The sequence below is a fragment of the Pseudomonas sp. NFACC16-2 genome (assembly GCF_900119205.1).
In the GTDB taxonomy this organism is placed as follows: domain Bacteria; phylum Pseudomonadota; class Gammaproteobacteria; order Pseudomonadales; family Pseudomonadaceae; genus Aquipseudomonas; species Aquipseudomonas fluorescens_Q.
This window is the reverse complement of record NZ_FPIX01000037.1, coordinates 1-57,671: the sequence shown is the minus strand read 5'-3', so window position 1 is coordinate 57,671 and position 57,671 is coordinate 1. Positions and strand designations below refer to the sequence as shown.

At 60.9% G+C, this 57,671-nt stretch carries 46 protein-coding genes (1 of these 46 running past the window's edge); 26 read left to right on the top strand and 20 right to left on the bottom strand.

What is annotated here, in order from left to right; all coding sequences use genetic code 11:
- Both BT116_RS23720 and acnA read right to left on the bottom strand, forming a co-directional pair.
- On the bottom strand, positions 1-179 hold the 5' end (the start) of the coding sequence (locus tag BT116_RS23720) for a CPBP family glutamic-type intramembrane protease (protein WP_072347538.1). 610 nt of this gene lie to the left of the window's left edge; 179 of the gene's 789 nt are visible here — the first part of the coding sequence; the start codon lies at positions 177-179; its stop codon lies off the left edge, out of view.
- 362 nt (positions 180-541) lie between these two features.
- Positions 542-3,283, bottom strand: coding sequence for an aconitate hydratase AcnA (gene acnA, locus BT116_RS23715; protein WP_072347536.1), 2,742 nt, complete (start codon positions 3,281-3,283; stop codon positions 542-544).
- A 172-nt stretch (positions 3,284-3,455) separates the two neighbouring features.
- Between acnA and rlmM the strand changes: the two genes are divergently transcribed.
- Complete coding sequence (gene rlmM / locus BT116_RS23710; protein WP_072347534.1) at positions 3,456-4,529, top strand: 23S rRNA (cytidine(2498)-2'-O)-methyltransferase RlmM; 1,074 nt, start codon at positions 3,456-3,458, stop codon at positions 4,527-4,529.
- Positions 4,530-4,722: 193 nt separating this feature from the next.
- Positions 4,723-4,974, top strand: a complete 252-nt coding sequence (gene tusA, locus BT116_RS23705; RefSeq protein WP_003183455.1) for a sulfurtransferase TusA — start codon at positions 4,723-4,725, stop codon at positions 4,972-4,974.
- On the opposite strand, the gene BT116_RS23700 is transcribed toward tusA, so the two are convergent.
- Positions 4,971-6,374: an MATE family efflux transporter gene (locus BT116_RS23700; protein WP_072347532.1), complete on the bottom strand. Its 1,404-nt coding sequence runs from the start codon at positions 6,372-6,374 to the stop codon at positions 4,971-4,973. The genes tusA and BT116_RS23700 overlap by 4 nt on opposite strands.
- A 286-nt stretch (positions 6,375-6,660) precedes the next feature.
- Here BT116_RS23700 and pdxB point away from each other — a divergent pair, with 286 nt between their 5' ends.
- Positions 6,661-7,803: a 4-phosphoerythronate dehydrogenase PdxB gene (gene pdxB / locus BT116_RS23695; protein ID WP_072347530.1), complete on the top strand. Its 1,143-nt coding sequence runs from the start codon at positions 6,661-6,663 to the stop codon at positions 7,801-7,803.
- Positions 7,804-8,031: 228 nt separating this feature from the next.
- Here the strand turns inward: pdxB and BT116_RS23690 are convergent, their stop codons facing one another.
- The gene (locus BT116_RS23690) at positions 8,032-8,211 is read right to left on the bottom strand and encodes a PA1571 family protein (protein ID WP_003199629.1); all 180 of its coding nucleotides are present in this window, start codon (positions 8,209-8,211) and stop codon (positions 8,032-8,034) included.
- A gap of 249 nt (positions 8,212-8,460) precedes the next feature.
- On the opposite strand from BT116_RS23690, the gene BT116_RS23685 reads away from it, so the two are divergent.
- A complete protein-coding gene (locus BT116_RS23685; RefSeq protein ID WP_161951739.1) occupies positions 8,461-10,242 on the top strand; it encodes an ABC transporter transmembrane domain-containing protein in 1,782 nt (593 codons plus the stop codon).
- A gap of 118 nt (positions 10,243-10,360) precedes the next feature.
- Here the strand turns inward: BT116_RS23685 and BT116_RS23680 are convergent, their stop codons facing one another.
- On the bottom strand, positions 10,361-12,289 hold the full coding sequence (locus BT116_RS23680) for a transglycosylase SLT domain-containing protein (protein WP_072347528.1): 1,929 nt from the start codon (positions 12,287-12,289) through the stop codon (positions 10,361-10,363).
- A gap of 213 nt (positions 12,290-12,502) precedes the next feature.
- Between BT116_RS23680 and BT116_RS23675 the strand changes: the two genes are divergently transcribed.
- Positions 12,503-14,419, top strand: coding sequence for an ATP-binding cassette domain-containing protein (locus BT116_RS23675; RefSeq protein WP_072347526.1), 1,917 nt, complete (start codon positions 12,503-12,505; stop codon positions 14,417-14,419).
- Between the two features lie 133 nt (positions 14,420-14,552).
- On the opposite strand, the gene BT116_RS23670 is transcribed toward BT116_RS23675, so the two are convergent.
- Positions 14,553-14,993 (bottom strand): universal stress protein, encoded by a 441-nt coding sequence (locus tag BT116_RS23670; protein ID WP_072347524.1) that lies wholly within the window; start codon positions 14,991-14,993, stop codon positions 14,553-14,555.
- 102 nt (positions 14,994-15,095) lie between these two features.
- On the opposite strand from BT116_RS23670, the gene BT116_RS23665 reads away from it, so the two are divergent.
- The 7 genes from BT116_RS23665 (at position 15,096) to BT116_RS23635 (ending at position 23,542) form a co-directional block, all read left to right on the top strand.
- Positions 15,096-15,533: a hypothetical protein gene (locus BT116_RS23665; protein ID WP_072347522.1), complete on the top strand. Its 438-nt coding sequence runs from the start codon at positions 15,096-15,098 to the stop codon at positions 15,531-15,533.
- 487 nt (positions 15,534-16,020) lie between these two features.
- Positions 16,021-18,168: a fatty acid oxidation complex subunit alpha FadB gene (fadB, locus tag BT116_RS23660; RefSeq protein WP_072347520.1), complete on the top strand. Its 2,148-nt coding sequence runs from the start codon at positions 16,021-16,023 to the stop codon at positions 18,166-18,168.
- 30 nt (positions 18,169-18,198) lie between these two features.
- The gene (gene fadA / locus BT116_RS23655; RefSeq protein WP_024618393.1) at positions 18,199-19,374 is read left to right on the top strand and encodes an acetyl-CoA C-acyltransferase FadA; all 1,176 of its coding nucleotides are present in this window, start codon (positions 18,199-18,201) and stop codon (positions 19,372-19,374) included.
- Between the two features lie 107 nt (positions 19,375-19,481).
- A complete protein-coding gene (locus BT116_RS23650) occupies positions 19,482-19,718 on the top strand; it encodes a DUF1653 domain-containing protein (protein ID WP_003199644.1) in 237 nt (78 codons plus the stop codon).
- Positions 19,719-19,833: 115 nt separating this feature from the next.
- The gene (gene topA / locus BT116_RS23645) at positions 19,834-22,446 is read left to right on the top strand and encodes a type I DNA topoisomerase (protein ID WP_063322185.1); all 2,613 of its coding nucleotides are present in this window, start codon (positions 19,834-19,836) and stop codon (positions 22,444-22,446) included.
- A gap of 231 nt (positions 22,447-22,677) precedes the next feature.
- The gene (locus tag BT116_RS23640) at positions 22,678-23,202 is read left to right on the top strand and encodes a DUF6586 family protein (RefSeq protein ID WP_072347518.1); all 525 of its coding nucleotides are present in this window, start codon (positions 22,678-22,680) and stop codon (positions 23,200-23,202) included.
- Positions 23,203-23,308: 106 nt separating this feature from the next.
- Positions 23,309-23,542 carry a hypothetical protein gene (locus tag BT116_RS23635; protein ID WP_003183419.1) on the top strand — a complete coding sequence of 78 codons (234 nt, stop codon included), beginning with the start codon at positions 23,309-23,311 and terminating at the stop codon, positions 23,540-23,542.
- 71 nt (positions 23,543-23,613) lie between these two features.
- Here BT116_RS23635 and sulA read toward each other — a convergent pair whose 3' ends face one another.
- Both sulA and lexA read right to left on the bottom strand, forming a co-directional pair.
- Entirely contained in the window at positions 23,614-24,087 is a 474-nt protein-coding gene (gene sulA / locus BT116_RS23630; RefSeq protein WP_063322183.1) for an SOS-induced cell division inhibitor SulA, read from the bottom strand.
- A gap of 10 nt (positions 24,088-24,097) precedes the next feature.
- A complete protein-coding gene (gene lexA / locus BT116_RS23625) occupies positions 24,098-24,706 on the bottom strand; it encodes a transcriptional repressor LexA (protein ID WP_003199651.1) in 609 nt (202 codons plus the stop codon).
- A gap of 241 nt (positions 24,707-24,947) precedes the next feature.
- Here lexA and BT116_RS23620 point away from each other — a divergent pair, with 241 nt between their 5' ends.
- The 3 genes from BT116_RS23620 to BT116_RS23610 all read left to right on the top strand — a co-directional run bounded on the left by BT116_RS23620 (position 24,948) and on the right by BT116_RS23610 (position 30,164).
- Complete coding sequence (locus tag BT116_RS23620; protein WP_072347516.1) at positions 24,948-25,655, top strand: TetR/AcrR family transcriptional regulator; 708 nt, start codon at positions 24,948-24,950, stop codon at positions 25,653-25,655.
- A gap of 183 nt (positions 25,656-25,838) precedes the next feature.
- The gene (gene nagZ / locus BT116_RS23615) at positions 25,839-26,837 is read left to right on the top strand and encodes a beta-N-acetylhexosaminidase (RefSeq protein ID WP_170845925.1); all 999 of its coding nucleotides are present in this window, start codon (positions 25,839-25,841) and stop codon (positions 26,835-26,837) included.
- 36 nt (positions 26,838-26,873) lie between these two features.
- Positions 26,874-30,164, top strand: coding sequence for a DEAD/DEAH box helicase (locus BT116_RS23610; protein WP_072347513.1), 3,291 nt, complete (start codon positions 26,874-26,876; stop codon positions 30,162-30,164).
- Between the two features lie 81 nt (positions 30,165-30,245).
- On the opposite strand, the gene BT116_RS23605 is transcribed toward BT116_RS23610, so the two are convergent.
- From BT116_RS23605 to mfd, 3 genes are read right to left on the bottom strand one after another with little or no spacing between them, the layout of a single operon-like run.
- The gene (locus BT116_RS23605; RefSeq protein ID WP_072347511.1) at positions 30,246-32,939 is read right to left on the bottom strand and encodes a DEAD/DEAH box helicase; all 2,694 of its coding nucleotides are present in this window, start codon (positions 32,937-32,939) and stop codon (positions 30,246-30,248) included.
- Positions 32,940-32,950: 11 nt separating this feature from the next.
- Positions 32,951-33,517 (bottom strand): CsiV family protein, encoded by a 567-nt coding sequence (locus tag BT116_RS23600; protein WP_072347509.1) that lies wholly within the window; start codon positions 33,515-33,517, stop codon positions 32,951-32,953.
- 10 nt (positions 33,518-33,527) lie between these two features.
- Positions 33,528-36,977 carry a transcription-repair coupling factor gene (gene mfd / locus BT116_RS23595; RefSeq protein ID WP_072347506.1) on the bottom strand — a complete coding sequence of 1,150 codons (3,450 nt, stop codon included), beginning with the start codon at positions 36,975-36,977 and terminating at the stop codon, positions 33,528-33,530.
- Between the two features lie 168 nt (positions 36,978-37,145).
- Between mfd and BT116_RS23590 the strand changes: the two genes are divergently transcribed.
- On the top strand, positions 37,146-38,609 hold the full coding sequence (locus BT116_RS23590; RefSeq protein ID WP_072347504.1) for a glyceraldehyde-3-phosphate dehydrogenase: 1,464 nt from the start codon (positions 37,146-37,148) through the stop codon (positions 38,607-38,609).
- Positions 38,610-38,708: 99 nt separating this feature from the next.
- On the opposite strand, the gene BT116_RS23585 is transcribed toward BT116_RS23590, so the two are convergent.
- Positions 38,709-40,007, bottom strand: coding sequence for an MFS transporter (locus BT116_RS23585; RefSeq protein WP_072347502.1), 1,299 nt, complete (start codon positions 40,005-40,007; stop codon positions 38,709-38,711).
- Between the two features lie 70 nt (positions 40,008-40,077).
- Here BT116_RS23585 and BT116_RS23580 point away from each other — a divergent pair, with 70 nt between their 5' ends.
- Together BT116_RS23580 and sthA are read left to right on the top strand one after the other, a co-directional pair.
- Positions 40,078-41,127 carry an FAD:protein FMN transferase gene (locus BT116_RS23580; RefSeq protein WP_371856162.1) on the top strand — a complete coding sequence of 350 codons (1,050 nt, stop codon included), beginning with the start codon at positions 40,078-40,080 and terminating at the stop codon, positions 41,125-41,127.
- Between the two features lie 345 nt (positions 41,128-41,472).
- On the top strand, positions 41,473-42,867 hold the full coding sequence (sthA, locus tag BT116_RS23575; RefSeq protein ID WP_003183399.1) for a Si-specific NAD(P)(+) transhydrogenase: 1,395 nt from the start codon (positions 41,473-41,475) through the stop codon (positions 42,865-42,867).
- A 42-nt stretch (positions 42,868-42,909) separates the two neighbouring features.
- Here the strand turns inward: sthA and BT116_RS23570 are convergent, their stop codons facing one another.
- Together BT116_RS23570 and BT116_RS23565 are read right to left on the bottom strand one after the other, a co-directional pair.
- Complete coding sequence (locus BT116_RS23570) at positions 42,910-43,632, bottom strand: glycerophosphodiester phosphodiesterase (RefSeq protein WP_072347498.1); 723 nt, start codon at positions 43,630-43,632, stop codon at positions 42,910-42,912.
- The gene (locus BT116_RS23565; protein WP_072347496.1) at positions 43,629-44,225 is read right to left on the bottom strand and encodes a PilZ domain-containing protein; all 597 of its coding nucleotides are present in this window, start codon (positions 44,223-44,225) and stop codon (positions 43,629-43,631) included. The genes BT116_RS23570 and BT116_RS23565 overlap by 4 nt, the downstream gene beginning before the upstream one ends.
- A gap of 94 nt (positions 44,226-44,319) precedes the next feature.
- On the opposite strand from BT116_RS23565, the gene BT116_RS23560 reads away from it, so the two are divergent.
- The 3 genes from BT116_RS23560 (at position 44,320) to BT116_RS23550 (ending at position 47,569) form a co-directional block, all read left to right on the top strand.
- Positions 44,320-45,570 carry a lipoprotein-releasing ABC transporter permease subunit gene (locus tag BT116_RS23560; protein WP_003199675.1) on the top strand — a complete coding sequence of 417 codons (1,251 nt, stop codon included), beginning with the start codon at positions 44,320-44,322 and terminating at the stop codon, positions 45,568-45,570.
- Positions 45,571-45,577: 7 nt separating this feature from the next.
- The gene (gene lolD / locus BT116_RS23555; protein WP_162843734.1) at positions 45,578-46,261 is read left to right on the top strand and encodes a lipoprotein-releasing ABC transporter ATP-binding protein LolD; all 684 of its coding nucleotides are present in this window, start codon (positions 45,578-45,580) and stop codon (positions 46,259-46,261) included.
- A gap of 63 nt (positions 46,262-46,324) precedes the next feature.
- Positions 46,325-47,569: a lipoprotein-releasing ABC transporter permease subunit gene (locus tag BT116_RS23550; RefSeq protein WP_063322170.1), complete on the top strand. Its 1,245-nt coding sequence runs from the start codon at positions 46,325-46,327 to the stop codon at positions 47,567-47,569.
- Positions 47,570-47,736: 167 nt separating this feature from the next.
- Here BT116_RS23550 and BT116_RS23545 read toward each other — a convergent pair whose 3' ends face one another.
- Both BT116_RS23545 and BT116_RS23540 read right to left on the bottom strand, forming a co-directional pair.
- Complete coding sequence (locus BT116_RS23545) at positions 47,737-49,095, bottom strand: heavy metal sensor histidine kinase (protein WP_072347494.1); 1,359 nt, start codon at positions 49,093-49,095, stop codon at positions 47,737-47,739.
- Positions 49,092-49,772, bottom strand: coding sequence for a heavy metal response regulator transcription factor (locus tag BT116_RS23540; protein WP_063322168.1), 681 nt, complete (start codon positions 49,770-49,772; stop codon positions 49,092-49,094). The genes BT116_RS23545 and BT116_RS23540 overlap by 4 nt, the downstream gene beginning before the upstream one ends.
- 157 nt (positions 49,773-49,929) lie before the next feature.
- On the opposite strand from BT116_RS23540, the gene BT116_RS23535 reads away from it, so the two are divergent.
- Both BT116_RS23535 and queF read left to right on the top strand, forming a co-directional pair.
- Positions 49,930-50,475, top strand: a complete 546-nt coding sequence (locus tag BT116_RS23535; RefSeq protein ID WP_072347492.1) for a copper-resistant cuproprotein CopI — start codon at positions 49,930-49,932, stop codon at positions 50,473-50,475.
- A gap of 61 nt (positions 50,476-50,536) precedes the next feature.
- On the top strand, positions 50,537-51,367 hold the full coding sequence (queF, locus tag BT116_RS23530) for an NADPH-dependent 7-cyano-7-deazaguanine reductase QueF (RefSeq protein WP_013692631.1): 831 nt from the start codon (positions 50,537-50,539) through the stop codon (positions 51,365-51,367).
- Between the two features lie 95 nt (positions 51,368-51,462).
- Here the strand turns inward: queF and BT116_RS23525 are convergent, their stop codons facing one another.
- Together BT116_RS23525 and BT116_RS23520 are read right to left on the bottom strand one after the other, a co-directional pair.
- Positions 51,463-51,726 carry a DUF4404 family protein gene (locus BT116_RS23525; protein ID WP_072347489.1) on the bottom strand — a complete coding sequence of 88 codons (264 nt, stop codon included), beginning with the start codon at positions 51,724-51,726 and terminating at the stop codon, positions 51,463-51,465.
- A 109-nt stretch (positions 51,727-51,835) separates the two neighbouring features.
- Entirely contained in the window at positions 51,836-52,456 is a 621-nt protein-coding gene (locus BT116_RS23520; protein WP_072347487.1) for an HAD superfamily inactivated hydrolase PcrP, read from the bottom strand.
- Positions 52,457-52,706: 250 nt separating this feature from the next.
- On the opposite strand from BT116_RS23520, the gene BT116_RS23515 reads away from it, so the two are divergent.
- The 3 genes from BT116_RS23515 (at position 52,707) to rssC (ending at position 55,355) form a co-directional block, all read left to right on the top strand.
- Positions 52,707-53,348, top strand: a complete 642-nt coding sequence (locus BT116_RS23515; protein WP_371856163.1) for an MlaA family lipoprotein — start codon at positions 52,707-52,709, stop codon at positions 53,346-53,348.
- 343 nt (positions 53,349-53,691) lie between these two features.
- Positions 53,692-54,873: a two-component system response regulator RssB gene (rssB, locus tag BT116_RS23510; protein ID WP_053120765.1), complete on the top strand. Its 1,182-nt coding sequence runs from the start codon at positions 53,692-53,694 to the stop codon at positions 54,871-54,873.
- Entirely contained in the window at positions 54,873-55,355 is a 483-nt protein-coding gene (gene rssC, locus BT116_RS23505) for an anti-sigma factor antagonist RssC (protein ID WP_028237685.1), read from the top strand. Before rssB ends, rssC begins: the two co-directional genes overlap by 1 nt.
- Positions 55,356-55,549: 194 nt before the next feature.
- On the opposite strand, the gene tal is transcribed toward rssC, so the two are convergent.
- Positions 55,550-56,476, bottom strand: a complete 927-nt coding sequence (tal, locus tag BT116_RS23500) for a transaldolase (protein ID WP_063322162.1) — start codon at positions 56,474-56,476, stop codon at positions 55,550-55,552.
- 178 nt (positions 56,477-56,654) lie between these two features.
- Positions 56,655-57,671, bottom strand: a 1,017-nt coding sequence (gene dusA / locus BT116_RS23495; protein WP_256572547.1) for a tRNA dihydrouridine(20/20a) synthase DusA, incomplete at its 5' end; no start/stop codon positions are given.

Sequence of the window (57,671 nt, the reverse complement as noted above, 5' to 3'; positions counted from 1 at the left end):
ACAAATAGAATGTGGCCGAGAAACCGGCCGATTGGCATGGGTTGCTGGCGAACGGCATACCCGGCGAACAGCAATAGCGCGACTGAGATGAGGGCGGTCCAGGCCAACTGGCCGTAGGCCAGGGCCAAGCCATAGCCGATGGCGAGCATGGCCAGGTAGGGCCAGGGTAAAGCGGGCATATAACATCCTTTTAGACGGTAGAGCTTTGGGCGAAAGTGGCCGCCGCGTCTATGACGCTGCCATGTCGCGCAAAGAGCACGTTTTGTATCCATGCAGGTTCATGCGTAGGAGGGGCAAGCCGTTGGCTGACTCTGTTCCGTGAGTGCCGACGGGATTATAGGCAGGCTCGTGCAAAAACGCTGCTTGTTAAAACGCCAATAACGGTCAGTAAGCCACAGGACCTGTGGAGCGAGCTTGCTCGCGATAGGGGCTTGTCAGTCAACATCGATGTTGGCTGTTCTACCGCTATCGCGAGCAAGTTTGCTTCCACAGGGGGGCTTATTTTTTACTGACCCGCCTTCGCTGCAAGAGACGGGTCTTTCTAGCCGGCAATCAATTGCCGCAATACATAATGAAGGATTCCGCCGGCCTTGAAATATTCCACTTCATTCAAGGTATCGATCCGGCACAACACTTCGATTCGCTCCTGGCTGCCGTCCTCGCGGGTAATGACCAAGGGCAGGTTCATGCGCGGCGTCAGTTCGACGTCATTGAGCCCGAGGATGTCCAGGGTTTCCTTGCCCGTGAGGTTCAGGCTCTTGCGGTTCTGGTCGAGCTTGAACTGCAACGGCAGCACGCCCATGCCCACGAGGTTGGAGCGATGGATGCGCTCGAAGCTTTCGGCGATCACCGCCTTGACCCCCAGCAGGTTGGTGCCCTTGGCCGCCCAGTCCCGACTGGAGCCGGTGCCGTATTCCTGGCCCGCGATCACCACCAGCGGCGTTCCCGCAGCCTGATACAGCATGGCGGCATCGTAGATCGGCATTCGTTCGCCACTGGGAATGTAGATCGTGTTGCCGCCTTCTTCGCCGTCGAGCATTTCGTTGCGAATGCGGATATTGGCGAAGGTGCCGCGCATCATCACCTGGTGGTTGCCACGCCTGGAACCGTAGGAGTTGAAGTCTCGCGGCTCCACGCCTTGTTCGCGCAGGTAGCGACCGGCCGGACTGTCCGCCTTGATGTTGCCGGCCGGGGAAATGTGGTCGGTGGTGACCGAGTCTCCCAGCAGCGCCAGGATCCGGGCGCCTTCGACGTTCTTGACGGCCGGTGGCGGCCCGTCGATGGCGTCGAAGAACGGCGGATGCTGGATGTAGGTCGAGTCGTCCTGCCAGACGTAAGTCGCCGCCTGCGGCACTTCGATGGCTTGCCATTGCTCGTCACCGGCAAATACGGCGGCGTATTCCTTGTGGAACATGCTGGTGTTGACCTGGGCGACGGCGGCGGCCACTTCCTGGCTGCTGGGCCAGACATCCCGCAGGTACACCGGCTTGCCGTCCCGGTCGTTGCCCAGCGGCTCGCTGCTGATGTCGATGCGCACGGTGCCGGCCAGGGCATAGGCGACCACCAGCGGCGGCGAAGCCAGCCAGTTGGTCTTCACCAGTGGGTGCACCCGGCCTTCGAAGTTGCGGTTGCCCGACAATACCGAAGCCACCGTCAGGTCGGCTTTCTGGATGGCTTTTTCGATGGGCTCCGGCAACGGTCCGGAGTTGCCGATGCAGGTGGTGCAACCATAGCCCACCAAGTCGAAACCGAGTTTATCCAGGTACTCGGTCAGGCCGGCCGCCTTGTAGTAGTCGGTGACCACCTTGGAGCCCGGGGCCAGGGAGCTCTTGACCCAAGGCTTGCGGGTCAGGCCTTTCTCCACGGCTTTTTTCGCCAGCAGCCCGGCGGCCATCATCACGCTGGGGTTGGAGGTGTTGGTGCACGAAGTAATGGCGGCAATCACCACCGCGCCATTTTTCAGGCGATGGGTGTGGCCTTCGAATTCGTATTCGGCTTCGCCCACCTGGTCGGCATTGCCCACCGCGACGCCACCGCCACCTTCACTTTCCAGGCGACCTTCTTCTTTACTGGTGGGTTTGACCTGCAACCCCAGGAAGTCGCTGAAAGCCTGGCCGACATTCGGCAGCGAAACCCGGTCCTGCGGGCGTTTCGGTCCGGCGAGGCTGGCCTCGACGCTGCCCATGTCCAGCTCCAGGGTGTCGGTGAACACCGGTTCCTGGCCGGGCAAGCGCCACAGGCCCTGGGCCTTGCAATAGGCCTCCACCAATTTCACCGTTTCCGCTGGACGTCCCGACAGGCGCAAGTAGTCCAGGGTCACATCGTCCACCGGGAAGAAACCGCAGGTGGCGCCGTATTCCGGCGCCATGTTAGCGATGGTGGCGCGGTCGGCCAGTGGCAAGTCGGCAAGGCCATCACCATAGAACTCGACGAACTTGCCCACCACGCCTTTCTTGCGCAGCATCTGCGTGACGGTCAGCACCAGGTCGGTGGCGGTGATGCCTTCGTGCAGCTTGCCGATGAGTTTGAAGCCGATGACCTCGGGAATCAGCATCGACACCGGTTGGCCGAGCATGGCGGCTTCCGCCTCGATCCCACCGACGCCCCAGCCCAGCACGCCAAGGCCATTGATCATGGTGGTGTGGGAGTCGGTGCCCACCAGGGTGTCCGGGAACGCGTAGGTGCGACCGTCTTCCTCTTTGGTCCACACGGTGCGGCCCAGGTATTCGAGGTTGACCTGATGGCAGATGCCAGTGCCCGGCGGCACCACGCTGAAGTTGTCGAAGGCGCTCTGGCCCCAACGCAGGAAGGCGTAGCGTTCGCCGTTGCGTTGCATTTCGATGTCGACGTTCTGCTCGAACGCCTGGCTGCTGGCGAACCTGTCCACCATTACCGAGTGGTCGATCACCAGGTCCACCGGTGACAGCGGGTTGATCCGCTGGGGATCACCGCCGGCCTTCTCCACGGCGGCGCGCATGGCGGCTAGGTCGACCACGGCGGGGACGCCGGTGAAGTCCTGCATCAACACCCGTGCCGGGCGGTATTGGATCTCTCGGTCGGATCGGCGCTCTTTCAGCCAACCGGCCAAGGCCTTGAGGTCGGTGCTGGTGACGGTTTTTTCATCTTCCCAACGCAGCAGGTTTTCCAGCAGCACTTTCAGCGACATGGGCAGCTTGTCCAGGTCGCCGAGGCTTCGGGCGGCCTCCGGCAGGCTGAAGTAGTGGTAGGTCCTGGCGTCGACTTGCAGTGTTTTAAGGGTTTTCAGGCTATCGAGGGACGGCATTGCAATCACTCCTTTAAGTCCGCACGGCTACGGACTGACGGAACGGACAGAGCCTTTAACCTAGCCCTGTTTTGAGCGTATGACTAATCACTGGACTCTATGGGCAGGTTCGCGGTTCCGAACTCCGCTATCATGCGGCGGTTTTCGTGACAGGCTTTGCTACGGAGTTTCAATGAACACGCTTTTCATGCACTGCCGGCCGGGCTTCGAAGGCGAGGTCTGTTCCGAGATCGCCGAACACGCGGCCCGACTCAACGTTGCCGGCTACGCCAAGGCCAAACCGGCCAGTGCCTGCGCTGAATTTGTCTGTACTGAAGAGGACGGCGCCGAGCGGCTGATGCGCGGGCAGCGTTTTGCCGAGCTGATTTTTCCGCGCCAGTGGGCGCGGGGCACGTTCATTGAGTTGCCGGAAACCGACCGCATCAGCGTCATCCTGGCCCATATGACCGCTTTCCCGACCTGCGGCAGCCTGTGGCTGGAGGTGGTCGATACCAATGACGGCAAGGAACTGTCGAACTTCTGCAAGAAGTTCGAGGGGCCGCTGCGCAAGGCGTTGAGTGGGGCCGGCAAGCTGGTGGACGATCCGCGCAAGCCGCGCCTGCTGCTGACATTCAAGAGTGGCCGTGAAGTTTTTCTTGGCCTGGCGGATGCGGATAATTCGGCGATGTGGCCGATGGGTATCCCGCGCCTGAAGTTTCCCCGGGAAGCACCGAGCCGCTCCACACTCAAGCTTGAAGAAGCCTGGCACCATTTCATTCCCCGGGACCAGTGGGACGAGCGCCTGCACAGTGACATGACCGGCGTGGACCTCGGCGCCGCGCCGGGCGGCTGGACCTGGCAACTGGTCAACCGTGGCATGCTGGTGACGGCCATCGACAACGGACCGATGGCCGAAAGCCTGATGGACACCGGCTTGGTGCAGCATTTGATGGCAGACGGCTTCACGTTCAAACCCAAGCAACCGGTGGACTGGATGGTCTGTGACATCGTCGAGAAGCCCGCGCGTAACGCGGCGATGCTGGAAGAATGGATCGGCGAGGGCCATTGTCGCGAGGCGGTGGTCAATCTCAAGCTGCCAATGAAGCAACGGTACGCCGAGGTCAAGCGCCTGCTTGAACGCATCGCCGACGGTTTCAAGGCGCGGGGCATCAAGGTCGAGATCGGTTGCAAGCAGCTGTACCACGACCGTGAGGAAGTGACCTGCCATTTGCGGCGGTTGGACACGAAGAAGCCGAAGTCCCGTTGATGTCTTGAAGGGCTTTTGAGCGGATCGTTCCCACGCTCTGCGTGGGAATGCCTCTTCGGACGCTCCGCGTTCGGCCTTTGGGACGCAGAGCGTCCCGAGCTGCATTCCCACGCAGAGCATGGGAACGATCAGCGTCGGGGGTGACCGGGCGCCGACATTGCGCGACAATGCCGGCCAGTTTCAGGAGTAGAGCATGAGTGAAATGAACGATACGCCGGTCGACGGCACGCTGGATGCCACCGGCCTCAATTGCCCGGAACCGGTGATGATGCTGCACCAGCACATCCGCGACCTGGCCCCCGGTGGCCTGCTGAAAGTCATCGCCACCGACCCGTCGACCCGCCGCGACATCCCCAAGTTTTGCGTGTTCCTGGACCACGAACTGGTGGCCCAGCAGGAAGAGGCAGGCACCTACCTCTACTGGATCCGCAAGAAGCTTGCTTAAGCCGTCGAGCGGCTGATGCGGATCTGCTTGCGCGCGCTGCGGGCCAGACGGATCGACAGCATCAGCGCCGCGCAGCTCAAGCCCACGATCAAGCCTTGCCACAAGCCACTCGGGCCGCTGGCCACACCGAGCCAGTCGGTCAGGCCCAGGGCGTAACCCACTGGCAGGCCGATACCCCAATAGGCGAACAGCGTCAGGATCATCGTCACCCGGGTGTCCTGGAAGCCGCGCAACGCGCCCGCCGCCGTGACCTGGATCGCATCGGAAAACTGGAACAGCGCCGCGTAGACGATCAGCATCGACGCCACCTCGATCACCACCGGGTCGGCGGTATAGATCGCGGCGATGGGCTCGCGCAATGCGAACATCAGGCTCGCCGACAGGCAGGCGTACGCCAGCGCCGTGCCCATGCCCACCCCAGCAGCGAAGCGCGCTTCGCGGGGTTGACGACGGCCCAGGGCCTGGCCGACCCGCACCGTGACGGCCATGCCCAGGGAGTAGGGGATCATGAACACCAGGGAACTGAAGTTCAGTGCGATCTGGTGTCCGGCCACCACCGTGGCGCCGAGGCTGCCGATCAGCAGGGCAATCACCGCGAAAATACTCGACTCGGCAAACACCGCGATGCCAATCGGCAGGCCGATGCCCAGCAAGCGCTGGATGACCGCCCACTGCGGCCAGTCGAAACGGCTGAACAACCGGCTCGACTGATAGGCCGGTGCCCAGCGGGCCCAACCGGCCATGCCCAGGGCCATGACCCACATCACGATGGCCGTGGCCCAGCCGCAACCGACCCCACCCATGGCGGGCACGCCCAAGTGCCCGTAGATGAAGATGTAATTGAGCGGAATGTTCAGCGCCAACCCGCACAGCCCCAGCACCATCGCCGGCCGCGTGCGTCCCAGGCCGTCGCTGAAGCAGCGCAGCACGTGATACAGCGCCACGGCTGGCAGGCCCGTGCCGATGCCGCGCAGGTATTCCATGCATGGGCCAATCAATTCAGGGTCGACATTCATGATGTGCAGGATCGGTTCGGCGCTGAACAGCGCCAGTGAGGCGATCAACCCCACCACCAATGCCAGCCACAGCGCCTGGCGCACCAGCGGGCCGATCTCGGCGAACGTACCGGCACCGAAGCGCTGGGCAACTTTCGGCGTAGTCGCCAGCAATGTGCCGGTCATCAACAGGAACACCGGCACCCAGATCGAATTGCCCAGGGCCACGGCCGCCAGGTCCCGCGGGCCAACCCGACCGGCCATCACCGCATCGACAAAGCCCATGGCGGTGGTTGCCAGTTGCGCCACCATGATCGGCAAGGCCAGGGCCAGCAAGGTCCTGAGTTCCAGGCGAACACGGGCCGGGCGGGAGAGGGTGGTGGGGGTATCGATTACAGGGTTCACAGGGAAAGCGTCCGAAAAGGTTAAGCGCAAGGCGGCGAATTCTACGCCTTGACGCAGTGGTCAGGAAAAAACCTGTGTTGTGGATTTGTAATCGCTCGCTCAACTTGTGAATGCTGTTGTGGCGAGGGGATTTATCCCCGTTCGACTGCGCAGCAGTCGCAATAATCATAGGGGGGGCTGGCGCACCCAACGGGGATAAATCCCCTCGCCACAACAGCATTCACTGAAGGAATGCACGGACTTACTGGAACGCCTACACTGCCTACCCCGCCAAAGGAGCTTTGCCATGCTGATCGTCGCCGACGAAAACATCCCCCTGCTTGATGCATTTTTCCAAGGATTCGGCGAAATCCGCCGGGTACCGGGTCGGGGGATCGACCGGACGATGGTCGAGCAAGCCGACGTGCTGCTGGTACGTTCGGTCAGCCAGATCAATCGGGCTCTGCTGGAGGGCAGCAAGGTGCGCTTCGTCGGCACCTGCACCATCGGCACCGATCACCTGGACCTGGATTATTTCGCCGAGGCCGGTATTCGCTGGGCCAGCGCGCCGGGCTGCAATGCCCGTGGCGTGGTGGACTATGTGCTGGGCAGCCTGATGACCCTGGCAGAAATCGAAGGTGCGCAACTTGAGCAACGCACCTTCGGCGTGGTCGGCGCAGGCCAGGTGGGCGGGCGGTTGATCGAGGTGCTCAAGGGGTTGGGCTGGGCCGTGAAGGTCTGCGATCCGCCGCGTCAGGCCGCCGAGGGGGGCGACTATATGAGCCTGGAGCAGATCATCGAGCAGTGCGATGTGATCAGCCTGCACACACCGTTGACCCGCGACGGTGAGCAACCGACCTGGCACCTGTTCGACGAGGCGCGTCTGAACCAGCTCAAGCCCGGGACCTGGCTGATCAACGCGGCCCGCGGCCCGGTGATCGACAACGCCGCGCTACGCGAAGTGCTGCTGGAGCGGGAGGACTTGCAAGCGGTGCTGGATGTCTGGGAGCAGGAGCCGACCGTGGATGTAGACCTGGCCGACCTGTGCGTGATTGCCACACCGCACATTGCCGGTTACAGCCTCGATGGCCGCCAGCGTGGCACGGCGCAGATCTACGAGGCCTTGTGCGCTTTCCTGGAGCGGCCGGTTGAAGTCAGCCTCAGCGACCTGTTGCCTCGGCCTTGGCTGGGTGGCATCACCCTGGACGCCGCAACCGACCCGGCTTGGGCCTTGGCGGTGTTATGCCGGAGCGTGTATGACCCCCGTGGCGACGACGCGAACTTTCGCCGCAGCCTGGTGGGCACCGTCAGCGAGCAACGCAGCGCATTCGATGCCCTGCGCAAGCACTACCCGCCGCGGCGGGAAATCGACAGCCTGAAGGTGCGTATCGAAGGGCAGTCGGCGGTCTTGCAACAGATCGTGACGGCGCTGGGTGCCACCCTCGTCTAGACGCCGTCTTTTTGTGGCGAGGGGATTTATCCCCGCTGGGGCGCGAAGCGGCCCCGAAATCTGAAGATTGCGGTGTGTCAGTTTGAACCAATGGGGCTGCTGCGCAGCCCAGCGGGGATAAATCCCCTCGCCACAAGTGAGTGCCAAGCCAGAGATCAATGGCAGCCTTGTTCTTTCAGGCATAAAAAACCCGACATCAAGGTCGGGTCCAATTGAAGACGGGCTGTATCACTTTTGTTCGGCAGGCTTGACCAGTCGTTTTTCCAGCTCGCTGCAGGCTTTTTGGATCATGTCTTCGGTGATCGGTACTTCGCGCCCTTGGGCATCGATGAACGAGCAGCCCAGAGACTGGTCCGGTTGCGTGCGGATTACTTGAATCTTGTCGTCGCTGCTGTGTTGCAAGGACATGGCCTGTCTCCTCATCAGGTTGTGTGCCTACTTTAATGTCGCCAGGTGACCGAGCCATGACACTCCTTGTAGGTTCATGGCGACACCTCCACTCAATCAGAAACACAGTTGCGTTTCCAGCCAGACTTTAGACCGATAACATCTAGCCTCTAGTCGTTGTGGTCATATTTAACCTGACTCATTCTGATTCAACTTGGCTCCGCTACGCTTTGGCGTCGCTGGCCGGCCTTTTTCCTGCTGCATTATCGGATGCCCTTGATGCTTTCTTCCCGACATCGCCGTGCCATACGCCTGGCCAGCGGCTTCATCGCCCCTTACCGTAAACAGGTCGCCGGCGCTTTGCTGGCCTTGATTGTCACTGCCGGTATTACCTTGTCCATGGGCCAAGGCATCCGCTTGCTGGTGGACCAGGGCTTCATGACCCGCTCACCGCACCTGCTCAATCAATCCATCGGCCTGTTCATGGTGCTGGTGGTGGGGCTGGCGATCGGTACGTTTGCACGTTTTTACCTGGTGTCCTGGATCGGCGAGCGGGTGGTGGCCGATATCCGGCGGCAGGTCTTCAACCATCTGGTGTACTTGCACCCCGGTTTCTATGAAAACAACCGTAGTTCGGAAATCCAGTCGCGGCTGACCGCCGATACGACCTTGCTGCAATCGGTGATCGGTTCGTCGCTGTCGTTGTTTTTGCGCAACGCCTTGATGGTGGTGGGCGGCATCGTGCTGCTGTTCATCACCAATCCCAAGTTGACCAGTATCGTGGTGATCGCCCTGCCGCTGGTATTGGCGCCGATCCTGGTCTTTGGTCGTCGGGTGCGCAGTTTGTCGCGCCAGAGCCAGGACCGCATTGCCGACGTCGGCAGCTACGTCTCCGAAACCCTTGGCCAGATCAAGACCGTGCAGGCTTACAACCACCAGGTCCAGGACGAACAACGATTCTCCGTGACGGTGGAGCAGGCTTTCGACACCGCCCGCAAGCGCATCGCCCAACGGGCCTGGCTGATTACCCTGGTGATCGTGCTGGTGCTGGGCGCGGTGGGAGTGATGCTCTGGGTCGGCGGCATGGATGTGATCGCCGGGCGGATTTCCGGCGGAGAGCTGGCGGCATTTGTGTTCTATAGCCTGATTGTCGGCAGTGCCTTCGGCACGCTGAGCGAGGTGATCGGGGAGCTGCAACGGGCGGCGGGTGCTGCCGAGCGCATTGCCGAGTTACTGCGTTCGCAGAACATCATCCAGCCACCGGCTTCAGGCCTTGTCACGTTGCCGGAGCGCGTTCGAGGCGATCTGCGCCTCGAAGGCGTGCGTTTTTCCTACCCCTCCCGGCCGGACAGTTATGCGGTCGACGGTCTCGACCTGACCATCAAGGCCGGCGAGACCCTGGCCCTGGTCGGGCCTTCCGGTGCGGGCAAGTCAACGGTGTATGACCTGCTGCTGCGCTTCTACGATCCGGTGCAAGGGCAGATCCTGATCGACGACGTGCCGTTGACTCGACTCGATCCGCTGGACCTGCGCCGCCACTTCGCCCTGGTCTCACAGAACCCGGCGCTGTTTTTCGGCACGGTCGAAGAGAATATCCGCTACGGCAACCCTGGGGCAACGTCCGAGCAGGTGCGTGAGGCCGCGCAGATTGCCCACGCCCACGACTTCATCGAAAAAATGCCCGGCGGCTACCAGACCCACCTGGGCGACGGTGGCCAGGGTCTGTCCGGCGGCCAGCGCCAACGCCTGGCCATCGCCCGGGCATTGCTGGTGGACGCGCCGATCCTGCTGCTGGACGAAGCCACCAGTGCCCTCGATGCGCAAAGCGAACACCTGATCCAGCAAGCCCTGCCCAACCTGATGAAAAACCGCACGACCCTGGTCATCGCCCACCGCTTGGCCACGGTGAAAAACGCTGACCGGATCGCGGTGATGGATCAGGGCAAGGTGGTTGCCGTGGGCACTCACCAGGAGCTGGTCGCCAGCAATGCGCTGTACGCGCGGCTGGCAGCGTTGCAGTTCAATGTGGGGCTGGAGTCGACAGCTGACTGAGAACTGCTCCCGCAAGGTCCAGACAACCGATCAAAAAAAGCCCGTATCTTTCGATACGGGCTTTTTTTGCTTTTGAGGAACAGCTTGCCGCTTGAAGCTCAACGCTTGCCGCTAACCCTCACTGATCATCGAAATACCGCTCATGCCAGTCCACCAGCGGTTGCGGCGAGTTGAGCTTCTGGCCGTAGATCACCGAGTACGACAACACGTTCTGCACGTATTGGCGGGTTTCGTCGAAAGGAATGCTTTCGACCCAGACGTCGAAGCTCAAGTGGTCGGCGCCGCGCAGCCACTGGCGCACGCGACCGGGGCCGGCATTGTAGGCCGCCGAGGCCAGGACACGGTTGCCGTTGAACTGGCTGTGAACCTGGCTCAGGTAGGCCGCGCCCAACTGGATGTTCTTGTCCGGGTTCAGCACTTGCTGTGGCGAGGCCAGGGGAATGCTGAACTTGCGTGCGGTTTCCTTGGCGGTGCCAGGCATCAGTTGCATCAGGCCGGCGGCGCCGACGCTGGAGCGGGCGTCGTCCATGAACGCACTTTCCTGGCGGGTAATGGCGAACGCCCAGCTTGGGTGCAAGCCGCGGATCTTGGCTTCGCGTACCAGGGTGTCGCGATGGGCCATCGGGAAGCGGATGTCCAGGTCGTCCCAGTACTTGGCCTGGCTGATGGTGCGAATGGCCGGGAAATACCACTTCAGGTCATAGGCCAGTTTCGCCTGGGCAACCATTTCGTCCCGACTGAAATGCCGGCTGACGTGATACCACTCGCGGCGCCCGTCGACGATGTCCCCACGGGCATGAAATTCCAGCGCCCGACGCACGCCAGGGGTGTTGCGCACTTTGTTGATCAGCGCCTGGCTCATCACCAGCGGCTTGTTGACGAGCGAGTACGGTGACTGGGAACGGTCGGCGGCCAGGAAGCCATAGAAGTCTCGTTCACGGGCCAGGTGCTTGTAGAGCGCCAGCGCCTCGGGGTTCTGCGGCTGCGCCAATTCCAGCGTACGGGCTTGCCAGTACCGCCAGCGATTGGTGCTCGACAGCGACTCGGGCAGGCGACGGGTCAGTTGGTAGGCATCGTCCCAGCGGGCCAGGCGCAGCAGCAGGCGCAAGCGCCATTCCGAAACGGTGTCATCGCGCAGTTCCGGGTCGTATTTCGTCATCACGTCCAAGGCCCGGCTGTCGAAGCGCTTGGCCAGGGTCAGGCCGATTTCCCGGGCAATCGCAACCTTTTCATCACGGGAAAAATGCATGGTGCTGGCGTAGCCGTCCAGCAATGCCATGGCCTTTTCCGGATCCTGGCGGGCCAGGCGACGCAGGCCGAGGCTGACGATGTCGGACATCGGTTCATCGGCCGGGGTGAAGCGCGAGGGCTGGTTGAGCAACTCGGGTTTTTGCGCCACGTCCACCAGCAGCTTGCCGCGGGGGGCGAGGGTGGTCAGACCGCTGACCAGGCTGTTGGCCAGCGGGTAGTTGCGGGCCTGGGCCGCCAGTTTTGTGCGTTCCCAGCGTTTCTGTTCGGTCAACTGGCCCTGGGAGGCCCATAGGCCGAACAAGGCATCGCACGCCTGGGGTTGGGATTTGCCGGAGAGCCACAGCTTTTCGGTATTGGCATAGCCTTCGGCTTTCAAGCCATGGCTGAGCTGGTACTGGGCGTTGAGGCAGTCCAGTTCGGTGAAATTGAGCTTGGGGTCGTAATACTTGACGAAGGTCTCCCAGTCGCCGCGCTCGGTCAGCCAACGCAGCCAGCGCAATTTCATCCAGTTGGCCTGGGGCAGATCACCGTGTTCGGCGAGGAACTTCTCGATTTCGGCGTTGCTGGCGCTCTTGAGGCGAGCGGTCAATTCGTCGTAGGCCAGGTAAGGTTCCAGCGGATAATCGCGCAGGGCCTGGCTGTAGCGAAAGTAAGGGCCGGAATCACCCTTGGCCAAGGCGCGCTTGGCCTCGTCGTAATATTGGCGTTGAGTGGAGATATCCACCGCCTGCGCGGATTGAACGGCAGTGGCACATACAAAAAGACACGATAAAACACTGAAAAGGCGACTGCGCATGAGACGTCCGGGCATAGAAAACATGACAAGCCCAAGGGGTAACCCAGGGTAACTGTCTGTAGCTTAGCCTTTTGCCAGCAGCCGGCGAAAGCTTTGCAGGGCCGTCGGTGCAAGTTCGCAACATTTGTTATGCAGAGTGCTTCGGTGGCGAAATTGGCGGACCCCTGAGGCCTCATCTCAGGTAGAATGCGCGCCCGGTTTTTGGAGAAGCTCATGACCCTGCTCAAATTCAGCGATGTGTCCCTTGCTTTCGGCGCTATGCCGTTGTTGGACAAGGTGTCCTGGCAGATCGCCCGTGGTGAGCGGGTGTGCATCATCGGCCGCAACGGCACTGGCAAGTCCAGCATGATGAAGCTGGTCAAGGGCGATCAAAAGCCCGATGACGGCTCGGTCTGGCGCGCGCCGGGCCTGAAAGTCGGCGAATTGCCCCAGGAACTGCCGGTGGCCGACGAGCGGACCGTGTTCGATGTGGTCGCCGAAGGCCTGGACGGTGTCGGCGCGCTGCTGGCCGAGTATCACCACCTGAGCCAGAACATCGTCACCGATGCTGACCTGGACAAGTTGATGCACGTGCAGCACGACCTCGAAGCCCGTGATGGCTGGCGGTTGCAGCAATTGGTCGACAGCACCCTGAGTCGCTTGCAACTGCCGGCCGATAAGACCCTCGCCGAGCTGTCCGGCGGCTGGCGTCGTCGCGTCCTGCTGGCTCAGGCCCTGGTGTCCGAGCCGGACCTGCTGCTGCTCGACGAACCGACCAACCACCTGGACATCGGCGCCATCGCCTGGCTTGAAGAAGCCTTGAAGGACTTCCAGGGGGCGGTGCTGTTCATCACCCACGACCGTTCCTTCCTGCAAAACCTGGCAACCCGCATCCTCGAACTGGACCGCGGCGGCCTGATCGACTGGAACGGCGACTACGCCAGCTTCCTGGTACACAAGGAAGCGGCGCTGGCAGCGGAAGAAACCGCCAACGCGCTGTTCGACAAGAAGCTGGCCCAGGAAGAAGTCTGGATCCGCCAGGGCATCAAGGCGCGGCGCACCCGCAACGAAGGCCGCGTGCGGGCGCTCAAGGCCTTGCGCATGGAGCGCAGCGAGCGTCGCGAGCGCACCGGCAAGGCCAACATTCAGTTGGATACCGCTGACAAGTCCGGCAAGCAGGTCATGGTGCTGGAGAACGTGAGTTTCGCCCACCCTGGCGGTCCGTTCCTGGTCAAGGACTTCTCCATGGTCCTGCAGCGTGGTGATCGCATCGGCCTGCTGGGCGCCAACGGTACCGGCAAGACCACCTTGCTCAAACTGATGCTGGGTGGCCTGGTGCCGACCAGCGGCAAGGTGGAAGAGGGCACGAAGATCGACGTCGCCTACTTCGACCAGTTGCGCCATCAACTGGATCTGGAAAAGACCGTGATCGACAACGTGGCCGAAGGCCGCGATTTCATCGATATCGATGGCCAGAGCCGTCACGTGTTGAGCTACCTCGGCGATTTCCTGTTCAGCCCCCAGCGTGCCCGCACGCCGGTCAAGGCGCTGTCGGGTGGTGAGCGCGCCCGTTTGTTGCTGGCCAAGTTGTTCAGCAAGCCGGCGAACCTGCTGGTGCTCGACGAGCCGACCAACGACCTGGACGTGGAAACCCTGGAATTGCTGGAAGAGGTGTTGTTGACCTTCAATGGCACCGTCCTGATGGTCAGTCACGACCGGGCATTCCTCGACAACGTGGTCACCAGCACGCTGGTGTTCGAAGGCGAAGGCCTGGTTCGCGAATACGTCGGTGGTTATCAGGACTGGCTGCGCCAGGGCGGCTCGCCGCGTCTGCTGGGGGTCACCGAGAGCAAGTCCGGCAAGGCCGACCTGAATTCAGCGGTGGTCAAGGCCGAGCCTGCTCCGGTCGCCGCCGCCGCCCCGACCCCGGCAAAGAAAAAGCTCAGCTACAAGTTGCAGCGCGAGCTGGAAGCGTTGCCGGGTGATATCGACGCCAAGGAAAAGCAGATCGCGGAGGTGGAAGCCGAAATGGCCGACGCCGGGTTCTACCAGCGACCTGCTGCCGAAACCGCCAAGGTGATTGCGCACCTGGAGCAACTGCAAGCCGAGCTGGATGCGCTGGTCGAGCGCTGGGCCGAGCTGGACGCTTGAGCCCGCACGCTCAATGACTGTGGCGAGGGAGCTTGCTCCCGCTTGAGTGCGAAGCACTCACCGCTAGGGGCCGCTACGCAGCCCAGCGGGAGCAAGCTCCCTCGCCACAGGTTCAGTGAGCTCCTTGGGGGAATCAGCTGCGCTTGACCAGGTGCACCGCCAGCACGTCGCAAGGCGCGCCATGCAACACGTCGTTGGCGGTCGAGCCCAGCAGCAACGCCAGGCCGTGGCGGCCATGGCTGCCGACGACGATCAGGTCGCAACCCTGCTCCTTGGCCAGGTGATGGATCTCCTGGCGCGGCTGGCCGTAGGTCAGGTGGCAGTTTTCCTTTTTCAGGTCAGGGTACTTCACGATCAGTCGCTCAAGGCGTTCCTTGGCTTGATCGAATTGCTGTTGCTGCAACTGGGAAAGGTCCATTGGCACATCACCGCCAAAGGCCATGGCCATCGGCTCGACGATATGCACCAGCGACAGCTTGGTGTCTCTACCGTCGCACAGGGCGCGAGCGCGTTTGACGACAGGATCGCATTCTTCAGTGAGGTCGACGGCGACCAGGACGTGTTCGTAGTACATGGAAGGCACTCCAGAGAATTGCGATACGGTAAGTATGGCTGGTTTCAAGCGCATTGACGGCGACGTGGCTCAATGGGCTCATCAGAATTCGGGAGTACGAATATGACGGTCTGGATAGTGGTGTCAATCCTGTTGGTGGTGTTAAGTCCGCTGGCATGGTTGCGACCGTCCCGTGTCCAGAGTGGTCGCATGGCCCTGCGCATGGAGGCGCGACGCCTGGGGCTGGCCATGCAGCTGGCGCCGCAGGAGTGGCCGCACTGGCTCGGCCAGCAGCCGCCAAACCCCTGTGCCCAGTACCACCGGCCTCGGCGCGGCAAGGAACCGGCTGTCTGGAGCTATTGGCAGACTGCGCCAGGCGTCTGGGTCAACCAGTGGCGAGAAGCCTGCCAGGATGAGTCCCTGCTCAATCATTTCGAAAAATTGCCGGCCAACGTCTACAAGATTGAAGCCGATCGGCAAATGATTGCCTTGTACTGGGGCGAGAAGGGCGAAGCGACTGTTTTGCAAGATATTGGCGCGGTGCTCAAGGCGCTGGCCTGAGGCATAAAAAAGCCCGACAGTCTCATCGGGCGGGTTGGCCAGGCAGGCCGGTAATCAATCTCATGTCAGGGCGTGCGCTCGTAACGTCCTTTGTTCCCAATCTTCAATCGCGTCCCGACAGCGTAGACGGCTGGAACCAGTCTGTCTGGAATTAGGGCGATTTTTCTAATTATTGATCCTATGAATAGCTGCTCATGCGGCGCCGTGTTGCGGATCCGTATGGTACGGAAATGACCGTGAAGTCGCGTTCACGCCTGTGTTTAGGGCGATTGACAATTGTCGGAAATTCCGTGAAGGTGACGTACCCAAATCAAACGGGCGTATGAATTGAGCGTTTGTATTTTCAGAATGCTCCTACAGACCCCGACTATCGCGTTGACGGGTGTGCCTGGCGGATTGGCGTAGCATCGACGGTAAACGTCAATGCCGAACCAGTGGTCAGCGTTCAACGTGTACTGTTCAGCTTCCATATCGTGGAGATCAGTTGATGATTTACGAAGGTAAAGCCATCACGGTTAAGGCTCTTGAAAGTGGCATCGTCGAATTGAAATTCGACCTCAAGGGTGAGTCCGTCAACAAGTTCAACCGTCTAACCCTGAATGAATTGCGTCAGGCCGTGGACACTATCAAGGCAGATGCTTCGATCAAGGGTGTGATCGTCAGCAGCGGCAAGGACGTGTTCATCGTCGGCGCCGACATCACCGAATTCGTCGACAACTTCAAGCTGCCCGATGCCGAACTGATCGCTGGCAACCTCGAAGCCAACCGTATTTTCAGCGATTTCGAAGACCTCAACGTACCGACCGTCGTGGCCATCAACGGCATCGCCCTGGGTGGCGGCCTGGAAATGTGCCTGGCGGCGGATTACCGCGTCATGTCCACCACGGCCAAGATCGGCCTGCCGGAAGTCAAGCTGGGTATCTACCCAGGCTTCGGCGGCACCGTGCGCCTGCCGCGCCTGATCGGTGCCGACAACGCCATCGAGTGGATTGCCGCCGGCAAGGAAAACCGTGCTGAAGACGCGCTGAAGGTCGGTGCCGTGGATGCCGTGGTCGAGCCTGGCAAACTCCAGGAAGCGGCCCTTGAGACCATCAAGCGCGCCATCAGCGGCGAGTTCGACTACAAGGCCAAGCGTCAGCCGAAGCTCGAAAAGCTCAAGCTCAACGCCATCGAACAAATGATGGCCTTCGAAACCGCCAAGGGTTTCGTGGCCGGTCAGGCAGGCCCGAACTACCCGGCGCCGGTCGAAGCGATCAAGACCATCCAGAAAGCCGCGAGCTTCGGTCGCGACAAGGCTCTGGAAGTCGAGGCTGCCGGCTTCGTCAAGCTGGCCAAGACCTCGGCAGCGCAAAGCCTGATCGGTCTGTTCCTCAATGACCAGGAACTGAAGAAAAAGGCCAAGGCCTACGACGAAATCGCCCGTGACGTGAAGCAGGCCGCCGTGCTCGGCGCCGGCATCATGGGTGGCGGTATCGCCTACCAGTCGGCGTCCAAAGGCACGCCGATCCTGATGAAGGACATCAACGAACACGGGATCGAGCAAGGCCTGGCCGAAGCCGCCAAGCTGCTGGTCGGTCGTGTCGACAAAGGTCGCATGACCGCTGCGAAGATGGCCGAAGTGCTCAACGGCATTCGTCCGACCCTGTCCTACGGCGATTTCGGCCATGTCGACCTGGTGGTCGAAGCCGTTGTCGAGAACCCGAAGGTCAAGCAGGCGGTATTGGCTGAAGTCGAAGACAAGGTCAAAGAGGACACCATCCTGGCCTCGAACACCTCGACCATTTCCATTTCGCTACTGGCCAAGGCCCTCAAGCGTCCGGAGAACTTCGTCGGCATGCACTTCTTCAACCCGGTGCACATGATGCCGCTGGTGGAAGTGATCCGTGGCGAGAAGTCCAGCGAACATGCCATTGCCACCACCGTGGCCTACGCCAAGAAAATGGGCAAGAACCCGATCGTCGTCAACGATTGCCCGGGCTTTTTGGTCAACCGTGTGCTGTTTCCGTACTTCGGCGGTTTCGCCAAGTTGGTCAGCGCTGGCGTGGATTTCGTGCGCATCGACAAGATCATGGAAAAATTCGGTTGGCCGATGGGGCCGGCGTACCTGATGGACGTGGTCGGCATCGACACCGGCCACCACGGTCGCGACGTCATGGCTGAAGGTTTCCCGGACCGCATGAAGGACGATCGTCGTTCGGCTGTCGACGTGCTCTACGAAGCCAAGCGCCTGGGCCAGAAAAACGGCAAGGGCTTCTACGCCTACGAGACCGACAAGCGCGGCAAGCAGAAGAAAGTCGCCGACTCGTCGGTGCTGGAAGTGCTCAAGCCGATCGTCTACGAGCAGCGCGAAGTCACCGACGAGGACATCATCAACTGGATGATGATCCCACTGTGCCTCGAAACCGTGCGTTGCCTGGAAGACGGCATTGTCGAGACTGCCGCCGAAGCCGACATGGGTCTGGTCTACGGTATCGGTTTCCCTCCATTCCGTGGCGGTGCGCTGCGCTACATCGATTCGATCGGTGTCGCCGAGTTCGTTGCCCTGGCTGACCAGTACGCTGATTTGGGCGCGCTGTACCACCCGACCGCGAAGCTGCGTGAAATGGCCAAGAACGGCCAGAGCTTCTTCGGTTAAGCGCCCAACGACTAGAGCGAGAGAACATTTATGAGCTTGAATCCTAGAGACGTCGTGATTGTCGACTTCGGTCGTACGCCGATGGGCCGCTCCAAGGGCGGCATGCACCGCAACACCCGCGCCGAAGACATGTCGGCGCACCTGATCAGCAAGCTGCTGGAACGCAACGTCAAGGTCGACCCCAACGAAGTCGAAGACGTGATCTGGGGCTGTGTGAACCAGACCCTGGAGCAGGGCTGGAACATCGCCCGCATGGCCTCGCTGATGACCCAGATTCCTCACACCGCGGCGGGCCAGACCGTCAGCCGCCTGTGCGGTTCGTCCATGAGCGCACTGCACACCGCCGCCCAGGCGATCATGACCGGCAACGGCGATGTGTTCGTCGTCGGTGGTGTCGAGCACATGGGCCACGTGAGCATGATGCACGGCGTCGATCCGAATCCGCACATGTCGCTGTACGCGGCAAAAGCCTCGGGCATGATGGGCCTGACCGCGGAAATGCTGGGCAAAATGCACGGCATCACCCGCGAACAGCAGGACGCCTTCGGCGTGCGCTCCCACCAGCTCGCCCACAAGGCGACCGTGGAAGGCAAGTTCAAGGATGAGATCATCCCGATGCAGGGCTACGACGAGAACGGTTTCCTGAAGCTGTTCGACTACGACGAAACCATTCGTCCGGAAACCACCCTGGAAAGCCTGGCGGCCCTCAAGCCGGCCTTCAATCCGAAGGGTGGCACCGTGACAGCGGGTACTTCGTCGCAGATCACCGACGGTGCCTCGTGCATGATCGTGATGTCGGCCCAGCGTGCCCAAGACCTGGGTATCCAGCCGATGGCGGTGATTCGTTCGATGGCCGTGGCGGGTGTGGACCCGGCGATCATGGGCTATGGTCCAGTACCGGCCACGCAGAAAGCCTTGAAGCGCGCAGGCCTGGGTATTGCCGATATCGACTTCTTCGAGCTCAACGAAGCTTTCGCCGCACAGGCCCTGCCCGTGCTGAAAGATTTGAAAGTGCTCGACAAGATGAACGAGAAGGTTAACCTGCACGGCGGCGCGATCGCCCTGGGTCACCCGTTCGGTTGCTCCGGTGCGCGTATCTCCGGCACGCTGCTCAACGTCATGAAGCAGAATGGCGGCACCTTCGGTGTGTCCACCATGTGCATTGGCCTCGGCCAGGGCATCGCCACTGTCTTCGAACGCGTCTAAGCGTTGCGTTGATGGAAGCCGGGGCCAAGTGCCCCGGTTTTTGTTTTTTCCGGGTTTAGTAAAAAATTTTGTTTTTATTTTGAAAAGATTTGAGTGAGGGCCAAGACATGCCGATACAACCTGGGCTCTACCAGCATTACAAAGGTCCGCAGTACCGCGTATTCAGCATTGCGCGGCATTCCGAGACCGAGGAAGAAGTGGTCTTCTATCAAGCCCTGTATGGCGATTACGGCTTTTGGGTGCGTCCCTTGAGCATGTTCGAGGAGTCCGTCGAGGTTGACGGCGAACAGGTGCCACGCTTTGCTTTGGTGCAGGCCGAGGAGAGCATTTTTTCCAAGCCTTGAGGCCGGTATGCGGGCAACCCTGCGCTTGACCTCACCTTGCAGCCACTATATATAGCGGTGCCGCGTCAGGCGCCAACCGCCTTTCACTTTTTAGAATTCAGGAATTTTCTGATCCATGGGCAAATCGCTGGTCATTGTGGAATCCCCGGCTAAGGCCAAGACCATCAACAAGTATCTGGGCAACCAATACGTGGTGAAGTCGAGTATCGGCCATATCCGAGACCTGCCCACCAGCGGTTCGGCTAGCGCCAGCAAGGAGCCAGCCGCCAAGCGCGGCAAGGCTGCGGCTGGTGAGGCGCCGGCGCTGTCGCCGAAAGACAAGGCGCGCAAGCAGCTGGTCTCACGCATGGGGGTCGATCCGGAACACGGCTGGAAAGCCAAGTACGAGATCCTCCCGGGCAAGGAAAAGGTCATTGAAGAGCTGCGCCGGCTCGCCAAGGATGCCGACACCATCTATCTCGCGACGGACTTGGACCGCGAAGGGGAAGCCATTGCCTGGCACCTGCGCGAAGCCATTGGTGGGGATGACAGTCGCTACAAGCGCGTGGTGTTCAACGAAATCACCAAGAAGGCCATCCAGGAAGCCTTCTCCCAACCGGGCGAGCTGGATATCGATCGGGTCAACGCCCAGCAGGCGCGTCGCTTCCTCGACCGCGTGGTGGGCTACATGGTCTCGCCGCTGCTGTGGGCCAAGATCGCCCGTGGCCTGTCGGCCGGGCGAGTGCAGTCGGTCGCCGTAAAGCTGGTGGTGGAGCGCGAGCGCGAGATCCGCGCGTTCATCCCTGAAGAGTACTGGGAGGTCCACGCCGACCTCGGCACTGCCAAGGGCGCGACCGTGCGCTTCGACGTGGCCCGCGAGAAGGGCGAGGCCTTCAAGCCGCTCAACGAAGCCCAGGCCATGGCTGCGCTGGAGAAGCTCAAGGCTTCCAGCTACAGCATCGTCAAGCGCGAAGACAAGCCGACCAGCAGCAAGCCGTCGGCGCCGTTCATTACCTCCACGCTGCAACAGGCCGCGAGCAATCGCCTGGGCTTTGGCGTGAAGAAAACCATGATGATGGCCCAGCGTCTGTACGAAGCCGGCTACATCACCTATATGCGTACCGATTCGACCAATCTTTCGGCCGATGCCGTGGCGATGGCGCGCACTTATATAGAAAGCGAATTCGGCAAGAAGTACCTGCCGGACACGCCGAACGTCTACAGCAGCAAGGAAGGCGCGCAGGAGGCTCACGAAGCGATTCGTCCGTCCGATGCCAACACCGAGCCAAGCAAGCTGTCGGGCATGGAACGCGATGCCGAGCGTCTCTACGAGCTGATCTGGCGCCAGTTCCTGGCCTGCCAGATGCTGCCAGCGCAATACCTGTCGACTACCGTCAGCGTCGGTGCCGGCGACTTCGAGCTGCGCGCCAAGGGCCGCATCCTGAAGTTCGACGGCTACACTCGCGTCATGCCGCAGATCACCAAGCCTGGGGATGACGACGTCCTGCCAGACATGGCCCAGGGCGACGTGATGAAGCTGATCAAGCTTGATCCGACCCAGCATTTCACCAAGCCACCGGCCCGTTACTCCGAAGCCAGCCTGGTCAAGGAAATGGAAAAGCGCGGTATCGGTCGTCCTTCGACCTACGCAGCGATCATCTCCACCATCCAGGACCGCGGCTATGTGGCGCTGCACAACCGTCGTTTCTATTCGGAAAAGATGGGCGACATCGTTACCGAGCGTTTGTCCGAGAGCTTCTCGAACCTGATGGACTACGGCTTCACCGCCGGTATGGAAGAGAACCTCGACGATGTGGCCCAAGGCGAGCGCGACTGGAAAAACGTTCTCGACGAGTTCTACGGCGACTTCAAGAAAAAGCTCGAAGTGGCCGAAAGCCCTGACAGCGGCATGCGCGCCAACCAGCCGGTCATGACTGACATCCCGTGCCTGACCTGTGGGCGCCCGATGCAAATCCGTACCGCCTCGACCGGTGTGTTCCTCGGTTGCTCGGGCTACAGCCTGCCACCCAAGGAGCGCTGCAAGGCGACGGTCAACCTGGTTCCGGGCGACGAAATTGCAGCCGACGATGAGGGTGAATCGGAATCCCTGGTGCTGCGCGGCAAGCATCGCTGCCCGATCTGCAGCACGGCGATGGACGCCTACCTGCTGGATGAAAAGCGCAAGCTGCACATCTGCGGTAACAACCCCGATTGTGCCGGCTACGAGATCGAAGAGGGCACTTATCGCATCAAGGGCTACGAAGGCCCGAGCCTGGAATGCGACAAGTGTGGCAGCGAGATGCAGCTCAAGACCGGCCGTTTCGGCAAGTTCTTCGGTTGCACCAATCCGACCTGCAAGAACACCCGCAAACTGCTCAAGAGCGGCGACGCGGCGCCGCCGAAGATGGATCCGGTGAAAATGCCGGAGCTCAAGTGCGAGAAGGTCAACGACACCTATATCTTGCGTGACGGCGCTTCCGGCCTGTTCCTGGCAGCCAGCCAATTTCCGAAAAACCGTGAGACCCGTGCGCCATTGGTGATGGAGATAGTGCCGCACAAGGACGAAATCGATCCGAAGTACCATTTCCTCTGCGAGGCACCGCAGAAGGATCCGGACGGGCGTCCTGCGGTCATTCGCTACAGCCGCAAGACCAAGGAGCAGTACGTGCAGACCGAAGTCGACGGCAAGCCGACCGGCTGGAAGGCCTATTACGACGGCGGTAAGTGGACGGTCGAAGACAAGCGCTGATTGTGGCGCTTGCTTGAAGATGCGGGGTTAAGCGAGGGGCCCTGTGGCAAGGGAGCTTGCTCCCGCTGAATGGCGCAGCCGTCCCCAGGCAGGACCCGACTGAACAAAAGGCCGCATGACAACCCATGGGTTTTCATGCGGCCTTTTTGTTTTTGGCTTGCAGTGGCCGCGGTTGATCCACGACACTGTCGCACTTGCGTGAAGCTTTCATTTCGTTGGGGAGATGCCGCCATGGCCCACGAACTCTATACCCGCACCAATCAGAAAATCTATTTCGCCGGCCTATCGCTCGAAGCACTGACCAGGGCCGAGGACGGGCGTGCGATGAACTCCCCGGCGCTGCTCCAGGCAGGCCGTGAGTCCGCGCTGTTTCACCTGTACGGTGCGTTGTTGGGGTTGTGCCATGAAATCGCCGGTTTCTATCGCCTGCCACAAGCGAATGCCCCGCGGGCCGAGCTGCTGTTGACCCGCGAAGTGCTGGAAACCATCGCGATTCCGGAGCTGGCCGAAATGGTCGAGCTGGCGCATAACCCGGAAACCTGGCTTGCGAAGTTATTGGCGGCCCATGCGGCGCTGTTCGAGCCGCCCCGGGCCCCGCGCAAGCCCAAGGGGGACGTGACCCAACCGTTGATCGTGGCGGTCAATCTGGATGAGCAAGACCCAGAGCAGGAGTTGAGCCGGGAGGAGCTGGAGAGCTGGCGCCAGAACCTCAAGAGCCTGGCGATACGCTTTCGTGACGGGTTGAACGAGTGCTGAGTTTCCCCACGGCCCGTTACGTTCGTTGATAACGCTTGGTCAAGATCCCGAGCGGAGCCTGGCCGATGACTATATAATCCTCGCCTTTCGTGGAGAACAGACTTTTATGCCTACGTCCTTTCTAGAAATTGTCGAACTTCCTGATGGCCGCATCGAGCTGCGCAGGGCCGAGGACGAGGGTTCTCTGGTTACCCTGAACTTCTCCGAAGATGCCAAGGTATTCCTCCAGGGCCAACACGTCGAAGTTGCCAAGGCGATGTTGAGCGTAGGCGTTCAGATGGCAGGTCGCCTGGTTGAAGGCGAATTCAACAAGGAAGAGGGGCCGCGGGTTCTTCATTGATCCCGTCTGTCGGCTTTTTTGAAGTGTGTGGCTGGTCGGCTTCTCTGCCTTGGAGAAGCCCCGCGTCTGTCTTAGCCCAATCGAATATTCAGGCTTTGTGCGTCCCCGGTGCGGGCGGCGCTGATCAACTGTTGCCGTGCGGCGGCGGTCAAAGGGTTGAGCCAACTGACCACAGTGTGGCTACGGCCCAGGCGCAAGGCCTCGCAAGTCAACTGTTGGGCGCTTTGGGTGCCCCGCGGCTGCAACAACAGGATACGCTCACGGTTCAGGCCGGCATCCCGCAACCAGGCCTGGGTGACGCTGGCCGGTGGTGCGATCAGCGTAAGCCAGCGAGCATCCTGGTCCTGGCTGAGTTCTCGCAGGATCGGCGCCAGCAGGTTCAGGCAGTTTCCGGCCGCACCACGTAACGACAGTTCGCTGAAGGCCTCGGGTTCGACGCCCCAAGGCGACTCGATGACCTCTTTCAGGACTGGAACCAGCGGTTGGGCCATGAATGCCTCGAACAGCGGAAGTTGTGTGTGTTGTGGTGTGTGAGGGAACTGCATAAAGCCTCCTTTAGCGGCGAATGACGCCGACGCTCAAGCCTTCGATGACCAGGTCCTGATCTTTCAGGTTCACTTCGATGGGGGCGAATTCCGGGTTCTCGGCAATGAGCCAGACCTTGCTGCCGTCGCGCTTGAAGCGCTTGACGGTCACTTCGTCGCCGATTCGCGCCACCACGATCTGACCATTGCGGGCTTCGCGGGTGGTGTGGACGGCCAGGAGATCACCGTCGAAGATGCCGATGTCCTTCATGCTCATGCCGTGTACACGAAGCAGGTAGTCGGCACGAGGATGGAAGAACGAAGGATTGATGTTGCAGGACTCCTCGACATGCTGCTGGGCCAGGATCGGTGCGCCTGCCGCTACCCGGCCGATGATCGGCAGGGTGGTTTCGTCGGCCTTGGCTTCGAAGCCGGGGATGCGAATGCCACGGGATGCGCCCGGGGTCATTTCGATAGCACCCTTGCGCGCCAGCGCCTTGAGGTGTTCTTCAGCCGCGTTGGGCGACTTGAAGCCCAGTTCCTGGGCGATTTCCGCGCGGGTTGGCGGGTAGCCGTTGTCTTCGAGGCAGCGTTTGATGAAGGCCAGAATCTCTGCTTGGCGTGGCGTCAGCTTTAGCATATTGATCGCTCTGTCTTTTTATACAGTGACTGGGATTATATACAGTGGACAGCGCTTGGCAATCCTCCTTTTTTCACGAGGCGCTGGACGGTCGGTCGGGCGGTTGAATGCGACATGACTACCACCCGTGGAAAGGTGTGGTTAAATACGTGACCGGGCGTTCGCAAAACGCCCCGGCAGGCTTGACAACCCCAGGGCTGAAACGTATGTTTCAAACAAGTGTTTGTCAGGCGGAGTAACCATGGCCCAGTCGGAAACCGTTGAGCGCATTCTCGATGCTGCCGAGCAGTTGTTCGCGGAAAAAGGTTTCGCTGAAACCTCGTTGCGTCTGATCACCAGTAAGGCCGGGGTGAACCTGGCGGCGGTGAACTATCACTTCGGCTCGAAAAAGGCCCTGATCCAGGCCGTGTTCTCGCGGTTCCTCGGGCCGTTCTGCCTGAGCCTCGATCGCGAGCTGGAGCGGCGCCAGGCCAAGCCCGACGTCAAGCCTACCCTGGAAGAGCTGCTGGAAATCCTGGTCGAGCAAGCCCTTGTCGTGCAGCCGCGCAGCGGTAACGACCTGTCCATTTTCATGCGCCTGCTGGGCCTTGCCTTCAGCCAGAGCCAGGGGCATTTGCGGCGTTATCTTGAAGACATGTACGGCAAGGTGTTCCGCCGCTACATGTTGCTGGTCAACGAGGCGGCGCCGCGTATCCCGCCGATCGAGCTGTTCTGGCGTGTGCACTTCATGCTCGGCGCCGCGGCGTTCAGCATGTCCGGTATCAAGGCGCTGCGGGCTATCGCGGAAACCGATTTCGGCGTGAACACCTCCATCGAGCAGGTGATGCGGTTGATGGTGCCGTTCCTGGCTGCCGGCATGCGCGCCGAAACCGGCGTAACCGATGAAGCCATGGCGGCCGCGCAATTGCGCCCGCGCAGCAAATCCGCCCCGGCGCCCGCCAAGGCGTAAGGGTATGGGTGTGCGCAGCGGCCTACATCCGCTAAGCTAGCCGCCCATGCCGACTCTCGTTTCTAATCCGTCTTATCCTCCCTTGTGTCACCGCGACCTGCCGGGCCTGGCTCCTGGCAACGATGTCGTGGGTGTGTCGCCACGCGGGTTCATCTTTATCAAGGAAATTCTATGACTGCCGGCCTGCAAGGCTCGTTGATGGTGGACGTCGCCGGTACTTGGCTGACGGCCGAAGATCGCCACCTGTTGCGTCAGCCCGAAGTGGGTGGCCTGATCATTTTTGCCCGCAACATCGAACACCCACGTCAGGTGCGGGAATTGAGTGCGTCGATCCGTGCCATCCGTCCCGACCTCCTGTTGGCGGTGGATCAGGAAGGCGGCCGCGTCCAGCGCCTGCGCCAGGGATTCGTGCGCTTGCCGGCGATGCGGGCCATCGCCGACAACCCGAACGCCGAATACCTGGCCGAACAGTGCGGCTGGATCATGGCCACTGAAGTGCTGGCGGTCGGTCTCGACTTGAGCTTTGCCCCGGTGCTTGACCTCGATTACCAGCGCAGCGCCGTCGTCGGCAGTCGTTCCTTCGAAGGCGACCCCGAGCGCGCTGCGTTATTGGCCGGTGCCTTCATCCGTGGCATGAGCGCCGCCGGGATGGCCGCCACTGGCAAGCATTTCCCCGGGCATGGCTGGGCCGAAGCCGATTCCCATGTGGCGATTCCGACCGATGAGCGTAGCCTGGAGCAGATTCGCGCCAATGACCTGGTGCCGTTTGCCAGGCTGACCAAGCAACTGGCCGCCGTGATGCCGGCCCATGTCATCTACCCGCAGGTTGACGCCAATCCGGCTGGGTTCTCTCGCCGCTGGTTGCAGGACATCCTGCGTGGCGAGTTGCAATTCGAGGGCGTGATCTTCAGTGATGACCTGTCGATGGCTGGGGCGCATGTGGTCGGTGATGCCGCCAGTCGTATCGAGGCTGCCTTGACGGCCGGTTGTGACATGGGCCTGGTGTGCAACGATCGCGCGGCTGCCGAGCTCGCCTTGAGCGCCGCCCAGCGCCTGAAGGTCAAGCCTTCGGCACGGATCGCCCGCATGCGCGGCCAGGCCTACGCTTCAACGGAATATCGCCAGAACCCTCGCTGGCTGGCGGCGCTTGGCGCGCTCAGGGCTGCCCAGCTGGTTGATTAAGGATTGTCCTGTTATGCGTAATGATCGGCGGTACCCATGACCCAGCCAGTTGAGGCGCTTCTGGAGAGTGATTGGGAAGAGTCCTTCCATCAACGTTACCTTGAGCGCGGGTTTGACTACGCCGAGAGAGCGCGAGTACGGATACTGCGAATAGATGAGCAATCGATTCACGCCGAATGCGAGGGTGGCGGCGATAGTGTCTATCAGCAGGTGATCGCGCTCACTCGTTATCGGGGATACGACGGCGTTCGTTACGAATGCTCGTGTCCGGTCGGTGACAGCTGCAAGCACTGCGCTGCTGTCATGTTCCATTTGATATCGAATCCGCAAGCACTGGAGGCTGGCTCCGCCAGCGAGCGCCTGAATTCTGAACTTGAAACCTGGATCAAGTGTATTCCCGAGTGGGACGCCGATTCGCTACCGAGCAAACAAGACGCCGATGTCCGGATCTTCTACAAACTCAAGAAGTCGCACATAGGGCAGTGGATTTTGGAGCTCTTCAAGGGGCGCCAGCTTGATGATGGTTCCCTGAAGGATCTGAAAGCGTTTGGCCAACTGACGGACATGCTGAATCGTTTTCCGAATTATATGTTCGACGTCGACAAGCAGATTGGCCAGTCGCTTATCAGCAGTCAGCATTATCACAGCCAGAACAGCTTTCCGTTGCAAGGTCGCCACGGCGCCGAAGTGCTGGCGCTGGCATTACAGTCCTCACGCTTGTTCCTGGATTTCGACCCGCCGCAGCCATTGGGCGCAGGTCCGCTAAAAAATGCGCAGTTTTTCTGGGCTGAGCAGGCCAATGGCAACTATCGGTCTCGGTGGCGCAGTGGCGATCAGGTACTGGATAACCTCCTGGTGCTTGAGCCGCTTCATTATCTGGATTTGTCGCGCAGGGAGCTTGGCCGGTTGTCCTATGAAATGGACGACAAATTGGCCTGCCATTTATGCCGTGCGCCGGAGGTACTCGCGCGGGATGTCGTGCTTTTCAGCCATAGAATCAATGCTGTCGACGTCCCTATCCCGCCGCCGAAAGAACTGACTGAGCGCATCATCGACGGTATTGAACCGCGAGCGGTGTTGACGTTGGGAAGTGCAATCAACTTCCGGCACTGGAAATCTGTTCCAGAACATCGCGCGGCACTGACCTTTTTTTATGAGGGTCATATGGCGGGCGACAAAGCATCCACCGAACTATCGATTCTGTCCGGAACCGAAATTTTGCGCATTCAGCGTAAACCGGATGTCGAGCAAGCCTTTCGCACCGTTCTGCGTAAGGTTGGTTTCAAGAAAACCAGTCGCAAGAGCCTTGCGCTGGCGGACATCGGGGGTGAGCTATTTCAAATGGCGGATGACGACGCCTGGTTGGCCTTCATGGACAAAGGCCTGCCGCGATTGCGTGCCGCCAATTGGCAGGTCGATATCGAAGCGGGTTTTCATTTCGATCTGCAACCGGTGGAGCAGTTGTACGCCGACATCGAGGAGTCTCCCGGTCGAGAGTGGTTCGATTTACAACTGGGCATTGTCGTTGATGGAAAACGGCACAGTCTGCTGCCGATCCTGCTTCATCTGCTTCGCTCAAGCCCGGAGATGATGGATCCGGACAACCTTGATCGGCGCGATGATGAAGAGTTGCTGTTGCTCGATCTCAACGGCGGAAAGTTCGGGGCGGGTCCTGGCGTGAAGGTCGCGTTGCCATATGGGCGGGTCAAGCCGTTGATGGCAACGCTTGGTGAGTTGTACATGAAGGAGCACCGGGGGGACTCGATACGGTTGAATGCCTTTGATGCGGCCAGGTTGAATGTGCTTGAAAGCGTGCCATTGACTTGGCAAGGCGGGGAACGGTTGCGCACGTTCGCCAAGCGATTACACGAGTCGACCCATGCTCATGTCCCGGTGCCGGCGGGGCTCAAAGCCACCCTGCGACCTTATCAACTGGAAGGGCTCAATTGGATGCAGACTCTGCGCGAGCTGGACGTCGGCGGCATCCTGGGCGATGACATGGGCTTGGGTAAAACCTTGCAGACCCTGGCTCACCTGCTTTGTGAGAAGCAGGCCGGGCGCCTGGATGTCCCGGCGCTTGCAGTCATGCCCACCAGTCTGATTCCCAACTGGCTCGACGAAGCGGCACGCTTCACGCCGCAGCTCAACGTCGTGGCGCTTCATGGTGCAGCCCGGCAAAAAGATTTCGCCAGCCTTGCACAGTACGACCTGGTTCTGACGACTTATGCCTTGTTGCCGCGGGATTTGGAGGTGCTGAAATCCCAGGCCTGGAGTGTGCTGATTCTCGATGAAGCGCAAAACATCAAGAATCCCACCAGCAAGGCCGCCCAGGCTGCTCGCGAACTCAATGCCCGGCAGCGCTTGTGCCTGTCCGGTACGCCCCTGGAAAATCACTTGGGCGAACTCTGGTCGCTGTTTCATTTCCTCCTGCCCGGCTGGTTGGGGGATAACAAAAGCTTCAACCGAGACTACCGGACGCCGATCGAAAAACATGGTAACAGCGAGCGAATGCACCATCTGACGGCGCGAATAAAACCGTTTCTACTGCGGCGCAAAAAGGAACAAGTCGCCACCGAACTGCCACCCAAGACTGAAATCATCCATTGGGTCGACCTCAGTGACGGGCAGCGGGATGTCTATGAAACCGTGCGCGTGGCCATGGACAAGAAAGTGCGCGACGAAATTGCTCGCAGCGGCGTGGGCCGTAGCCAGATCATCATTCTCGATGCGTTGCTTAAGTTGCGCCAGGTCTGCTGTGATTTGCGGTTGCTCAATACGGTGCAGACGGCCAAGGCGCTGCGTTCCGGTAGCAGCAAGTTGATCAGTCTGATGGAGATGCTCGAAGAGTTGCTCAGCGAAGGGCGCAAGATTCTGCTGTTTTCCCAATTCACCTCGATGCTGGTCCTGATTGAAGCGGAACTGCAAAAGCGCAGCCTGACCTATTCCTTGCTGACCGGATCCACCACGGATCGCCGCACCCCGGTGAGGGATTTTCAGAGTGGCAAGGTGTCGCTGTTTCTGATTAGCCTCAAGGCCGGCGGTACGGGGCTCAATCTGACGGCTGCCGACACGGTGATTCATTTTGATCCGTGGTGGAACCCGGCAGTGGAAAACCAGGCGACCGACCGGGCTTATCGGATCGGTCAAAACAAGCCAGTGTTCGTCTATAAATTGATTGCCCGAGGCACGGTGGAAGAGAAGATACAGGCGCTTCAGGAGGATAAGGCCGCGTTGGCGGGCAGTCTGCTGGATGGCGGCGCGACGGGTGGGTGGAAGCTTGAGCAGAGCGATATCGAAGCGTTGTTTGCACCGTTGCCCAAGTCCTGATTCGCTGGCACATTCACTGGCTATGTCGCCTGATAGTCAGCCATCGCAAGCTGGCTCAGCTCCCACAGGAAACGCTGTGAATCAGCGCTTTTCCAATTTGTCCGGCAGCGGCGCGAACAATGCTTCGATATCGTCGCTCTGCAGTTTCCAGTCTCCGGCCACGCGTCCGTCCAGTACGCCGGCCGCGAGGTCGGATTTTTCCTTTTGCAGCAACTGGATCTTTTCTTCCACCGTGCCTCGGGCAATCAGCTTGTAGACGAATACCGGTTTTTCCTGGCCGATGCGGTAGGCGCGGTCGGTCGCCTGGTTTTCGGTGGCCGGGTTCCACCATGGATCGTAGTGAATCACCGTGTCGGCCTCGGTCAGGTTCAGGCCTACACCACCGGCCTTCAGGCTGATCAGAAAGATCTGACGCTTGCCGCTCTGGAATTCCTTGACGGGCGTGCGCCGGTCGCGGGTCTGGCCGGTCAGGAGGGCGTAATCGACGCCGCGTTTCTTCAGCTCATCTTCAATCAGCGCCAACATGGACGTGAACTGGGAAAACAGCAGCACCCGACGGCCTTCTTCAAACAGCTCGTCGAGCATCTCCATCAGGCTGTCGAGCTTGCCCGAGGTGCTGCCTCGGGCGGGCAGGGTGGCGTCGTTGATCAGGCGCAGGTCGCAACACACCTGGCGCAGCTTGAGCAGTGCCTCAAGAATGATGATCTGGCTGCGGGCCACGCCTTTGCGAGTGATCTCGTCGCGGACCTTCTTGTCCATCGCCAGGCGCATGGTTTCGTAGACGTCCCGCTGGGCATCGCTGAGTTCGACCCAATGAATGATCTCGGTCTTGGGTGGCAGCTCTGTCGCCACTTGTTCCTTGGTCCGACGCAGCAGGAAGGGTTTTATCCGACCGTTGAGGTGCTGCAGTCGTACATCGCTGCCGCGCTTTTCGATCGGTACGCGGTAATCGCGATTGAAACTCTTGACGTCCCCGAGCCAGCCCGGCAGCAGGAAGTGAAACAACGACCACAGTTCGCCCAGGTGGTTTTCCAGGGGCGTACCGGACAGGCACAATCGCTGGCGGGCGTTCAGCTCGCGGGCGGCCTGGGCGGCTTTGCTGGTAGGGTTCTTGATGTACTGGGCTTCATCGAGGATCAGCACGTGCAATGGCTGCGCGGCCAGGCGCTCGACATCCTTGGGTAGCAGGGCATAGGTGGTGAGGACCAGATCGTAATCGGCCAGTCGTTCGAAATGCTTTTTGCGCCCGGCGCCATACAGGGCCAGTACCTTGAGTTGCGGCGTGAAGTGAGCGGCCTCGTCGAGCCAGTTGGGAATCAGGCTGGTGGGCATCACCACCATGCACGGGCGATCGAGGCGCCCGGCATTTTTTTCGCTGAGAATGTGCGCCAGGGTCTGTAGGGTTTTACCCAGGCCCATGTCGTCCGCGAGGATGCCGCCGACTTCCAGCTGTCGCAGTGATTGCATCCAGCTCAAGCCTTCGAGTTGATAAGGCCGTAGCGTCGCGTTCAGCCCTTCCGGCGCGGTGGTGGTGTAATCCTTGATGTCCCGCAGGCGCTGGGCCAGGCCGCGAATGTGTTCGCCACCTTCCCAGGTCAGTGGCATGTCCTGCAGCGGGTTCAGGCGCAGGGCATCCGCGCTGTTGAGGCGCAGTTTGGTGGTGCCGGGTTCTTGCAGGTAGAACTCGCCCAGGGTCGCCAGCACCGGTTTCAGCCGGCCATAGGGCAGGGCCACTTGCTGCGGGCCGAATTCGGAGTTCGGACGGTTGGGCAGGTTGACCAGAATCAGTTCATCGTCCCGGCGCCTGGCCAGGCGTTCCGGGTTGAACAACTCGATGTGCGAGCGCATCAGGTTCAACAGGATCGGCAGCAGGCTCAGGCGCTCGCCGTTGACGATGATCCCCAGTTCCAGGTCGAACCAATCCCGTTCCGGTGTTTCCTCGACCGTGGCGTACCACTCGTCCACGGCCGTCAGGTCGAAGCCGAAGTCCTCGTCGATCTGCAATTCCCAGCCCTGGGTGCGCAGTTTCGGCAGGTCGTTGAGGGTGAAGGTCAGCCAGGCACTGTCGTTGACCATTTCATACAGTTCGCCAGCGCTTTCCGGCAGGGCCTTGCTTTGTCGGGTCGCGACCTTGAAGCCGAGGATTCGCAACTGTTCGCGGTAGGACTGTTCCACATCGGTGTGGCGTTTTATCCGCAGCGTCTGGGTTTCCTGGCGAATCAGCACGTCGGTGTTGCGCTGGCCGCTGACGTACTCGTCCAGATAGCTGAAGGACAAGGCGGCGCGGTGCTGGATGTAGCGTTGCATCTTGCCGTTACGCGGTTCGAAGGCACTGAACTCGATACTGGCCAGCCACAGGCGCGGCACCGGTTGTACGTTGTCCACCAGCACTTGCGGTGGGGCCTTGGGGCTGCGGTTGTCCAGCACGGCCTGGAGTTTTTCCAGCAATTGCGCGTCTTTTTCGGCGGCCGGATAGGCCAGGGTTTCCTGGACTTGCAGCAACACCGCCGCGCAGTGCTTGCAGTTGATGCGCACCGGGCAGGAGCAAGCGGCTTCGAGCAGAATCAGCGCGCCCTTGGCTGACTCTTTAAGGCGAATGGTCTGACGGTAGACGTTACCGCCAGAGCCTTCGCAACTGGCGGTGATGGTGCTGTCGCCGGCCTCGACGATCCTGACGCGGTTTTCCAGGGCATAACGGCGCCCGCGCTCCAGGCTTTGTTCCTTGAATCGATTGACCCAGGAAGGTGCCAAGGGTTTGCTCAGGGGCGAGGGCATAGGCGCGCCACTCAGTCCGGAATGACTTCAGGTGCCTGCCGTGGCGCGGGCGCGGTCAACGAGGTGATCTTGATCAGCAGCCCAAGATGCCCGTTGTCGAGGAAGTTCAGTTGGCCATTCTTGGTATGGCTCTGCTGCTTGAGGCGCTCGCTGGAGGTGACCAGGCCATTGGCGTTGATCTGGTTGATCCAGAAATCGGCATCCACGTCGGTGAAACGGCCCAGCTTCAGTTCCAGGGTGCCCTCGATGGGGAATTGCCCGAACTGTTCGGCGCCGTCGCTGATGGCAATTTTGCGCCCCTGTTCACCGAGCGTCTGCTGCCAGGCCTTGTGCATCAATACCGTGTATTGGCCGCTGGCGGTGAGTTTCTCGACGATGTTGCCCATGGCCGGCGTGCGCTGGCTATCTGCGCCCAGGCGTTGCGCGCCGGCGTCCCAATCTTCCGGTGCGGCACGGCTGATAATTGCCGGCTCGGCATTCTGGCGCACCAGGATCATTTCAACCTGATACAGGTCGTCGGCAAGCGCCAGGGGGGCGACCAGGGTCATCAACAAGGTCAGTGAGCGGAACAGGCGCATGTGGCGTCCTTCAAGCAGTGGTCGGAGTGAGGCGCTCGAACAGCGCCTCTACGGTATTGAAACGCTCTTCCGCGCGTTCCATGGGCACCATGAATTTGAACATCGTGGCACCTTCGAACTTGTAGCGTTTGGGCTGGCCTTGGATCAACTTGATCAGCACCAGCGGGTCGACCGGGGTCTGGGCTTCGAACTCGATCCGGCCGCCATTGGGGCCGCCATCGACTTTCTTGATGCCCAGTTGCTCGGCCTTGAGCTTGAGCTGTGTGGTGCGCACCAGGTTCTTGGTCGGTTCCGGCAGCAGGCCGAAGCGGTCGATCATCTCCACCTGCAGGTCCTTGAGGCCTTCCTCGTCGCTGGCCGAGGCGATGCGTTTGTAGAGGATCAGCCGTGCGTGGACGTCCGGCAGGTAATCTTCCGGGATCAACGCCGGCACTCGCAAATTGATTTCCGGCCCGCCGCCCAGGGGTTGATCGAGGTTCGGCTGTTCGCCCTTGCGGATCGACTTGACCGCGCGTTCGAGCATTTCCATGTACAGGGTGAAGCCGACGGCCTGGATCTGGCCACTCTGGCCGTCGCCGAGCAATTCGCCGGCGCCACGGATTTCCAGGTCGTTGGTGGCCAGCACGAAGCCGGCGCCGAGGTCCTGGGTGTTAGCGATGGCTTCCAGGCGCTTTTCCGCATCCGGGGTGATCTGCTGGCGCGGTGGCGTCAGCAGGTAGGCATAGGCTTGGTGGTGGCTACGACCGACCCGGCCGCGCAACTGGTGCAACTGGGCCAGGCCGAATTTGTCGGCGCGCTCGATGATGATGGTGTTGGCGCTCGGCACGTCGATGCCGGTCTCGATGATGGTCGAGGCGATCAGCACGTTGAAGCGCTTGTGGTAGAAGTCGCTCATCACCTGTTCGAGTTCACGTTCGCGCATCTGCCCGTGGCCGATGCCGATGCGCGCTTCCGGCACCAGTTCGGCCAGGTCGGCGGCGCATTTCTCGATGGTCTTCACGTCGTTGTGCAGGTAATAGACCTGGCCACCCCGCAGCAGCTCACGCAGCAGGGCTTCCTTGACCGTGCTTTTGTTCTGCTCCATGACAAAGGTGCGCACCGACAGGCGCCGGGCCGGTGGCGTGGCGATGATCGACAGGTCGCGCATGCCCGACACCGCCATGTTCAGCGTGCGCGGGATCGGCGTGGCGGTCAGGGTCAGGATGTCGACTTCGCTGCGCAGGGCCTTGAGCTGTTCTTTCTGGCGCACGCCAAAGCGGTGCTCTTCGTCGATGATCACCAGTCCCAGGCTCTTGAACTTCACGTCGTCCTGCAGCAGCTTGTGCGTACCGATGACGATGTCGATCTTGCCCTCGGCCAGGTCGGCCACGGCGGCGTTCACTTCCTTGGTGGATTTGAAACGGCTCATCACCTCCACGGTCACCGGCCAGTCGGCGAAGCGGTCGCGGAAACTGTTGTAGTGCTGCTGGGCGAGCAGGGTGGTGGGTACCAGGATTGCCACCTGCTTGCCGCCGTGCACGGCAATGAATGCGGCGCGCATCGCCACTTCGGTCTTGCCGAAGCCCACGTCGCCGCACACCAGTCGGTCCATGGGCTTGGGCGCGAGCATGTCGGCGCGCACGGCTTCGATGGTGGTCTGCTGGTCGACGGTTTCTTCGAACGGGAAACCGGCGCTGAAGGTTTCGTAGTCGGCTTTCGGATCGGCGAAGGCGTAGCCCTCGCGGGCGGCGCGACGGGCATAAATGTCCAGCAGTTCGGCGGCCACGTCGCGCACCTGTTCGGCCGCCTTGCGCTTGGCTTTCTGCCAGGTTTCCGAGCCCAGGCGGTGCAGCGGGGCGAGAGCGTCGTCGCTGCCGGTGTAGCGGGCGATCAGGTGCAGGTTCGCCACTGGCACGTAGAGCTTGGCGCCCTCGGCGTATTCCAGGGTCAGGAACTCGGCGGCCTGGTTGTCGATTTCCAGGGTCGCCAGGCCCAGATAGCGGCCAACGCCGTGGTCGATGTGCACCACCGGCGCGCCTTCGCGCAGCTCGGTGAGGTTCTTGATGACGGCGTCGTTGGCGGCGTCGGCGCGTTTCTCGCGACGGCGGCGCTGCATGACGCGCTGGCCGAACAAAGGACTTTCCGCCACCAGCGCCAGGGCCGGGTCATCCAGGACCAGGCCGTCGTTCAACGGCGCGATCGTGATCGCCAGGCGATCCTTGCCGGCGACGAAGTCCGGCCAGCTGTCCACCGTCTTTGGCCGCAGCTTCAGGCGTTCGAGCAGTTCCAGCAGCACTTCGCGACGCCCCGCGGATTCAGCGGTGAACAGGACGCGACCGGGGAATGCGTCGAGAAAACCCGCCAGTGCCGCCAATGGCTGCGTGGCCTTGGCTTCGATGGCCAGGTCCGGCAACGCCTTGGCCGGGAAGCGTTCACGGCCAACGCCGGTTTCCACGTCCTGCTGGCTCGCCACTACCCGCGGCCAACTCTTGAGGCGGGCAAAGCAGTCTTCCACCGGCAGGAACAGCTCGGCGGGTGGTAATAAAGGACGGGAAGGATCGACGCGACGCTCTTCGTAGCGATTGCGCACATCGTTCCAGAAATTTTCCGCCGCCTGTTCGATGCCGGGCAGGGAAAACACCTGGGTGTCCTGGGGCAGGTAATCGAACAGGGTGGAGGTTTCTTCGAAAAACAGCGGCAGGTAATACTCGATGCCGGCGGGGGTGATCCCGCTGCTCAGGTCCTGGAAGATCGGGCAGCGGCGGAAATCCACATCGAAGCGTTCGCGAAAGCGCGCCTTGAACCGGGTCACGGCATCTTTTTGCAGCGGGAATTCCTTGGCCGGCAACAGGCGGATCGACTGCACTTTATCGATGGAGCGCTGGTTTTCCGGGTCGAAGGTGCGCAGGGTCTCGATTTCGTCGTCGAACAGGTCGATGCGATAAGGCAGTTTGCTGCCCATCGGGAACAGGTCGATCAAGGCGCCGCGTACCGCGAACTCGCCGTGTTCGTACACCGTATCGACGCAGCGATAGCCACTGGCCTCAAGGCGGGTGCGCATTTGCTCGACATCGAGCTTCTGGCCGATGTCCAGCACCAGGCTGCTGCCAAGCAGGAATTGGGTCGGTGCCAGGCGATGTAGGGCCGTGGTGATCGGCACTACCAAAACGCCATGACTGAGTTCCGGCAGCCGATAAAGGCTGGCGATTCGCTGGGAAATGATGTCCTGGTGCGGTGAAAACAGATCGTAGGGCAGGGTTTCCCAGTCCGGGAAATGCAAGACCGGCAAATCCGGAGCGAAGAAACTCAGCTCCTGTTCCAGCCGCTCGGCGCTTTGGCTGTCGGCGGTCAGCAGCAGGGTGAAGCGCTTTGCAGCGCTGGCAGCCTCGGCGATGGCCAGGCTCAGGGCGGCACCGGGCAGGTTGCCCCAGTGCTGTTTACCTGCCGCGGCAGGGAGAAGCGGAAGACGCAGAACGGGCACGGAAGGTTGAGCTCCAGCGTTGCGACAAAGTCGACAATTGTAGCGGGGGAAGGGGGCTGCTGTCAGTCGCAGACTACCCAGGCAGACAGGAAAACCACGGTGCGACAGGCGCGCATTGCTCCGCCGAGGACTCGGCGGCATAATGTAGCCCCTTTTTTCAGCCCCTACATGTGGAAGGTTACCGTGACTCAGAAGCCCGACCAGTGTCTTGGTGAATGGATTGATCGTGAAGCTCTCGCAGAAGCGATGATCCCTCTCATCGGTCAGCTCTACCGCAATAACAACGTGGTGAGCTCGATCTATGGCCGCAGCCTGATCAACCAGTCTGTCATCGCGATCCTCAAAGCCCACCGCTTTGCTCGCCACCGTTCTTCCGACGACAGCGAACTCTCCGTCCACGAAACATTCCCCCTGCTCAAGGCCATGAGCGAGCTCAAGCTCGGCGCGGCGTCGGTGGACCTGGGCAAGCTGGCGTTCAAGTTCCGCAACGAAGGCAATGGCCGTAGCGCCGAGCAGTTCGTGCGTGAAGAGATGGCTGATGTGGTTGGCCAGCAGAACGCTTCGCCTCGCAAAGGCACTGACGTGGTCCTGTACGGTTTCGGCCGTATCGGCCGTCTGCTGGCGCGCATCCTGATCGAAAAAACCGGTGGTGGCGACGGCCTGCGCCTGCGGGCCATCGTGGTGCGCAAGGGCGCCGAGAACGACCTGACCAAGCGTGCCAGCCTGCTGCGCCGCGACTCGGTCCATGGTTCGTTCAACGGCACCATCACCATCGACGAAGAAAACAACACCATCACCGCCAACGGCAACCTGATCCAGGTGATCTACGCGAAGAACCCGACCGAGGTCGACTACACCCAGTACGGTATCAAGGATGCGCTGCTGGTGGACAACACCGGTGTATGGCGTGACGCCGACGGCCTGGGCCAGCACCTGGCCTGCCCGGGTGTCGATCGCGTTGTCCTGACCGCGCCAGGCAAGGGCAAGCTGAAGAACATCGTTCACGGCATCAACCACGGCGACATCACCGCTGACGACAAGATCGTTTCCGCCGCCTCTTGCACCACCAACGCCATCGTGCCGGTGCTCAAGGCAGTGAACGACAAGTTCGGCATCGTCAACGGTCACGTCGAAACGGTTCACTCGTACACCAACGACCAGAACCTGATCGACAACTTCCACAAGGGCGATCGCCGTGGCCGCAGTGCCGCGCTGAACATGGTCATCACCGAGACCGGTGCCGCCACCGCCGCCGCCAAGGCCCTGCCTGAACTGGCCGGCAAGCTGACCGGCAATGCGATCCGCGTGCCGACGCCGAACGTGTCGATGGCCATTCTCAACCTGAACCTCGAGAAAGCCGCCACCCGTGAAGAGATGAACGAGTACCTGCGCTACATGGCGCTGCACTCCGACCTGCACAAGCAGATCGACTTCGTTAACTCGCAAGAAGTGGTGTCCACCGACTTCGTGGGCTCGCGCCACGCCGGTGTCGTGGATGCCGAGGCCACCATCAGCCAAGACAACCGCGTTGTCCTGTACGTCTGGTACGACAACGAATTCGGTTACAGCTGCCAAGTGGTTCGCGTGATGGAAGACATGGCCGGGGTAAACCCGCCAGCATTCCCGCGCTAAGCTTTAGCCGCACATGAAAACGCCCCAACTTGTCGGGGCGTTTTTGTATCTGGAGGTTTTGTGTTGAGTGGCCCGGCCTCTTCGCGAGCAGGCAATCTATCAGGCGCCGCCCACCACCGAAGCTTGCGCAGTCCGCAACTCATGACGGTTGCCCTTGAACAACACCAGGGTCGCAATCAACCCCAGCACCGCCGCCCCACTGAGCCATATCCCCGGGGCAGCCTTGTTGTCGAGCACATGGATCAGGTAGGTACAGGCCGCCGGAGTAAATCCGCCGAACGTCGCTGTCGCCAGGCTGTAGGCTAGGGAGAAGCCGGTGGTACGCACCTCGACCGGCATGATTTCCGTCAAGGCCACGACCATTGCACCGTTGTACGATCCATACAGGAACGACAACCACAGCTCGACGATCAGCAAATGGCTGAAGCTGGGGTTCGCCACCAACCAGGACAGCGCGGGATAGGCGGTGAGGATCGCCAGGACAGTCGCACCGAGCAGCAGGGGTTTGCGTCCGACCTTGTCGGAAAGCGCCCCCATCACGGGCAGCCAGAAGAAATTCGACAAGCCGATGCACACCGTGACCAGTAGCGCATCCAGGTCCGACAGGTTCAACTCGGCCTTGCCGAAGGTCGGTGTGTAAGCGGTGATCAGGTAGAACGACACCGTGGTCATCACCACCAGCGCCATGCCGGCCAAGACAATGCCGAAGTTCTGACCGATGGAGCGGACAATTTCCGATAGGCTGGGGCGATGTTTTCTCGCTTGGAACTCAGGTGTTTCTTCCAGTGAGCGACGGATCACGAATATGGCCGGCACAATCATGCACCCCACCAGGAACGGTACGCGCCAGCCCCATTCGCCCATTTCCTGGGGGCTTAGCCAATGATTGAGACCCACCCCCAGCAGGCCGGCAAACACCACGGCCGCCTGTTGGCTGGCGGATTGCCAACTGACAAAGAAACCTTTGCGCCCCGGCGTGGAGATTTCCGCCAGGTAAACCGACACGCCGCCCAGCTCCACACCGGCGGAGAAGCCTTGCAGCAATCGGCCTAGCAGCACCAGCAAGGGGGCCGCCACGCCCAGGGTGGCGTAGCCCGGCACGCACGCGATCAGTAGGGTGCCCATGGCCATCAGCGCCAGGGTGATGATCAAGCCTTTGCGACGGCCGTGGCGGTCGATGTAGGCACCGAGAAAAATCGCTCCGAGGGGGCGCATCAGGAACCCGGCACCAAACGTGGCCAGGGACAGCATCAGCGAGGCGAACGCACTGTCGGCGGGGAAGAACGTCTTGGCGATGGCCGTGGCGTAGAAGCCATAGACCATGAAGTCGAACATCTCCAGGAAGTTGCCGCTGACAACGCGAAAAATCGCCTTGCCGTTGCTCGTTTGGGAAGACATGTGTAGGTACTCACTCTGGCAAATCTTGTATGGAGGCACTGCGTCCCCTGTGGGAGCGCTGGAGTTCATAATGGCGGGCGCGGTTTTGAGGGGAGATGAAGATTTGTTAACTGGACGATGGGTTGGCCTTGTGGTGCTGGCCGGCGTGTTGTCGGGTTGCGGCAACGGCGACACCCTGGAGCGCTTCGATGGCCCGACCATGGGCAGTCATTATTCGATTCAGTACGTCAGACATTCCGCCGGGCCCACTGCGAAAACGGTGCAGGTCGAGGTGGAAAGCATCCTCGCCGAAGTGGATCGGCAACTCTCAACCTATCGCAGCGACTCGGACATCGAGCGTTTCAACGCGCTGCCGGCCAATAGCTGTCAGGTCATGCCTGGCCCGCTCCTGGAGTTGGTCGGCGTAGGTGAGCAGTTGTCGGTTCAAAGCGACGGCTCCTTCGACCTGACTGTGGAACCGCTGCTGAACCTGTGGGGCTTCGGTCCTCAGTCTCGCGAAGAAAAAGTGCCGACCGCCGAAGCCTTGGACATGGTGCGCCAGCGCGTCGGTCATGGTCATTTGCGTATCGAGGGCGACCGGTTGTGCAAAGACGCCGCAGTCGAAGTCGACTTCAACAGTATCGCCGCGGGTTATGCCGTCGACCGCATCGCCGCCAGGCTCCAGGCCCTGGGCATCGACAGTTACCTGGCCGAAGCCACCGGGGAACTCAAGGCCGTCGGGCGCAAACCCGATGGTTCGGCCTGGCGCATCGCCCTGGAAGAGCCGCGGGGCGACCGGCAAGTGGCCGAACGAGTCATCGAGGTCAATGGCTACGGGGTTTCCACCTCGGGCGACTACCGTAAGTATTTCGAGCAGGGCGGCAAGCGTTATTCCCACACTTTTGATGCCCGCACCGGTGCGCCGGTCTTACATGACCTGGCGTCAGTCACGGTGATTCATCCTTCAGCGTTGATGGCCGATGGACTATCGACGCTATTGCTGATTCTCGGTCCTGAACGGGGTTGGGACTATGCCGAAAAGCACGGCATCGGGGTATTTTTTGTACTGCGCGATGGCAATCGTTTTGTCTCCCGTACCAACGATGTGTTTGAACGGATCAGTGGTGGAAAAACCCAATGATGACAGCCTTCAGGATGTAGGCGACCTGTGGAAAGGAAGCTTGCTCCCGCTTGAGTGCGAAGCGCTCACAAAAATGGGTCTGCTGCGCAGCCCAGCGGGAGCAAGCTCCCTCGCCACAGTGATTTGGGCAGGCTCCGACAGCGTTTTGAAAGCGTAGGTGTGGCGAAATAGCGCAGGCAAAACTAGCCTACGACGCGACCAAGGGGTAATGTGCGCGGCGTTGACGCTTCTATAGACTGTGGCCGGGCTCGTGAACCGGCCCCAAATTGTTCCTTCATGCCGCAGGCCGGCATGATTTAGCCGTCGGCGCCAATGTGGTGCCGCGGCCTGTTCTGAGGAGTACGCATGGCTGTCTACAACTACGACGTGGTGGTACTGGGTTCCGGCCCGGCGGGGGAAGGCGCGGCAATGAACGCGGCCAAGGCAGGGCGCAAGGTGGCGATGGTCGACAGCCGTCGGCAGGTCGGCGGCAACTGCACCCACTTGGGTACCATCCCGTCCAAGGCCTTGCGTCACTCGGTCCGGCAGATCATGCAGTTCAATACCAACCCGATGTTCCGTGCCATCGGCGAACCGCGTTGGTTCTCCTTCCCGGACGTGCTCAAGAGCGCCGAGAAGGTGATCTCCAAGCAGGTGGCCTCGCGCACTGGTTATTACGCCCGCAACCGCGTGGACGTGTTCTTCGGCACCGGCAGCTTTGCCGATGAGCAGACGGTCGAAGTGGTCTGCGGCAATGGCGTGGTCGAGAAACTGGTGGCCAAGCACATCATCATCGCCACCGGTTCGCGCCCGTATCGCCCGGCCGACATCGATTTCAACCACGCACGTATCTACGATAGCGACACCATCCTGAGCCTGGGCCACACCCCGCGTAAGCTCATCGTCTACGGCGCTGGGGTGATCGGTTGCGAATACGCCTCGATCTTCAGCGGCCTGGGGGTGCTGGTGGAACTGGTGGATAACCGCGGCCAGTTGCTGAGCTTCCTGGACTCGGAAATCTCCCAGGCCCTGAGCTATCACTTCAGCAACAACAACATCACCGTGCGCCACAACGAAGACTACGACCGCGTCGAAGGCGTCGACAATGGCGTGATCCTGCACCTCAAGTCCGGCAAGAAGATCAAGGCCGACGCCTTGCTCTGGTGCAACGGCCGGACCGGCAACACCGACACCCTGGGCCTGGAAAACATTGGTGTGAAGGTCAACAGCCGTGGCCAGATCGAAGTCGACGAAAACTACCGCACCTGTGTGCCGAACATCTACGGTGCCGGTGACGTGATCGGCTGGCCGAGCCTGGCCAGTGCCGCCCACGACCAGGGCCGTTCGGCCGCCGGCAGTATTGTCGACAACGGCAGCTGGCGCTTCGTCAACGACGTACCGACCGGGATCTACACCATTCCGGAGATCAGCTCGATCGGCAAGAACGAGCAGGAGCTGACCCAGGCCAAGGTGCCGTATGAAGTGGGCAAGGCCTTCTTCAAGAGCATGGCGCGGGCGCAGATCGCCGGCGAGCCGCAAGGCATGCTGAAGATCCTGTTCCACCGCGAGACCCTGGAAGTACTGGGCGTGCACTGCTTCGGCTACCAGGCGTCGGAGATCGTGCACATCGGCCAGGCGATCATGAACCAGCCGGGCGAATTGAACACGTTGAAGTACTTCGTCAACACCACGTTCAACTACCCGACCATGGCCGAAGCCTATCGGGTAGCCGCCTATGACGGGCTCAACCGGCTTTTTTGAGCGGCTCCGGCCGGTGGCCTGAGCCGGCCGGGGAGACCGATTTCAGCAATTCTCGAGGGTGGCAGTGGCCAAACCGGGAAAGTCTGTAATCAGGCTGTCAGCGCCAAAATCGGCGAGCCTGCGCATCAGCGCGGGCTCGTTGACGGTCCACACCGACACATGCAGCCCCTGGCGCTGCGCCTTGATCAGGCGTTCCGGCGTGCACAGGGTCCAGTTCAGCGCCAGAATCTCGCAGCCGTAACTCTGGGCGACCTTCAACGGGTCGAGCCAGGCGTATTCGGCCACCAGTCCGCGGGAGATGTCCGGGGTCAGGTCCAGGGCTGCCTTGAGCACTTCCCGGGAACTGGACGTGATGGTGATTTTGTCCAGCAGCCCGAAACGCTGGGCCATTTCGCGAATGCCCAGCACCGTAGCGGCGGCGCGGGTGCGCGAGGCACTTTTGACCTCCAGTTGCCAGTGCTCGAAATCACACTTCTCGAACAGCTCCTCCAAGCGTGGGATCGGGCACGGCTTGATCCAGCCCGGGCCACCCTTGCGCGCATCGTAGGTCACCAGCTCGGCGGCGGTATGCTGGACCACCTTGCCCCGGCGATCGGTGGTGCGCTTGAGAGTCGGGTCGTGGATCACCATCAACTCGCCGTCCATCGAAAGGTGCAGGTCCAGCTCGCAACGGCGTACGCCGTGCTTGAGGCACTCCTGAAAACCGGTCAGGGTGTTTTCCGGCGCTTCGCCCTTGGCGCCGCGGTGGCCATAAATGAGGGTCACGGTTCTTCCTTATTGATACCTGAGTCGTTCTGTTCCCGGGCCAGGCGCCGCTCTTGCGCCTGTTTCTGCAGGATGTAGCGGGCCAGCAACTGTCGCTGGGCGTCGGTCGGGCGTTCGAACTCGGTGCCCACGTCGAAGCCGTCGCCCTTGGGGTCGCAGTGGGTGACCCGCGCCCGCAGCAACAGACCGAGGGCTTGCGGCATCAGCACCAGCTTGATCGACAAATGGGCGCCGACGGCGATTGGCGTGGGGTATTGGAAGTCGACGCCGCCTTCGGAAATGATCACCGGTTGCGGTTCGCCGATTTCGCCGAGCACCGTCAGGGCGATGACCTGGCTGAGCAGGTCGATGCGTTTGTTCATTGCCTTGAGGTATGCCGCGATGCTGCGTTCGCGCTCGCTGATCTGGCGCAGCAGGTGCTGTGACTCGAATTCGCTCAGGTGCAGTTCACTGAGCAGATTGAACAATGGAGAAGCATCCTGCAACACTTCCTGGCCAGCAGCTTCAGGAATGGACAGGGGCCGAATTTCCAGTGCGATCGTGTCCTCGATACGGTAGTATTCGCGGCGATCTTCTTCATCTAATGTCGACATGGCGAACCCATGGTAGCGGCGGTGGTCTGAGTGTAAAGCTGGTTTGTGACCCCCGCCACAAGGACGTTCCTTTTCCCTCCGAACAAGCCCCGACATGTTCAGACCTCTCTTCGTATTTATCGGCACGCGTTATACCCGTGCAAAGCGTCGCAATCATTTCGTATCGTTCATTTCCCTGACGTCCATCATCGGGCTGGCCCTTGGCGTGGTCGTGATGATCGTCGTGCTCTCGGTGATGAACGGCTTCGACCATGAGATGCGCACCCGCGTGCTGGGCATGGTGCCCCACGCGACCCTCGAGTCCGGCGAAGCCATCAGCGATTGGCCGAGCCTGGCCGCCAAGGTCAAGCAGAACCCGCAGGTGCTGGCCGTGGCGCCGTTCACCCAGATGCAGGGGCTGCTGACCAACGACGGCAAGGTATCCAAAGTGTTGCTCAATGGCATCGACCCCGGGCTCGAGCGTCAGGTGTCGATCATCGACAATTTCATGCAACAGGGAAAACTCGATGACCTGGCGCCAGGCAGTTTCGGCATCGTCATCGGTGACAAGGCCGCGGCCAAGCTTGGCGTTGCCATTGGCGACAAGCTGACCTTCGTCGCCCCGGAGGTCACCGTGACCCCGGGCGGCATGTTTCCGCGCATGAAACGCTTTACCGTGGTCGGCATTTTCCATGTCGGCGCTGGCGAGCTCGATGGTTACCTGGGCGTCACCAATCTCCAGGACCTGGCGCGCCTGCATCGCTGGAAGCCGGATCAGGTCCAGGGCCTGCGGTTGAAGTTCGATGATCTGTTCCAGGCACCGCGTGTGGCGTGGACCATCGCCCAGCAACTCGGCGAAGATCGTTACTACGCCCGGGACTGGACCCGTACCCACGGCAACCTGTACCAGGCGATCCGCATGGAAAAAGCCATGATCGGCCTGCTGCTGTTGCTGATCGTTGCCGTGGCGGCGTTCAACATCATCTCCACGCTGGTGATGGTGGTGAACGACAAGAAGGGCGATATCGCGATCTTGCGTACCCTTGGCGCCACGCCGGGGCAGATCATGCGGATCTTCATGGTCCAGGGCACGGTCATTGGCGTGATCGGTACGTTCGTCGGCGCCCTGGTCGGGATGTTCGCCGCGCTGAACGTCAGCGCCGCGATCGCCGCCCTCGAAGGCCTGATCGGGCACAAGTTTCTCAACGCCGACGTGTACTTCATCGACTACCTGCCATCGCAATTGCAGGCCGATGACGTGTTGATGGTCTGCGGCGCCGCGTTGGTCCTGAGTTTCCTCGCCACCCTGTATCCTGCCTGGCGTGCCGCGCGCACCCAGCCTGCGGAGGCGTTACGTTATGAGTGAGTCGGGCATGAGTGAAAAAGCAATCTTGAGTTGCCGCAACCTGGGCAAATCCTACGAGGAGGGCCCGGAGTCGGTGGTGGTGTTGTCGGGCCTGCAGCTGGAGCTGCATCCTGGCGAGCGCGTGGCGATTGTCGGCACCTCCGGGTCGGGCAAGAGTACCTTGCTCAACCTGCTGGGCGGCCTGGATACGCCAACCGCCGGCAGTGTCTGGCTGGCTGGCGAAGAGCTTTCGGCGCTGAACGAGAAAGCCCGTGGCCTGCTGCGCAACCGTTCCCTGGGCTTCGTCTACCAGTTCCACCATTTGCTGCCCGAGTTCACCGCGCTGGAAAACGTCTGCATGCCGCTGTTGATTGGCCGCACGGCGATTCCTGAGGCCCGTCAGCGCGCCACGGCGTTGCTGGAGCGGGTAGGGCTGGGGCATCGCCTGGAGCACAAGCCGGCCGAATTGTCCGGTGGTGAACGCCAGCGCGTGGCGATTGCCCGGGCCTTGGTCAACAAGCCTGGGCTGGTGATGCTCGACGAGCCGACCGGCAACCTCGACTCCCACACCGCCCAAGGCATCCAGGATTTGATGCTGGAGCTCAGCACGTCGATGCGTACCGCGTTCCTGGTGGTGACCCACGACATGAACCTGGCCCGGCAGATGGACCGCGTCCTGCACTTGCAGGAAGGTTGCCTGACGCCCATCTGACCGACCGAAACCCGGTACTTGCTGCAAGCGCCGGGTCTTTTATTTTCATACGGTGCCCCGCGAATGTTCAGACCGTTATCGATCTTTATCGGCACGCGCTATACCCGCGCCAAGCGCCGCAATCGCTTTGTTTCGTTCATATCCATGACCTCGATGATCGGCCTCGCCCTGGGTGTGCTGGCGATGATCGTGGTGTTGTCGGTGATGAACGGCTTCCAGCGCGAAATGAGCTCGCGCATCCTCGGCATGGTGCCCCACGCCACGATCGTCGGCGTCAATCCGATCGACGACTGGCAACCGGTGGCCGCCGCGGCGCTGAAAAATCCTGAAGTCACCGCTGCGGTGCCATTCACCGAAATGGAGGGCATGCTCAGCCATAAGGGCTCGATGCAGCCGATCCAGATCAGTGGCGTCGATCCGGCCCAGGAAGGCAAGGTGTCCATTGTCGCCCAGCATATCGTCCAGGGGCGTCTGGATGCCTTGAAGCCGGGCGAGTTTGGTGTCGTGATCGGCGAAATCACCGCCCGGCGTTTTCGTCTGAACGTCGGCGACAAAATCACCCTGATCGTGCCGGAAGTCAGCACGGCCCCCGGCGGCATCACCCCACGGATGCAGCGGCTGAATGTGGTGGGTGTGTTCAAGGTGGGCGCCGAGCTGGACGGCTCCATGGCGCTGATCCACCTGGCCGATGCCGCACAGATGCAGCATTGGCAGCCGAACCAGGTACAAAGCGTGCGCCTGGCGGTGAAGGATTTGTACGCGGCGCCGAAGGTCTCCGGTGACATCGCCACCAACCTTGGCGCGGCCTACAAGGCTGACGACTGGACCCACACCCAGGGCAGCCTGTTCAGTGCCATGAAAATGGAAAAAACCATGATCGGCTTGCTGCTGCTGATGATCGTCGCGGTGGCGGCGTTCAACATCATCGCCACCCTGATCATGGTGGTGAACGACAAAGGCGCGGACATCGCGATCCTGCGCACCATCGGCGCCACGCCGCGGCAGATCATGGCGATCTTCATGGTCCAGGGCACGGTGATCGGCGTTGTCGGTACGCTGATTGGCGGCGTGCTGGGGGTGATCGCGGCGTTGAACGTCAGTGCGCTGGTGGGCTGGCTGGAACGGGTCAGCGGCCAGCACATCTTCAGTTCCGACGTGTACTTCGTCAGCAACCTACCGTCGGAGCTGCAGCGTGGGGACGTGGTGCTGATATGCTCGGCCGGGTTCATCCTGAGCTTCCTCGCCACCGTGTACCCGGCGTGGCGTGCGGCGAAGATCGAGCCGGCGCAGGCGTTGCGGTATTCCTGATACCCAGGACCGGTTGCAGGATCCTTGTGGCGAGGGGATTTATCCCCGTTGGGCTGCGAAGCGGCCCCGAAACAGTCAATTCAATCTGCCTGGAACACTGGGGTGCCGGGGTTTAGGGCTGCTTCGCAGCCCAGCGGGGATAAATCCCCTCGCCACAGGGTTTTGTGTCAGGGCTGGCTTGTCTTTGGCAGCTCTATCAGGAACCGCGTCCAGCCATCGGCCGATTCACAGCGGATCTGCCCGCCATGGGCGCGAATGATCGAGCGTGTAATCGCCAGTCCGAGTCCCGCATGTTCACTGCTGCCTTCCTGGCGAGCTGGGTCGGCGCGGTAGAAACGATCGAACAGGCGCGGCAGCAGGTCTGCCGGAATGCCCTCGCCACTGTTCTCCACGCTGATGCGCACCACCTGAGCCTCATCGACAATCCTCACGTACACTTCTCCGCCGCCGGGGGTGAAGCGCAGGGCGTTGTCCAGCAGGTTGGAGAGCGCCCGGCGCAACATGTTGCGGTCACCCTCTATGCGGCCATCGCCCACGCGGCTCAGGCGGACGTTGGTGTCTTCGGCCAGCGGCGCGAAGAAGTCCAGCAGCACGTCCACTTCCTCGGCCAATTGCAGCGGTTCGCGATTGAGCGCCAGCAAGCCGTGGTCGGCCTTGGCCAGGTACAGCATGTCGTTGACCAGTTGCGCCATCCATTGCAGTTCTTCGAGATTGCTGTGCAGCGCCTCGCGGTAATCCTCCAGGGGGCGTTCGCGAGTGAGGGTGACCTGGGTGTGGGTCAGCAGGTTCGACAGCGGCGTGCGTAATTCATGGGCGATGTCGGCAGAGAACGCTGAGAGCCGCTGAAACGCATCGTCGAGGCGTCCGAGCATGGCGTTGATGCTGTGGGCCAATTCCGCCAGTTCGGCGGGCATTTGCTCTTCGGGCAGCCGGGCGTTGAGTGAGCGGGCCGAGACACTGCCGGCAATGGCGCCCATGCGTCGCAAGGGACGCAAGGCCCGCCGGGCGGCCCAGGCGCCGAGCAGGGCGGTGGCCAGGGCTGAGAGGCCGACGGTCAGCCAGATCAGGCGCTGCATGCGTTGCAGGAAGTGCTGGTGGTGGGTGATGTCCAGCAACAGGGTCAGTTGCGGCGAATTGGCTCGGTCGGGATACAGCGGGGCGTTCAATACGCGGTAATCGGTGTCGGCATCACTGAGCGTCGACAGGCCGGGGCGCTCTGGCAATCGAGCAGGAATACGGATCGAACTGTCGTACCAGCGCACACCATCGCTGCCCTTGATGCGCAGCGCCAGGTCGGCCTGACGGCTCAATTCATCTTCCAGGCGGCGCTGGGTCTGCTCGGCGTCAAGGTCTTGCAGGGCCCGGCGCAGACCGATCAGCTTGCCTTCGAGCAGTTGCTGGTCCAGCTCGATGAAGTGCGCCTCGCTGCCGCGGCTGAACAACACCCCGGCAAACAACGACACCACCGCGGTGCAGGCGGCGAACAGCAGGGCCAGGCGACTGCTCAGCGACCACCGGCCCCTCACAGGCTGCGCTCTTCAAGCACATAGCCCATGCCCCGCACGGTATGGATGAGTTTGCTGGGGAAGTCATCGTCAATCTTGATTCGCAGGCGTCGTATCGCGACTTCGATGACGTTGGTGTCGCTGTCGAAATTCATGTCCCAGACCTGGGACGCGATCAGCGATTTGGGCAGCACTTCACCCTGGCGACGCAGGAGCATTTCCAGCAAGGCGAATTCCTTGGCGGTGAGGTCGATGCGTCGGCCGCTGCGTTCGACACGACGGCGGATCAGGTCCAGGCGCAAGTCGGCCAGTTGCAGGCTGGTTTCCTGTTGCGTCGAACTGCCTCGACGCAACAGGCTGCGCACCCGTGCCAGCAACTCGGAAAAGGCAAAGGGCTTGACCAGGTAATCATCGGCACCCAGCTCCAGGCCGTGTACGCGATCCTGTATCGCATCCCGCGCGGTGAGAAACAGCACCGGTGTATCCAGCCCGGCGCCACGGACGGCTTGCAGGATCTGCCAGCCATCGCGGCCGGGCAACATCACGTCGAGGATCAGCAGGGCGTATTCACCGCTCAAGGCCAGTTGCTGGCCGGTGATGCCATCGGCCACCAGGTCGGCGTTGAAGCCGGCTTCGCCCAGGCCTTGGCGCAGGTATTGGCCGGTTTTGGTTTGGTCTTCGACGATCAGCAGTTTCATGGGCAGCTCAGGGCATGGTTTTAACGTGGGCGTTATACCGCGGTGGTCGGGGCCGTGGCGCAACCTGACAGAGTTGTAATGCAACTGTCAGGCAATTGGCAGCCGCACCGATCTAGAGTCCCGGGTAAGTTGAACCTTACCTTGTCGGAGTATGAACATGTTGATGGTAAACCGTCTGATCCTGGCCGCTTCTGCGTGGGTATTGAGTACCTCGTCGTGGGCATCTCCCGGTGCGCACTTTGATTTCGGCCAGCCCGCACCGGCGGCCAAGGCCAGTCGCACCATCGAAGTGGTGATGGGCGACATGTCGTTCAATCCTGGCACGCTGGATATCAAGGCAGGCGAGACGGTGCGGTTTGTACTCATCAATAAAGGCCAGTTGTTGCACGAATTCAACCTCGGCAACGCCGCGATGCATGCCCAGCACCAGCAGGAAATGCTCAAGATGCAACAGAGCGGCATGTTGACGCCGACCGGGATGAAGCCGGGAATGGACCATGCCTCGATGAATCCGGCCTCGATGGAGCACGGTGGTAAAGACGGCATGATGCGCCACGACGACGCTAACAGCGTGCTGGTTGAGCCGGGTAAGTCCGCCGAGCTGACCTGGGCTTTCGATAAGGCTACCCGGCTGGAATTTGCCTGCAATGTCCCCGGTCATTACCAGGCCGGGATGAAGGGCGACCTGACAGTCAGTCAGTAAGCACTCAAAGGCTGCGGCAAAGGCTGATAGAATCGGCTGATTCTTCAGTCAGGTTTCCGTCATGCATCCCGCAGCCGAACATTCGCCGCTGGGCAAATCCAGCGAATACATCGCCACGTACACGCCGTCACTGCTGTTTCCGATCCCGCGCACGGCGAAATGGGCGGAACTGGGCCTGACGGCCGAGACCTTGCCGTACAAGGGCGTGGATTTCTGGAACTGCTTCGAGCTGTCGTGGCTGCTGCCGTCCGGCAAGCCGGTGGTGGCCATCGGTGAATTCGCGATCCCGGCGGATTCGCCGAATATCATCGAGTCCAAATCCTTCAAGCTGTACCTCAACTCCTTGAACCAGACCCCGTTTGCCGATACCGCGAGCCTGGAAGCGACCCTGCGCCAGGACCTGTCGGCGGCTGCCGGTAAAGCAGTGGGCGTGCGGATCCGCAGCCTCAAGGATGTGGAGCGTGAAGGCATCGTGGCGTTGCCCGGTACCTGCATCGACGATTTGGACATCAGCGTCGACTCCTACGCGCACCCGCGCCCGGAACTGCTGCGTTGCGATGCCTCACGCATCGTCGAGCAAAGCCTGCACAGCCATCTGCTCAAGTCCAACTGCCCGGTGACCAGCCAGCCGGACTGGGGCAGCGTGGCGGTGGAATATCGCGGTGCGGCCCTGGATCCCGCCAGCCTGCTGGCCTACATCGTCAGCTTCCGCCAGCATTCGGATTTCCATGAGCAGTGCGTGGAACGGATCTTTCTCGATCTGCAGCGCTTGCTCAAGCCGGAGAAATTGACGGTGTACGCGCGGTATGTGCGTCGGGGCGGGCTGGATATCAACCCGTATCGCAGTACCGAAGACGTTCAACTGCCGAACCACCGCCTGGTCCGCCAATGAAGCTCTAATGTGGGAGCGAGCTTGCTCGCACACAATGGATTGCAGACATTAAAAAGCCCCGCTCTTGATAGCAGGGCTTTTTGCATTTAAAGGGTTCAGATCCCCATATTGCCCAAAGCTTGCACAATGTTGCGCAAGGTCCCGGCAAGGGTGGGGTGTTCCACCTCGAAGCGCTCGACAGCCAAGTTTATATTATCGGCGAGGTTGTTGTCCGGCGCTTTGGTTTCAAACTCAAGCTCAAGTTCGATCTTTTGCATCAGCGCGTGCAGGTCATCGCGCTCGACTTCGGAAAGTGGTGGATTCTGTTCCAATTGCTCGCGCAGTTTGTTGAGCTGTTCTTGCAATTCGCGGGCAGGCATTGGCGTACTCCCTTTATTGATAGGCACTGCCATGGACCGCGACGCTGGGTCAAAAGTCCATGGCCTGCCTTAAGAGTAATCTACCGTCGCGCTGCCTGCATGATCCCGGTCATGGCTTCTCGCCTTTGAGTCGGCGCAGGCTGATGTCCGCCAGGCACGTGTCGAGTTCACCCAAGTGATCGATCACCGAATGCACCCCCAGGCTGAACAATTGCACGGTGGCCTTGGCGCGTTTGATTTCCCGTTCCTGTTGGCTCAGCGCCTGCCATTCATCAGGCGTCAGGCCACATAGCGAGCCGCAGGACGCCAGGCCGATGGTCCACAAACCGGCGTTGAGCCCTGACTGCAACAACCGGGGTTCGCCACTGACCAACACGCAGCCGTCCAGTTGCTGGACGTTCAGCGCCATCAGCGCCTGCCAGCAGGCATGAGGCGCCGGCCAAGGATTAATTGTTGCTGGAAGTTGCGGCGGTTTGATCCACGCCGGCAATGAAGCCGCCAGGGCATGGCTGGTGGCAGGTGGCAGTTCGTCGAGCCAGGCGCAGGGGATTTCCTGAAGCTGCAGGTGGTGCAAGCTCTCAAGGGCGCCCGGTGTTGGCTGCGCATGCTCGACCGGCGTGGCCCCTGGTTGGCGGATGCGCGCGCCGAAATCCACCAGGCATCCGCTCAGGCCAAACAGTACGGCGGTCAGGCTGGGGGCGGGGAGGGGCAGGGCTTCAGCGCGGGGCATGGGAACGTCCTTGAAATAACCTGCAGCCTAAAGAGCCGCGATGACAGTCCGGTGACAGTGAAGTGAAGGCTGCCAGTCGTGGAAACGTCCTACGGCCTGCTTGTTTTTTCGGTGCTGCCTATCCACGCGTTCCGTCTTATACTAGCCACCTTACCGCCTGGGCTCGGCGCCCTTGCCTGATTAATCCAAGGAGTTTTCCCCTATGCGCTGGAGCCATCGTCTAGCTCAGCTGTGTTTGTCTGCCAGCGTCATGCTGGTTCCGTTCGCTGCCCAGGCCGCCACGGAAGAAGATCCTTGGGAAAGCATCAACCGTCCGATCTTTACCTTCAACGACACCATTGATACCTACGCGCTCAAGCCACTGGCCCAGGGTTATCAATATGTGACGCCGCAGTTCCTCGAAGACGGCGTCCACAACATGTTCCGCAACATCGGTGACGTGGGCAACCTGGCCAACAACGTGCTGCAGGCCAAGCCGGCCGCTGCCGGGGTCGACACCGCCCGGTTGATCTTCAACACCACCTTCGGCCTGCTGGGCTTCTTTGATGTGGGCACCCAGATGGGCCTGCAGCGCAGCGATGAAGATTTTGGCCAGACCCTCGGCTACTGGGGCCTGGATAGCGGGCCATATGTAATGCTGCCGCTGCTGGGGCCAAGCACCCTGCGTGACGCGCCGGCCAAGCTGGTCGATGACTACACCGCCCCGTATCGTTATATCGATAACGTCTCGGTGCGTAACTCTATTCGAGGCCTGAACGTCGTCGACACCCGCGCCAGCTTGTTGTCGGCCGAGAAGATGGTGAGCGGCGACAAGTATGTCTTCATCCGCAACGCCTACTTGCAAAACCGCGAATTCAAGGTCAAGGATGGCCAGGTCGAAGACGATTTTTAATGCCGACCTGTAAAACCACAAAGGCGGCCAAAAAGGCCGCCTCTGTGCTTTGGCGTCGTGTTTGAGCGGGTTTGAACCTTCCATTGAGTTACGCTTCGCTCGGTTCTTATAACTCTCTGTACTTTGACAAATAAAGACGGCAAGCGGCTATCTGCCTGAGCTTGAAACGCCCCGCGGATGGGAGTACCGTCTGCGCCTTAGAGGGCACCTCTGGTGTAGTTGTGTGTAGGGCAATGGCCTGAAACCGGTACGACAGAGAGGCTAGAAAGCGAATCCAGTAGTGCGTGCAAGGCCAGACGGCCCAGCCCGCTACGCCAACCTAATTCTGGCGCCGTTTGCCCACATGCCAAAAACCAGTGCCACGCTGCTGATAATCGATGATGACGAAGTGGTGCGAGCCAGTCTCGCAGCCTACTTGGAAGACAGTGGTTTCAGCGTCCTGCAGGCCAGCAATGGCCAACAGGGTCTTCAGGTATTCGAGCAAGACAAGCCCGACCTGGTCATCTGCGACCTGCGCATGCCGCAGATGGGCGGACTCGAACTCATTCGCCAGGTCACCGAGATTTCCTCGCAGACCCCCGTTATCGTGGTTTCGGGCGCAGGCGTGATGAACGACGCGGTTGAGGCGTTGCGCCTGGGCGCGGCGGATTACCTGATCAAGCCCCTTGAAGACCTTGCGGTGCTCGAGCACTCGGTGCGCCGGGCCTTGGACCGCTCGCGCCTGTTGGTGGAAAACCAGCGCTACCGCGAGAAGCTGGAAACCGCCAACCGCGAGCTGGAAGCCAGCCTGAACCTGTTGCAGGAAGACCAGAACGCTGGGCGCCAGGTGCAGATGAACATGCTGCCGGTCAGCCCCTGGACCGTCGACGATTTCCGTTTTGCCCACCAGATCATCCCGTCGTTGTACCTGTCGGGCGATTTCGTGGACTATTTTCGGGTCGACGAGCGGCGTGTAGCGTTCTATCTGGCGGACGTTTCCGGCCATGGTGCTTCTTCGGCATTCGTCACGGTGCTGTTGAAGTTCATGACCACGCGCCTGTTGTTCGAGTCCAAACGTAATGGCACTCTGCCAGAATTCAAGCCTTCTGAGGTCCTTGGGCATATCAACCGAGGCCTGATCAGTTGTAAGCTGGGCAAACACGTCACAATGGTCGGTGGAGTCATCGACGAGGAGACTGGTTTGTTGACCTATAGCATCGGCGGCCACCTGCCTTTGCCTGTGTTGTATACACCAGACAGTGTGCGTTACCTGGAAGGGCGCGGTTTGCCGGTGGGCCTGTTCAACGAGGCCACCTACGAAGACCACGTACTGGAATTGCCGCCGACATTCAGCCTGACGCTGATGTCTGATGGCATTTTGGATCTTTTGACGGAACCTACACTCAAAGAGAAAGAAGCGGCCTTGCCTGAACGGGTGAGTGCAGCGGGCGGCAGCCTGGAAGGCTTGCGTCAAGTGTTTGGATTAGCCACGCTCGGGGAGATGCCGGATGATATCGCCCTGTTAGTGTTGAGCAGGAACCTTTGATGAGTACCGGTAGAATCCAGTTCGCCGAGCAGGACGGCACCTTTGTCCTGAAGTTTGTCGGTGAAGTGCGCCTGACCCTGTGTTCGGCGCTGGATGCGACTATTGAGCGGATCTTCACCTCGTTGAATTTCAACGCCATCGTGATCGACCTGACCGAAACCCGCAGCATCGACAGCACCACATTGGGCCTGCTGGCCAAACTGTCGATCCTGTCGCGGCAGAAGGTCGGCCTGCTGCCGACTGTCGTCACCACCCACAACGACATTACCCGTCTACTGCAATCGATGGGCTTCGACCAGGTGTTCAACATCGTGGGCGACCCTGTGCCGTGCCCGGAATGCCTGGACGACCTGCCTGACCAGGACCAGTCCGAAGAAGAAGTGCGGATCAAGGTGCTCGAAGCCCACAAGATCCTGATGGGGCTCAACGATTCCAATCGTGAAGCCTTCCATGACCTGGTGAATGCGCTGGAAGGGCCTTGACCCCTGGTTTTGCTTAGGCTGACCGGCCTCATCGTCGGAACGCCGCCCGGAGCAAGCTCGCTCCCACATTGGAATGCAGTCACCTGGCTTGCTCGCGATAGCGTTTATCGATCCGCCATTCCCCCAGGCCAAGCCACATAAAAAAGGGCGAACCCACCAAGGTTCGCCCTTTTTGCATGCCTTTGTGAATCAGCTCAAAGCTTGGCTTGCAGCAACGCCTCCAGCTTCTCCTGGTCCCGGGCAAACTGACGAATACCTTCTGCCAGTTTCTCGGTCGCCATGGCGTCCTCGTTGGACAACCAGCGGAACTGCGCTTCATTGAGGATCAAGCGCGCTTCGCCGGCTTGCCCTGGCGCCAGCTTGCGCTCCAGCTTGCCTTCGTCGGCGGCGAGTTTTTCCAGCAGGTCCGGGCTGACGGTCAGGCGGTCGCAGCCGGCCAGTTGCTCGATCTGGTTGAGGTTGCGGAAGCTCGCGCCCATGACCACGGTCTTGTAGTCATTGGCCTTGTAGTAGTTGTAGATGCGCGTCACCGACTGCACGCCTGGATCATCAGCGCCGGTGTAGTCGTTGCCATTGGCTTTCTTGTACCAGTCGTAGATACGGCCCACGAACGGCGAAATCAGGAACACCCCGGCATCGGCGCAGGCGGCGGCCTGGGCGAAGGAGAACAGCAGGGTCAGGTTGCACTGGATGCCTTCACGTTCCAGCTGCTCGGCGGCGCGAATACCTTCCCAGGTGGAAGCGATCTTGATCAGCACGCGCTCGCGGCCAATGCCGGCCTTTTCGTACAGATCGATCAGGCGATGCGCACGCTTCAACATGGCCTCGGTGTCGAACGACAGGCGCGCGTCCACTTCAGTGGAAATACGCCCTGGGATCACTTTCAGGATTTCTTGCCCAACCGCCACGGCAAAACGGTCGCTGGCCAGGCCCACATCGCCCTTGCAGTCCGCCACGCAGGCGTTCAACTGCTCGGCATAACCTGGAATGGCCGAGGCCTTGAGCAGCAGGGAAGGGTTGGTGGTAGCGTCCACGGGCTTGACGCGGGCGATGGCCTCGAAGTCGCCGGTGTCGGCCACGACGGTGGTGAACTGTTTGAGTTGTTCCAGCTTGGAAGTCATGAGCGTGCTCTGTCCTATGGGTCCGTTGACATTACCCGAGGGCTGGCAGCCACTCAAGGGCGTGAAGGGGGATCGATGGGCCCCAGCGGCAACAACCTGAAAACGGCTGTTTGAAAGGCCGGGGCGGTATCGGTAGATACGATGCCAAAACAGCGCGCAGGTTCAAAGCAAGTGACGGTTAACGCCCTTCCAGCAGTTGCCCCGCCTGATCGAGCAACGCCAGCGGATCCTTGGTCTTGTGGATATCCACCGACAACAACTGCCGAAACCGCCTTGCCCCTGGAAAACCGGTACCCAGCCCGAGCACATGACGGGTGATGTGATGCATTGCGCCACCGGCGGCCAAATGATCGGCGATATAAGGCCGCAACTGCGCCAGCGCCTCGGCCCGGCTGATGATCGGCGCGGTGCTGCCGAACAGCTGTTGATCCACCTCGGCCAGCAGGTACGGGTTGTGATACGCCTCGCGCCCCAGCATCACACCGTCGAACGTCTGCAGATGCTCGTGGCAGGCCTCCAGCGTCTTGATCCCACCATTGAGCACAATCTCCAACTCCGGAAAATCCGCCTTCAACCGCGCGGCCACGTCATAACGCAGCGGCGGGATGTCGCGATTCTCCTTCGGCGACAACCCCTCCAGAATCGCAATCCGCGCATGCACGGTAAAACTCGTGCACCCGGCCTCACGCACCGTCCCGACAAACTCACACAACTGCTCGTAACTGTCCCGCCCATTGATCCCGATGCGATGCTTGACCGTCACCGGAATCGACACCGCATCGCGCATGGCTTTCACACAGTCAGCCACCAAATTCGGATGCCCCATCAGGCACGCGCCGATCATATTGTTCTGCACCCGATCGCTGGGGCAGCCTACGTTGAGGTTCACCTCGTCGTAACCGTGCTCCTGGGCCATACGGGCGCAGGCAGCCAGGTCGGCCGGCACGCTGCCGCCCAGTTGCAGGGCCAGGGGGTGTTCGGCTTCGTGGTGGCGCAGGAAACGTTCGTGGTCGCCGTTGAGTAGCGCGCCAGTGGTGACCATTTCGGTGTAGAGCAGGGCGTGTTTGGAGAGGATGCGTAGGAAGAAGCGACAGTGGGCGTCGGTCCAATCCATCATCGGCGCAACGCTGAAGCGGCGGGACGGCTCTTTGCGGGATGATCCAGTGTTTACGGGCGCTTCAGGTTTTTCTAAATT

Bases quoted from the DNA above. Each gene is read 5' to 3' on its own strand.
- acnA (WP_072347536.1), bottom strand. From the start codon at position 3,283: ATGCCGTCCCTCGATAGCCTGAAAACCCTTAAAACACTGCAAGTCGAC.
- rlmM (WP_072347534.1), top strand. From the start codon at position 3,456: ATGAACACGCTTTTCATGCACTGCCGGCCGGGCTTCGAAGGCGAGGTC.
- tusA (WP_003183455.1), top strand. From the start codon at position 4,723: ATGAGTGAAATGAACGATACGCCGGTCGACGGCACGCTGGATGCCACC.
- pdxB (WP_072347530.1), top strand. From the start codon at position 6,661: ATGCTGATCGTCGCCGACGAAAACATCCCCCTGCTTGATGCATTTTTC.
- BT116_RS23690 (WP_003199629.1), bottom strand. From the start codon at position 8,211: ATGTCCTTGCAACACAGCAGCGACGACAAGATTCAAGTAATCCGCACG.
- BT116_RS23685 (WP_161951739.1), top strand. From the start codon at position 8,461: ATGCCCTTGATGCTTTCTTCCCGACATCGCCGTGCCATACGCCTGGCC.
- BT116_RS23680 (WP_072347528.1), bottom strand. From the start codon at position 12,289: ATGCGCAGTCGCCTTTTCAGTGTTTTATCGTGTCTTTTTGTATGTGCC.
- BT116_RS23675 (WP_072347526.1), top strand. From the start codon at position 12,503: ATGACCCTGCTCAAATTCAGCGATGTGTCCCTTGCTTTCGGCGCTATG.
- BT116_RS23670 (WP_072347524.1), bottom strand. From the start codon at position 14,993: ATGTACTACGAACACGTCCTGGTCGCCGTCGACCTCACTGAAGAATGC.
- BT116_RS23665 (WP_072347522.1), top strand. From the start codon at position 15,096: ATGACGGTCTGGATAGTGGTGTCAATCCTGTTGGTGGTGTTAAGTCCG.
- fadB (WP_072347520.1), top strand. From the start codon at position 16,021: ATGATTTACGAAGGTAAAGCCATCACGGTTAAGGCTCTTGAAAGTGGC.
- fadA (WP_024618393.1), top strand. From the start codon at position 18,199: ATGAGCTTGAATCCTAGAGACGTCGTGATTGTCGACTTCGGTCGTACG.
- BT116_RS23650 (WP_003199644.1), top strand. From the start codon at position 19,482: ATGCCGATACAACCTGGGCTCTACCAGCATTACAAAGGTCCGCAGTAC.
- topA (WP_063322185.1), top strand. From the start codon at position 19,834: ATGGGCAAATCGCTGGTCATTGTGGAATCCCCGGCTAAGGCCAAGACC.
- BT116_RS23640 (WP_072347518.1), top strand. From the start codon at position 22,678: ATGGCCCACGAACTCTATACCCGCACCAATCAGAAAATCTATTTCGCC.
- BT116_RS23635 (WP_003183419.1), top strand. From the start codon at position 23,309: ATGCCTACGTCCTTTCTAGAAATTGTCGAACTTCCTGATGGCCGCATC.
- sulA (WP_063322183.1), bottom strand. From the start codon at position 24,087: ATGCAGTTCCCTCACACACCACAACACACACAACTTCCGCTGTTCGAG.
- lexA (WP_003199651.1), bottom strand. From the start codon at position 24,706: ATGCTAAAGCTGACGCCACGCCAAGCAGAGATTCTGGCCTTCATCAAA.
- BT116_RS23620 (WP_072347516.1), top strand. From the start codon at position 24,948: ATGGCCCAGTCGGAAACCGTTGAGCGCATTCTCGATGCTGCCGAGCAG.
- BT116_RS23610 (WP_072347513.1), top strand. From the start codon at position 26,874: ATGACCCAGCCAGTTGAGGCGCTTCTGGAGAGTGATTGGGAAGAGTCC.
- BT116_RS23605 (WP_072347511.1), bottom strand. From the start codon at position 32,939: ATGCCCTCGCCCCTGAGCAAACCCTTGGCACCTTCCTGGGTCAATCGA.
- BT116_RS23600 (WP_072347509.1), bottom strand. From the start codon at position 33,517: ATGCGCCTGTTCCGCTCACTGACCTTGTTGATGACCCTGGTCGCCCCC.
- BT116_RS23590 (WP_072347504.1), top strand. From the start codon at position 37,146: ATGTGGAAGGTTACCGTGACTCAGAAGCCCGACCAGTGTCTTGGTGAA.
- BT116_RS23585 (WP_072347502.1), bottom strand. From the start codon at position 40,007: ATGTCTTCCCAAACGAGCAACGGCAAGGCGATTTTTCGCGTTGTCAGC.
- BT116_RS23580 (WP_371856162.1), top strand. From the start codon at position 40,078: ATGGCGGGCGCGGTTTTGAGGGGAGATGAAGATTTGTTAACTGGACGA.
- sthA (WP_003183399.1), top strand. From the start codon at position 41,473: ATGGCTGTCTACAACTACGACGTGGTGGTACTGGGTTCCGGCCCGGCG.
- BT116_RS23565 (WP_072347496.1), bottom strand. From the start codon at position 44,225: ATGTCGACATTAGATGAAGAAGATCGCCGCGAATACTACCGTATCGAG.
- BT116_RS23560 (WP_003199675.1), top strand. From the start codon at position 44,320: ATGTTCAGACCTCTCTTCGTATTTATCGGCACGCGTTATACCCGTGCA.
- lolD (WP_162843734.1), top strand. From the start codon at position 45,578: ATGAGTGAAAAAGCAATCTTGAGTTGCCGCAACCTGGGCAAATCCTAC.
- BT116_RS23550 (WP_063322170.1), top strand. From the start codon at position 46,325: ATGTTCAGACCGTTATCGATCTTTATCGGCACGCGCTATACCCGCGCC.
- BT116_RS23540 (WP_063322168.1), bottom strand. From the start codon at position 49,772: ATGAAACTGCTGATCGTCGAAGACCAAACCAAAACCGGCCAATACCTG.
- BT116_RS23535 (WP_072347492.1), top strand. From the start codon at position 49,930: ATGTTGATGGTAAACCGTCTGATCCTGGCCGCTTCTGCGTGGGTATTG.
- queF (WP_013692631.1), top strand. From the start codon at position 50,537: ATGCATCCCGCAGCCGAACATTCGCCGCTGGGCAAATCCAGCGAATAC.
- BT116_RS23525 (WP_072347489.1), bottom strand. From the start codon at position 51,726: ATGCCTGCCCGCGAATTGCAAGAACAGCTCAACAAACTGCGCGAGCAA.
- BT116_RS23520 (WP_072347487.1), bottom strand. From the start codon at position 52,456: ATGCCCCGCGCTGAAGCCCTGCCCCTCCCCGCCCCCAGCCTGACCGCC.
- BT116_RS23515 (WP_371856163.1), top strand. From the start codon at position 52,707: ATGCTGGTTCCGTTCGCTGCCCAGGCCGCCACGGAAGAAGATCCTTGG.
- rssB (WP_053120765.1), top strand. From the start codon at position 53,692: ATGCCAAAAACCAGTGCCACGCTGCTGATAATCGATGATGACGAAGTG.
- rssC (WP_028237685.1), top strand. From the start codon at position 54,873: ATGAGTACCGGTAGAATCCAGTTCGCCGAGCAGGACGGCACCTTTGTC.
- tal (WP_063322162.1), bottom strand. From the start codon at position 56,476: ATGACTTCCAAGCTGGAACAACTCAAACAGTTCACCACCGTCGTGGCC.